A 56,205-nucleotide genomic window follows, 5' to 3' on the forward strand; every position below is an offset into this window, starting at 1 on the left:
CGACGGCAATCACGCTGATAGGCTGCGCCGCGCAGACATATTCGAGCGGAGAGCACAGCGGCATGACAGTCCCCAAAGAAGCCGAAGGACTCATCGGCAGCCATTACCGCGCACCGGACTACTTCGAGGTCGGGCGCGAAAAGATCCGTGAGTTCGCCCTGGCGATCAAAGACGACCACCCGGCGCATTTCGACGAGAATGAATCCCGGAGGGCCGGGTATACCGACATGGTGGCGCCGTTGACGTTCCTCGCGATCGCCGGGCGCCGCGTTCAGTTGGAGATCTTCACGAAGTTCAGCATCCCCATCAACATCGCCAGGGTCATTCACCGTGACCAGAAGTTCAAGTTCCACCGCCCGATCCTGGCTCACGATAGGCTTTTCTTCGACACCTACCTAGACTCGGTGATCGAGTCCCACGGCACCGTGCTGGCGGAAATCCGCAGCGAAGTGACCGATGCCGATGGAAAGCCGATCGTCACCAGCGTTGTCACAATGCTGGGGGAAGCCGCAAGCCAAGCCGAGACCGAGGCAACCGCTGCGGCGGTCGCATCAATATCCGCAGGAAAGTTAGGGGCGTTGTAAATGTCACTACAGGGGGAAACCGGAACGCAGCTGCACCCGCCGGTCGAGGCGGTGCGATCGCACTACGACAAGTCGAACGAGTTCTTCAAGCTGTGGCTTGACCCGTCGATGACCTACAGCTGCGGTTACTTCGACGAAAACCCGGACCCACAGAATCTGACCAAGACGCTGGAAGAGGCGCAGTACGCCAAGCGCAAGCTCGCGCTGGACAAACTGAACCTCGAGCCCGGCATGACGCTGCTCGACATCGGCAGCGGCTGGGGCTCGACGATGCGGCACGCGGTGGCGGAGTACGACGTCAACGTGATCGGGTTGACGCTGAGCGAGAACCAGTACGCCCACTGCGTGGCCGAGTTCGACAAGATGGACAGCCCCCGCCGTAAAGAGGTGCGGATCCAGGGCTGGGAGGAATTCCCCGGCGACGTGCCGATCGACCGGATCGTGTCGCTGGGCGCGTTCGAGCACTTCGCCGACGGCGCCGGTGACGCCGGGTACGAGCGCTACGCCACCTTCTTCAAGAAGTACTACGACCTGCTGCCCGACGACGGCCGCATGCTGCTGCACTCGATCGTGGTCCCCACCCGCGAAGAGGGCAACGCGATGGGCCTGAAGGTCAACATGACCCTGCTGCGGTTCATCAGCTTCATCCTGAAGGAGATCTACCCCGGCGGAAAGCTGCCCCAGGTCGACCTGGTTGACAAGTACGCGACGGACGCGGGTTTCAAGATCGAGCGACACCACTTCATCGGCAAGAACTACGTGCCGACCCTGACCGCCTGGGGCGATGCGCTCGAAGCGCACAAGGAAGAGGCGATCGCCCTCAAGGGGCAGGAGACCTACGACATCTACCTGAAGTACCTGAGGGGCTGCTCGGATCTGTTCCGCGACGGCTACACCAACGTCTGCCAGTTCACCATGGTGAAGTAGTCGACTACTTCAAAGGTCAACGCCGCCACGGGTTTCCGTGGTGGCGTTTCCTTTTGGGCGCGCCGCTCAGCCGAAGAAGATGTTGCGACGGCCGGCCAGCAACCGGTAGAGCGTCTGCTGGATCGTCTCGCGCACCTGATCGGTCAGCTCAAAAGTGACCATCGGGTCGTCGGCGTCGGAGGCCGCGTAGTCGTCGGTGTAGATCGGCTCACCGAAGGCGATGTGCCATTTCGACGGCAGCGGCACCAGGCCCATGGGCCCGGCCAACGGGAACAGCGGAGTGATCGGGAAGTACGGCAGCCCGAACAGCCGTGCCAGCAACTTGACGTCGGTCAGCATCGGGTAGATCTCTTCGGAACCGATGATCGAGCAGGGGATGATCGGCGCCTTGGTCCGCAGCGCGGCGGTGACGAATCCGCCGCGGCCGAACCGCTGCAGCCGGTAGCGGTCCTCGAAGCGCTTCCCCAGCCCCTTGTAGCCCTCGGGGAACACGGCGGTGAGCTCGCCGGCGGCGAGCAGCCGGTGCGCGTCCGTCGTGCAGGCCATGGTGTGGCCGGCCTTGCGGGCCGCTTCGCCCACCACGGGCAGGTCGAACACCATGTCGGCGGCGAGCAGTCGCAGCTCGCGGTGCGCGGGGTGCTCGTCGTGCACGGCCACCGACAGCATCAGCCCGTCGAACGGCAGCACCCCGGCGTGATTGGCGACCACCAGCGCGGCGCCGTCAGCGGGCAGGTTCTCGATCCCGCTCACCTCGACCCGGAACCACGACCGGAAGAACACCCGCAACAACGGCCGGACGATCGCGCTGTTGAAGTGCGGATCGAAACCGAACTCGTCGACGCTGTAGTCACCCGTCAGCCGCTGGCGGAGGAATGCGGCCACCGACGCGACGCGCTGCGCCAGCTCATTCAGCGGCGCCTCGCCGGGCGATGCCCCCGTGGCACGGCGGTGCTCGTCGATTTCGCGAACCACCGCGGCGATCTGCTCCGCCGAGGCGCGGCCGCGCGGATCGGTCAGTAACGAGGGGTGCTGGCGGGCCGACTCTGCCCTCTGGTCGGCTCTCCGACGCGCTGCGACACGGCCCCGATTCGTATGCAGTGGAATGACATTCGCTCTGGTTTCACCCGCCACGATACCTACCTGACCCCACCCCACGGAATTGGATTTCGGCTACCCCAGCGCTGGGCTAGAGATATGGCGCGACTCTCCAAGGAGCGTACCCGATATGGGTCGATTATGGGAGTCAGGCCTCGGCCGCGAACATAGTCGTCAAAGGCCTCCGCCGTCGTCCATTTCGGCTGGTAGTTGAGTTCCGAGCGCATCCGGCTCGTGTCCATGACGCGGCCGTAACTCAAATAATCGAACTGATCGCGACTGATCTCGTTGTAGCGATTGGCGCGGCGCAACGAGTCCAGGGCCCAGACGCCGAAACCCGGTACGGGCAAAGGGATTCGGCCCGCCCGACGGATCGCCTGCGACAGCATGATGATCCCGTCGGCGCCGATGTTGAAGGTTCCCGCCTTGCCGGCCATGGCCGCGCGCTCCAGCGCGCCGAGGGCGTCCTGCTCGTGCAACAACTGCAGCCGGGCGTCGCGGCCGAACATCGTCGGCACCAAAGGCCCGGCGAGATAACGCGACAGCGTGGTGTCCATCGCCGGGCCGATCATGTTGGCCAGCCGCAAGATCGTCACGGCGATGTCGGGCCGGCGCCGCCCCAATCCGCGCGCATAGGCCTCGATGTCGAGGCTGTCCTTGGCGAAACCGTCGCGGAACAGACGACGGCTGGTGCTGTCCTCGGTGAACATCACCGGATCGTGGGCGCTCGAGCCGTACACCTCCGACGTCGACTTGAGCACCACGCGGCGCACCGAGGGCGCCTTTTGACAGGCCGCGAACAGCTGCATCGCGCCCATCACGTTGATTTCTTTCAACGCCGCGGTGCCGCCGGACCGCGGAGCGTACGACGCGGCCGCCGCGTGCACCACCGTGTCGACGTCGCCGTTGCGAATCACCTTGGCAATGAAGGGGTTACGGATGTCGGCGCGGACGAACTCGGCGCGCCCCATCCGGCGCAGCATGTCCTTGCTGGGGGCGATCGCGTCCACCGCGATGACCCCTTTGATCATCGGGTTCTGCGCGAGCCGAGCCGTCAGGTAGCCGCCCAGAAACCGGCAGGCACCGGTGACCAGCACGATTTTGGGGTAATGCGCCGCGTTGCCGGCGGTGTCGTCCGGCCCGGTGTTCTCCCCATTCGACCCATCCACCCGGTCAGCCTAGCGGTCGGCGGGACGGCGGCACTATGGCGCGAAGCGACCAGTTAGGGCCTTTTTACGGTGACCTTATGGCGGCCTTAGGAAGGCCGCCGCGGGAGTTACTTGCCGAGTTTTCTGCGCTGCACCCGGGTGCGACGCAGCAGCTTGCGGTGCTTCTTCTTCGACATACGCTTGCGCCGCTTCTTGATTACTGAACCCATGAACTCCGCTATCTAGACCGAGACCTGCTTCAAAGATTGGACCCGGACACTTTACCCAGCCGGACGCACCCAACGCCAAACCGCGTCGCGTGATCGCCGCCGAGCCGCGAAGCCAGGTGCCGCCCGCGAGCGGCCACCGGTTCGGGTCAGCCCGCGTCGAAGTAGGACGTCTCCAGCATGTCGTGGACGGCCTTGGCGTGCACCCGGAAGGACCGACCCACCCGGACCGCGGGTAGTTCGCCGTTGTGCACCAACCGGTAGACCGTCATCTTGGAGACCCGCATCAACGCGGCCACCTCGGCGACGGTGAGAAATTGCGTCCTGCCCTGCTGGCCATCGACGGAACCGGTGTCCCGCGGCTTACCTGCAGAATCTCGCGTTGATGGCCCATTCGTAGACGTCATCGCTACCCAATCGTGTCAGGCACGCGCATGCCAGCGGCTTCCCCTCCGCTGGCACCGACACGTGCTTACAAAGAGGAGAATAGCGGGACTGATGGGGTTACTGGTACTGGTGGGGGACAATCAGTTCAAAAATCTTGGATTACTCTGATGTAATTCTTAGCTGCTCAGAGCGCATTTTGGCGGCCTGAACCGCCGCATCCACGGCCGCTCGCAGGCCTCCCCGTTCCAGCTCACGCAGGGCCGCCGCGGTGGTGCCGCCGGGGGACGTCACGGTCGCCCGCAGCTGCGTCGCGGTGGCGTCCACCCGCATCCCGGGCGCCTCGGCCTCGGAAAGCCGGCGATCGGCGTCCATCCGTTCCAGCAGCATCGCCGCCGCGCCTGCCATGGTCTGCGCGGTCAGATCGCCCGCCACCTCGCGGCTCAGCCCCGCCGCAACGCCGGCGTCGATGAGCGCCTCGACCATCAGGAAGAAATACGCGGGACCCGAGCCCGACAGCGCGGTGACGGCGTCCATTTGGCCCTCGGGGACGCTCAGCACCCCGCCGACGGAATCGAACAGGGCCGAGACGCCCTCCAGCTGCGGCGGGGTGACGAACCTGCCCTTGGCCAGGGCCGTGACGCCCGCGCCGACCAGCGCCGCGGTGTTGGGCATTGCCCGCACCACCGGCGTCCCGGCCGGAAGTTTGGCTTCGAAGTAGGCGATGGTGACGCCGGCCGCGACCGTGACGAAGACCTGCTCGGCGGTATCGCTCTCCGCCGCGGCGGCCGCCCGGGCGACCTCCGACATCACCGACTCCACGTCGGCGGGCTTCACCGCGACCACGACGAACGACGCGTTTTCCACCGCCTCGGCCACCGAGGTGATCAGCACCGAATAGGTGTCGGCCAGATACTTGGCGCGCTCGGGCACCCGCTCGACCACCACCAGGTCCTTGACCTGCCGGCCCGCGCGCAGCAGACCCGACAGCAGTGCCTCCCCGATGCTGCCGCCACCGATGATCGCGATTCTTGCCATGCCGGACAGCATCGCAGACACCGCCGGCTAGCGAGCGGCAGGGACCAACGCCAGCTGGCGGGCCTGCACCACCAGGCGCCCGAGGCTGTCGACGACCGTGTGGTCCTCGTCGAACCAGTTGTGCCCGATCTCGGTGCAGGTCGCGATGATGCGCAGCCAGCCGTCGGCGGGCAACCCCCGCAGGAAGGCGGTGAGCTGGATGGTGGGTGCCCAACCGGTGCGGTCCACGGCGAAGGTCACCGGCGCCGACAGGTCGCCGCACATGAGCGCGAACAGCGCGTCCGGGGCCACGCCGCGGGGGCGTGCCCACATCTGGATCACCGGCGGGCGCCCGTCGTCGCGGACCTGCATCGTCGACAACACCGGCCGCACGTCGCAACCCTCGCCCAGGTGCACCAGGCCGGCCAGCGGATGCCCGGGGCCGATCGGCTCGATGTCGTCGGGTGGTTCGGGCGTCATCAGGTCGGCCACCGGGTTGGCCGACAGCAACGGCTTCACCGCGCCGTCGACCGGCCTGCTCGATGACCCGGCTCCTCCTCGGGCCGCTTCACGGCCCGCATCGTCGACCGGGTAATGCTCGGGCTCGCCGAGGTTGACCACGGCGTGCACCGCGGTGCGGTCACCCTGGGTGAGCTCGACGTCCACGACACTGATCCGGCGGCCGCGCTTACGGATCGACGTGACCAACTGCACCGGCCCCGGATCGGGCGCCCACAGGAAGCTCGCGGACACGGCGACCGGTTGCAGGTCCGGTCCGGCCGGCTGTCCGCCGCAGGCGGTGCGCGCGGCGTTGGCGCACAGGGCCAGCATCGCGCCGCCGTGCACCTTGGGACCGATGGTCCAGCGCTTGTCGAGCTCTCCTTCGTAAACGCCGGAACCGGCCTCCCGCAACGACATTGCGGTGGTGAATAACGCGTTCATGGACTTTTGCGGGTCTCCTGAATCATCAGCGCAGCAGATGCGTGCGGGCGAACTGCAGCGACTCGGCGAGCATGGCTTCGCGCTCATTGGCTGAGCGCGCGCTGGACGTCGACACCTCCAGGATGACGTGCCCGGCGAACTGGCCGCCGGCCAGCATCTGGCACACCTCGGCGGTGGGTTGGGTGCCGCGTCCGGGCACCAGGTGCTCGTCGGCGGGCAGACCATTGCCGTCGCACAGGTGCAGGTGGACCAGGCCGGCACCCATCCGCTGCGCCATGTCCAGCGAGTCGGTTCCCGCCGTCGCGGTGTGGGACAGGTCCAGCGTGTAGTGCGCGTGGTTGCCGTCGAGCGGGTCGTAGGAGGGCGCGAACGCCGAAATCGCCGGGCCGGGGCCGCCGCCCCGCCGGCGCATCCGTTCCAGCGACTGGCCGGCCCCGAAGAGCCGGTCCGCCCGGAACGGGAACATGTTCTCCACCGCGACCATCACGTCGCTCGACGATTCCAGCTTCGCCACCTGCTCGCTGAACCCCTCGGCGTAACGCCGCTGCCAGCGAAACGGCGGATGCACGACGACGGTCTGCGCGCCCAGCTGTTCGGCGACGCGCACGCTGCGGTCCAGCTTGGGGATCGGGTTGGGGCCCCACACCCGTTGCGAGATCAGCAGGCACGGCGCGTGCACCGACAGCACCGGCACGCGATAGCGCCTGGACAGCTTCTTGACCGCCGCGACGTCCTGACTCGCCGATTCGGCCCAGACCATCAGCTCGACGCCGTCGTAGCCGAGCCGGGCCGCGTACTCGAAGGCGGCCTCGGCCCGCAACGGGTACACCGAAGCCGTGGAGAGGCCGACTTTGATGGCTGGGCGCACTGGATGTGGGCGCCGCTAGCCCGACTGCAACGACAGCGCCAGGGGCCCCAGGGTGATCAACGCACCCACCGCGACCGCGATCAACGTGCTGGCGATGTCCTCGGTTTTGCGGACCACCCGAACCCCGACCACCAGGCCGAGGATGACCAGCACCGAGAGCACCAGCGCCACGATGCTGTTCCAGCGCCACAGTTGGTCGAAGGCCACGAACAGCCCGCCGCCGAACGCGACCGCCAGGATCGACTGCAGCACAACCACGGCGCCGCGCCACAGCGCGTCGAGCCTGCCCTCCGCCGGGTGAGCGTCGGCGCCCTCCGCATGAGCGTCCTCGTCCTCGAGGCCGAGCAGTCCGGTGTCGAGCGACCCCGCGCGCGCGGCGTCCCCGTCCTCGTCCAGATCCTCGTCCAGCGAGCCCGAGGACCGCAGGTAGGAGCGCACGTAGGCGGAGTCCTCCAGCGCGGGTTCGGCTTCACGCACGTCGGAATCCATCACGTCGACGGGGATGTCGGCGTAATGGTCCATCGGATCAGGGCTCATGTCCTCGGCGCCGGAGGGCTCCTCGGGCCGGGCGGTCCCGTTGGCCAAGGGCCGCGGGTAGGCGCTGCGCTCGGGGCCCGGCACCCGCTTGGGCTGCGGCGGCGACTTGGGCCAGCGCGGCTCGGGCTCGGACCAGTAGGCGGTCTTGGGCTTGTCTTCGGTCACCGGCTCGGCGGCGACGTCCTCGGCGGGCGAATCGGCGGGTTTGACGGCCTCGATGGTGTCGGTAGCGCCGTGTTCGGCGTCGTCGTCGTCGCGGACCACCGGGATTTCGCCGGTGAGCTCGGCGACGGTCACCGCGTCGCTGTCACCGCGGCGACGGCGGCGCCGCCGGGTGACCGCCGGGGCACCGATGGTTCCGTTTCTGGCCAGCAATTCGGCCACCGAGATCGGCCGAGTGCCCGGGCTCTCGGTCTCGGAGTGCGGTCCGGTCATGGTTTGTCGCCTCTCGATCGGTGCTGATTCCGATCAACTACCTGACCTCCAGCATTACGCACCGACGGGCCCATGAGGGCGGTTCCGTCGGCTTCACTGTCGAGTTTGCGCAGAATGAGACCTTCCCGTAATGCCCACGGGCAAATATCCACCACTTCGATCGACAGCGCTCGCATGCTCGCCTCCGCCACCAGCGCACCCGCCACGATCTGCGGGGCGCGCTCGGCGCTCACTCCTTCCAGTTCCGCCCGGTCAGCGGTCGTCATCCTAGAGATGAAAGATATGAGTTGCCTGAGGCCGTTTGCTGTCAGCGTCCTCTTGACCCGCGGTCCGGCGCCCGACGGGGCCGCGCCGGTGAGCCGCGCCAGCGAGCGGAACGTCTTCGACGACGCCACCGCCAGGTCGGGACTGCCGGCGTCGAGGATCTTCGCGCTGGCCTCGGCGAGTTCGGCGTCCAGCCAATCCCGCAGCATCGCCACCCGGCGCCGCCCGGGCGGATCGTCGGGCAACCACTCGCGGGTCAGCCGGCCGGCGCCCAGCGGCAGCGACATCGCGACTTCGGGCTCCTCGTCCAGGCCGCTGGACATCTCCAGCGAGCCGCCACCGATGTCGAGGTTGATGATCCGCCCCGCGCTCCACCCGTACCAGCGGCGCACCGCCAGAAAGGTCAGCCGCGACTCGTCGACTCCGGTCAGCACCCGCAACTCGACGCCGGTCTCCTTGCGCACCCGGCTTAGCACGTCGTCGGAGTTGCCGGCATCACGGACCGCCGAGGTGGCGAAGGCCATCAGCTCCTCGCAGCCCGAACTGTCGGCGATCTTAGCGAATTCGTCGATTGTGGAGATCAGCTTCTCGGCACCACGTTTGGTGATCTTGCCGGCGCTGTCGGTGGCCTCGGCCAGCCGCAGGGTGGCCTTCGTCGAACTCATCGGCGTCGGATGACCGCCCCGGTGGGCATCGACCACCAGGAGATGCACCGTGTTGCTGCCCACGTCGAGAACGCCCAATCGCACGTAGACAACCTAACGGGGCGTCGCCGGCAGGCTTTTGCGCGACCCGGTTAACCCACCGTGATCACGGCCATACGGGCCACGAGTGTCAGCGGCGCGGCCGCGCCGAAATGTGGTCTAACGTGGACTCCGTGGCGAATTCGCACCCAGAACCCGGACAGCCGGGCCACGAGGTCGAACTGGATTTCGCCCGCGAATGGGTGGAGTTCTACGACCCCGACAACCCCGAGCACCTGATCGCCGCCGACCTGACCTGGCTGCTCTCGCGGTGGACGTGTGTGTTCGGCACGCCCGCCTGCCAGGGCACGGTGGAGGGCCGCCCCGACGACGGATGTTGCTCACACGGCGCGTTCTTGTCCGACGACGACGACCGCGCCCGCCTCGACGACGCGGTGAAAAAGCTGACCGCCGCCGACTGGCAGTATCGCGAAAAAGGCTTGGGCCGCAAGGGATATCTGGAGCTCGACGAGCATGAGGGCCAGCCCCAGTACCGCACCCGCAAGCACAAGGACGCGTGCATTTTCCTCAACCGGCCCGGCTTCGCGGGCGGCGTCGGCTGCGCGCTGCACAGCAAGGCCCTCAAGCTCGGTGTGCCGCCGCTGACCATGAAGCCGGATGTCTGCTGGCAGTTGCCGATCCGTCGCAGCCAGGAGTGGGTGACCCGGCCCGACGGCACCGAGATCCTCAAGACCTGGGTCACCGAATACGACCGCCGCGGCTGGGGTTCCGGGGGCGCCGACCTGCACTGGTACTGCACCGGCGACCCGGCCGCCCACGTCGGCGCCAAGCAGGTGTGGGAAAGCCTGGCCGACGAACTCACCGAACTGCTGGGCGGCAAGGCCTACGCGGAGCTGGCCGCAATGTGCAAGCGCCGCAGCAAGTTAGGACTCATCGCGGTGCACCCGGCGACTCGCATCGCCGAGTAGCCGCTAGCCCTCCAGCTTGTAGCCCAGGCCCCGCACCGTCACCAGGTGCACCGGGTTGGCCGGGTCGGCTTCGATCTTGGACCGCAGGCGCTTGACGTGGACGTCGAGCGTCTTGGTGTCGCCGACGTAGTCCGCGCCCCATACCCGGTCGATCAGCTGCCCGCGGGTCAGCACCCGGCCACTGTTGCGCATCAGGTACTCGAGCAGGTCGAATTCCTTGAGCGGCAAGGTGATCGTGTCGCCGTTGACCGACACGACGTGGCGTTCGACGTCCATCCGCACCGGGCCCGACTCGAGCACGCCATCGCTGATCTCGGAGTCGTCCTCGCCGCCGCGGCGCAACACCGCCCGGATCCGCGCGATCAGCTCGCGCGCCGAATAGGGCTTGGTCACATAGTCATCCGCGCCCAGCTCGAGACCCACGACCTTGTCGATCTCGCTATCGCGGGCGGTCACCATGATCACCGGCACGCTGGAACGCGCCCGCAGTTGCTTGCAGACGTCGGTGCCAGACATTCCGGGCAGCATCAGGTCAAGTAGGACGATGTCGGCGCCGGCGCGGTCAAACTCGGCGAGCGCCGCCGACCCGTCGGTCACCACGGTGGCCTCAAAGCCTTCCTTGCGGAGCAGGAACGCCAGCGGATCGGCCAGCGACTCCTCGTCCTCCACGATCAGCACACTGGTCATCAGCGCGATTCCTCCTCATCGCTACGCTCTGCATCGTCATACGCGCGGGTCATGAGCGCGATTCCTCCTCGGCATCGTCGTACGCGCGGGTCATCGACTTAGTTCTTCCTCTCGTTGGGACCGGTCGGGCCGCACGTCGCGACCCTGCGCTTGCTCGGATTCGCCCTCGTCTCGAGGAGACGGCTTGGCCGCGGGAATGGACAGCGTGAATGTCGATCCGGTTCCCGGCTTGCTCCACACGCCGATGGTGCCGTTGTGGTTAGCCGCGACGTGTTTGACGATGGCCAGGCCCAGCCCGCTGCCGCCGGTGGCCCGCGAACGCGCCTTGTCGCCCCGGAAGAAACGCTCGAAGACCCGCTCCTGGTCTTCCAGGGCGATCCCGATCCCGCGATCCGTGACGGCGATCTCGACGTTCTCGCCGCGGCGGCGACGGCTGATCGACACCGGCGAACCCGGCGGCGAATAGGCGATCGCGTTGGAGACCAGGTTGGCCAGCGCGGTGGTCAACAGCGTTTCGTCGCCGAGCACCCGCAACCCGCTGGGGGCGTCGGTGCGGACCGCAATCTTGGTGTTCTCGGCGGCCACCTTGTGACGCGAAATCGCTTCGCTCACAACCTTATCGACGTCGACGTCGACGACGTTGGGCAGCGGTTCGGCGCCCTGCAGCCGGGACAGCTCGATCAGCTCGGCGACCATGTCCCCCAAACGGTTGGCTTCGACGAGCACCTTCTCGGCGAACCGCCGCACGGTTTCGGAGTCGTCGGCCGACGCCAGCAGGGCCTCGGCGAGCAGGGCCATCGCACCCACCGGGGTCTTGAGCTCGTGGCTGACGTTGGCGACGAAGTCGCGCCGGGTCGCTTCCATCCGCGCGTAGTCGGACTGGTCGTGGGCGAAGACCACGGCGAACCGGCGGTCCTCTTCGCTGAGCAACCGGGCCTGCCCGTGCACCGATAGCCCGGACCGGGCGCCCGTCCGTTTCGAGGGCTGCAGGTCGAACTCGACATCGACACCGGTCAGCGCCTGCTGCGCCGCCTCCCAGGCCTGGTCATCGAGCTGACGATCGCGCACCAGGCCGAGCTCCTTGGCCCGGTCGTTGAGGTAGACGACGTCGCGGTGGACGTCCACCACCGCCGCGCCCACCGGCATCAGCGCCACGATGCATTCCAGCATCTGCCCGACGGTGATCCCGGTCCATTCGGTGCTCACCCGCTGCCGGCGCTGCATCGCGCGCGGCGACAGTCGGACCCCGACCGCCACTCCTGCGGCCAGCGCCAGCACGGACAACACCCCGGCCAGCAACAGCGCCGAGAACACAGTCACATAGCAAATCCTACAAATCTTCCTGAACGCTGCCCTAGCAGAACGAGGCCAAAATCGGACAAGTCACACCTTGCGTCACAGGTGTTCCGCTCCCGTTCACGTGATGTTTGGCTAACGGGGCGTTCGCGCGACGGATTGCGCCGGGCGCAAACGTCAGCGGCGGCCCTGGCCGGCGACCGCGGCGGCACCGGCGGCGGCCGCCTCGGGGTCCAGATAGGTGCCGCCGGGCACCACCGGGCGCAGGTCGGCGTCCAGGTCGTAGCGCAGCGGGATGCCGGTCGGGATGTTCAGGCCCACGATGTCGTCGTCGGACATCCGATCGAGGTGCTTGACCAGGGCCCGCAGCGAGTTGCCGTGCGCGACGATCAGCACCGTCTTGCCGCTGCGCAGGTCCGGGATGATGACGTCGGTGAAATACGGCAGGAAGCGGACGACCACGTCGGCAAGGCACTCGGTCAGCGGCCCGCCGCCGATGTCGGCGTAGCGGGGATCGGTGTCCTGGCTGTAGGTGCTGCCCATCTCGATCGGCGGGGGCGGCGTGTCGTAGCTGCGTCGCCAGGCCATGAACTGGTCGTCGCCGTAGCGCGCCTTGGTCTCGGCCTTGTCCAGGCCCTGCAGCGCCCCGTAATGGCGTTCGTTGAGCCGCCAGGTGCGCCGCACCGGGATCCACAGCCGGTCGGCGGCGTCCAGTGCCAGGTGCGCGGTGGAGATGGCCCGGCGCAGCAGCGACGTGTAGAGGACGTCGGGCAACAGATTGTGTTCGGCCAGCAGCTCGCCGCTGCGCACCGCCTCGGTGCGGCCCTTGTCGGTCAGCCCGACGTCCACCCAACCGGTGAACAGGTTCAGCGAATTCCATTCGCTTTCACCGTGACGGAGCAGGACCAGCGTGGCGGAGTCACCCATGCCGGTTAGTCTCTCACGCGCTCATTCAGCGGTCGTCGTCGTCTGCATCGTCGTCTTCGTGCCCGAGGCTCGACTCCTCCTCATCGCGCTTCGCGCTCTGCATCGTCGTCTTCGTACCCGATGCTCGACTCCTCCTCATCGCGCTTCGCGCTCTGCATCGTCGTCTTCGCGGCTCAAAGCTCGACTCCTCCTCATCGCGCTTCGCGCTCTGCATCGTCGTCTTCGTCGATCAGGTGGGCGAACGCCTGCAGGTTCTTCAGCGACTCGCCGCGCGATACGCGCCACTCCCACTCTTTCTGGATCGACGAGCGAAAACCCAACTCCAGCAACGTATTAAAGTCCGAGTCCACCGCTTCGAGCACCTGGCCGAGCACCCGGTCGATCTCGTCGGCGTCCACCGACGGCAGCGACATGCGGCCCACCAGGTAGATGTCGCCGACGTTGTCCAGCGTGTAGGCCACGCCGTAGAGCCGGCGATTGCGCTTGAGCAGGAACCGGTACACGCCCTCGTGGTTCTCGTCCGGCTTGCGGCACACGAACGCCTCGACCCGCACCGAATGCTCGCCCACGCTCAGGATGGTGTTGGTCTTGAGCTTGCGCTCACCGGGCAGTTCCACCACCAACCCCGACGGACCGCCATGCGCGCCAGCGTGTTTCGAGTAGTTCAGCCCGCTTGCCCGCAGGGCATCCTCGATCACCCGTGACACATCGGTAGAGGAACTCATGCGCCCACCTCGCGGCGCTCGGCGGTGTACTCGCGGATCGCGCGGCTATAGCTGGCCAGCAGCGCATCGGTGGTGTGATCCCAGGAGAAGGTCGCCGCGTGGGCGGCGGCCGCGCGGCCCATCTCCCCGGCCGCCGGCGCCGGCGTGCGCAGCAGCCCGTCCAGGGCGGCCGCCCATCGATCGACGTCGTGCCCGGCGACCAGCGTGCCGGTGACCCCGTCGCGCACGGCCACCGGCAGCCCGCCGACCGCGGCCGCCGCCACCGGGGTGCCGCAGGCCTGCGCCTCGAGGGCGACCAGGCCGAAGGACTCCGAATAACTCGGCACCGCAACGACATTGGCGGCCTGGAACAAGGTGGCCAGGTTCGACCGCGACTGCGGGGGCAAAAAAGTCACCCGCGCGGTGATGCCCAGCTCGTCGGCCAGCCGCGCCAATCCGTCCGGGGAAGCCAAGCCGCTGCCCGACGGCCCGCCCGCCACGACGATCCGCACCCCCGGCAGTTTCGCCGCGGCACGCAACACGATGTCGGGGGCCTTCAGCGGCTGGATCCGGCCTACGAACGCCACGATGGGTTCGTCGGGTGGCAGGCCCAGCGTGGCCCGGGCGGCCCGACGATCGCCGGGCCGGAACACGTCGAGGTCCACGCCGGGATGGACGACGTCGATCCGCGCCGGGTCGGCGTGGTGAATCGTGATCAGCTGCCTGGCCTCGTCGTCGGTGTTGACGATCAGCCGGTCGGCTTCGTCGACCACCTGCTGCTCCCCCACCGTGCGCAGCGGCGGCTCGGGCGAGTCCCCCTCGGCCAGCGCCGCGTTCTTGACCGCGGCCAGGGTGTGTGCGGTGTGCACCAGCGGCACCGCCCAGCGGTCACGCGCCAGCCACCCCACCTGCCCGGACAGCCAATAGTGCGAGTGCACGATGTCGTAGTAACCCGGCTCGTGGGATGCCTCGGCGCGCAATACGCCGGCCGCGAACGCGCACAGCTGGGTGGGCAGATCGTATTTGTCCAGCCCTTCGAACGGCCCCGCCACCACGTTGCGGACCAGCACCCCCGGCGCCACCCGCGCGACCGGCGGGTCGGCGGACGCTGTCGCCCGGGTGAAGATCTCCACCTCGATGCCCCGGCGCGCCAGATGCAACGCGGTCTGCAGCACGTAGACGTTCATGCCGCCCGCGTCGCCGGTGCCGGGCTGGGCCAGCGGGGAGGTGTGGACCGCCAACACTGCGACCCGGCGCGGTTCGTTCAGCCGGAAAACGTCATCGTGGCGCACCCTGTCATCTTTACAGGACGGCTCAGGCGGACGACTCGTCCCGGGTGACCTCGTGCAGCCGGGCGTCGAGCGCGCCCGCCCGCCGCATCGCGCCCAGCGGGTCGGCGTACAACCCGGACAGCGACACGGTCCCCGCGCCGGCCTCCTGCACCCGGTTGCCGAACGCGGTGAGGCGGATGTCGCGCGGCCCCAGCACCGAGCGTGCGGCGAACGCCGCCTCCACTTGCTCCATCGCCTCGGGGTATTCGGTGAACGCCTGGCCACCGACGACCAGTTCGTCGGGGTTGAGCATGTCGCGCAGCAACGCCACCGCCTCGCCGAGCACCCGGCCCCGCTCGGCGAGCAGATCCTTGGCCTGCTGGTTGCCGGCGCGCGCCACCCGCAACAGGTCGGCGATGCCGGTGGCGGGCCCGTTGGCGCGGTTCGCCGGGGCGAACGGCAGGATGCGCTGCTGGCGGGCGACGGCCACCACGGCCTCGTCACTGACGGTCGATTCCAGCTGACCGGTGCCGCCGAGCAGCTCGGACTGGGCCGGCAGGCTCGCGATGGTGCCCGGCCCGCTGGACGGGCAGTGCACCCGCCCGCCGATCACCAGCGCGTAGCCCACGGTCTCGCGGGCGTAGACGTACAGGCTGGTCGGCGAGCTGGGCAGGAACCGGCGCATGCCCAGCAGCAGCTCGGCTCCGGCCATGGCGTCGACGTGCGAGGCCACCGAAACCGGCAGGCCCAGCGCGTCGGCCAGCACCTGGCCGACCGGCGCCTGCCGCCAGCCCAGTCGCGGGTGGTCCACCTGGCCGGTGGCGCCGTCGACGGTGCCACCGATGGCGACCCCGACCCACAGCGGCCGCCGCCGATGCCAGCGCCGCAGGTATCGCCGGGCGCTGTCGGCCAGCGACGCCAGCGCGGGCCCGGCCGGGTTGCGCGGCGTCGGGGTCTCGACGGTGTCGAGGGTGCGGCCGAACAGGTCGGTGGCCACGATGCTGGTGATGCGCGCACCGATGTGGATGCCCAGCGTCACGAACGGCTCGTGGTTGACCTCGACCGGCACGCGCGGGCGGCCGATCGCGCCCGAGACGGCCAGGTCGGCGCGCTCGCGCAGCAGGCCCGCCTCCAGCAGGGCGATGACCTGACGGTTGACCGTCGCGATGCTCAGCGAGGTGACGCCGGCGATGACGTCACGGCCGACGGGACCGCGCAGCCGGACGGCCCGGAAGACGGAGGCCGCCGCGGAGTCGGGGATGTGCAAGGCCGGCGGCACGATCTGCCGGCGCACCGAGCGGTGGCCCTTCTGGCCGGAGTAGCCGACGACGCGGCCGGCCGAAAGATGGGTATGGGTGAGGGTATTGGTGGGCACGAGCGTCCTTTTGTCCGAATTTTGCTGGCCATCTTGGCCACACCTGGCATGGGGTCAGGAGCGGCAAAGTGCGCAGCAACAACACGCACCCGCCGCGCACAGACACGCGGCGGTGGTGATGTCGGACAGGGCGCTGTGAAGCACACGGAAAATTTAGCACGTTCACTAAGGTTGTTTCGATGGTTGAAACTGGCAGGAATGAACGCGTCGCGGTGATCACGGGAGCCAGCTCCGGAATCGGCGCGGCGACCGCTCGAACCCTGGCTGCGCAGGGCTTTCACATCGTCGCGGTGGCGCGCCGCGCCGACCGGATCCACAACCTGGCCGAGGAGATCGGCGGCACCGCGATTGTGGCCGATGTCACAGACGACGCCTCCGTCGACGCGCTGGCGAGCAAACTGAGCCGCGTTGACGTGCTGGTCAACAACGCCGGCGGCGCCCGCGGACTGGAACCCGTCGCCGATGCCGACCTCGACCACTGGCGGTGGATGTGGGAGACCAACGTGATCGGCACGCTGCGGGTCACCCGCGCGTTGCTGCCCAAGCTGATCGAGTCCGGTGACGGGCTGATCGTCACCGTCACTTCCGTTGCGGCACTTGAGGTTTACGACGGCGGCGCCGGCTATACGGCGGCCAAACACGGCCAGGGCGCGCTGCACCGCACGCTGCGGGGCGAGCTACTGGGCAAACCGGTGCGGCTGACCGAGATCGCCCCGGGGGCCGTCGAAACGGAATTCTCGCTGGTGCGCTTCGACGGCGACCAACAGCGCGCGGATGCCGTCTACACCGGCATCACCCCGTTGGTGGCGGCCGATGTGGCCGAGGTGATCGGATTCGTCGCCTCGCGCCCGGCCCACGTCGATCTGGACCTGATCGTGATGAAGCCGCGCGACCAGGCGTCGGCCAGTCGCTTTAACCGCCGGGGGTAGCCGGACCGGTGGTGGCGGGCGTCGTCGTGGTCGGGGTGCCCGACAGGGTCGGCGCGTTGGACGGCGTGACGGGCGCGGTGACCGGGATCTGCGTTGACGGCGGGTGCGCGGTGGGCGGCGGCAGCGCCGACATCGCCACCCAGGTGTCCCAGTCCACGGCCCAGTCCCAGATGTCGCCATCGGAGTAGGACAGCTGGATCGAGCTCCCGGTCACTTCGACCGGGTCGCCGTACATCGCCGACTGGTAGTACTGCTCGGCGTCGCTCGTGGACAGGTTGATGCAGCCGTTGGTGACGTTGGTGTTGCCCTGCGCGCCGGCGCTCGCCGGGTTGGCGTGGATGAACTCGCCGTTGTTGGAGATCCGCACCGCCCAGCGTTCGTGGATGTGGTTGTAGCCGGCCGCCGGGTTGGACATGTAGAAGTCGGCGTACTTCTCGCTGACCACGTGGATGCCGTTGCGGGTGACGTTGCGCGCCTTGTCGGCCTCGCCGTAGCTGCACGGGAAGTCCATGACGACGCCCTCGTCGCGGACCACCTGGATGCGGTGCGACGAGACTTCGGCCTTGACCACCTGCCGGCGGCCGATCTGGATGTTCAGCGAGATGTCCTCGGCGCCGTACGCGCTGTCGCCGAAGGGCAGGCCGTACAGCTTGGCCTCGACGCTGACCGTGGTGCCCGCCGGGTAGTACTCGCGGGTGCGCCAGTGCGCGCGGGCGCCCTGCGCCTCGTCGGGCAGCCAGGCCCAGCTGCCCTCGACGGGCGGGTTCGTCGTGACGGTCAGCGCCTTTTCGACGGCGGCCTTGTCGGTGATCGGGGCGTCGAACTGCAGGATGATCGGCGCCGCGACGCCGACGGTCTGGCCGTCGGCCAGCTGGAACGCCCCGCCGATCTTCTTGCTGGGCGAGACCGTGGTGAACTTCCCCGCAACCGGGACCGGCTTGCCGTCGTGCCCGACGGCCGAGCCGCTCCACGTGTAGGTCATGTCGTAGCCCAGGGGTTCGGAAGTCGTGTAGACGGTCCGGTCCTGGTTGAACGTTCCGGCGACGGCCTTGCCCGACGAATTCGACAGCGTGACGTGCTGGAACCACCCGTCGCTCACCTGGACGCTGACCGGGGCGATCGGCACCACGTTCTGGGTGGCGTCGGCGGGCTGGTACTTCAGCTGCAGCGCCGGCTGCTCCTTCTTCTCGGCTTGTTTCGCGGACGTGCCACCGCATGCGGCCAGCGCATTGGGGGCGAGCACGCCGAGCCCGAGGGTCGCCAAAGCAACGCGCCGGTTGAACGGCCGCGGGGCGCGGGACGGGGTCACGAAAATCAAAGATACCGGGGAAAATCCGCCGACCCGCCCGCGACAAATCGGGGTCTGGCCCGCGTCGGCAAATTTTGCGGCTACAGCCTGCACCCCAGCAGGACGGGCTCGGGGATCAGTGTGACACCAAACACGTCCGCGACGCCGTCGCGGACGGCGCGGGCCAGTGCGATCACGTCGTCGGCGCGGGCGCCCCCGCGGTTGGTCAGCGCCAACGCGTGCTTGGTGGACAGCCGGCAGGGCGCTTCGCGTCCGCCCGGTCCCGGCTCCGGATAGCCCTTGGCGAAGCCGGCCCGTTCCACCAGCCAGCCGGCGGCCAGCTTCACGCCGTCGGGCGCCGGGTAGTTCGGGACGGGCCCGTCGACGGTCGCCGCCAGCCGCTCGTAGACGTCGGGGGCGACGACCGGGTTGGTGAAGAACGAGCCCACGCTCCAGGTGTCGTGGTCGGCCGGGTCGAGCACCATGCCCTTGCGGGCCCGCAGGGCCAGCACGGCTTCGCGGACCGCCCGCGGCTCGGCACGCTCCCCGACGCCGACGTTCAGCGCCGCCGCCAACTCCGCGTAGCGCAGCGGCGCGCTGCGCCCCGATGCGTCCAGCGCGAACTCCACTTCCAGTACGACGGAAGGGATTTCGAAGCCGCCGGCGCCACCGCGTTTGAACACGCTGGTGCGGTAGCCGAAGCCCAGCTCGCCGCCCGGCACCCAGCGCACTTCGCCGGTGCCGCGGTCGAGCACCTTTACCCGCGTGATGGTGTCGGACACCTCCGCGCCGTAGGCACCCACGTTCTGCACCGGGGTGGCCCCGGCCGAGCCGGGGATGCCGGACAGGCATTCCAGCCCGCCGAGGCCGTGCTCGATGGCGGCGAGCACGACGTCGTCCCACACCGCGCCCGCCTGGGCGCGGATCAGGTTGCCGTCGACCGTGATGCCGTCGTTGGCCAGCTTCACGGCGGTCAGGTCGGCGCACGTGTCGGAGATCACCAGGTTGGAGCCGCCGGCGAACACCAGCACCGGGCCGCCTTGTCCCGCACGCGATTCCGCGTCCAGGCGCCCCAGCGCGGCGACGACCTGGTCGCTGTTGGTGCACGTGACGAGGCGCCGTGCGATCGGCCCGATCCGCAGGGTCGTCAGCGGCGCCAGTGGCGCCGACTCGGCCACCGACGCACCGGCGAACACCGAACCGGCACCGCTGGATTTCATGGCCCGTAACGGTAGCCTGACCTGCTATGCCGCGTTCATTCGACTTGTCGGCCGACTACGACGGCAGTGTTGACGAGGTGCACCGGGCCTTCACCGATGCGAACTACTGGCGAGCCAGGCTGGCCGAATCCGGGGCCGACGTCGCCACGCTGGAGTCGATGCGGGTCGGCGGGCAGTCCGGCGACGACGACACCGTCGAGGTCGTCACCCTGCAGGTGATCAGCAGCGACAAGCTGCCCGGGATGGTCACGCAGTTGCACAGCGGCGACCTGCGCATCCGGCGCGAGGAGACGTGGGGGCCGGTGACCGATGGGGCCGCGGCGGGGTCGGTCATGGGCTCGATCGTGGGTGCGCCCGTGAGCCTGGAGGGCACCGCGGTGCTGGAACCCATCGGACGGACCGGGGGCTCTCGGCTGACGTTCCGGGCCACCGTCCACGTGCGCGTCCCGATCATCGGCGGCAAGTTGGAGAACATCATCGGCGCGCGCCTGGCCGAGCTGATCGCCGCCGAACAGCGCTTCACCACGGAGTGGATCGCCAAAACGGCCTGAGCCCTCACCGCGACTTCGCTCTAAGCTGGCCTTCATGCGAATCGCCCTGGCGCAGATCCTCAGCGGCACCGATCCCGCAGCAAATTTGCAGCTGGTGCGCGAATACAGCCGCCGGGCCGCCGATGCGGGCGCGAAGCTGGTGGTGTTCCCGGAGGCCACCATGTGCCGGTTCGGCGTCCCGCTCGGCCCGGTCGCGCAGCCGCTCGACGGCCCCTGGGCCGACGGGGTGCGCAGCGTCGCGGCCGAATCGAAGATCACCGTCGTCGCGGGCATGTTCACCCCGGCCGGCGACGGGCGGGTGAAAAACACGCTGCTCGCGGCGGCACCCGATCAGTCGGGCGCCCACTACGACAAGATCCACCTCTACGACGCGTTCGGCTTCACCGAATCGCGGACGGTCGCGCCGGGACACGAACCCGTGGTGATCACGGTCGACGGCGTCGGCGTCGGGTTGACCGTTTGCTACGACATCCGTTTCCCGGAGCTCTACACCGAGCTGGCCCGCCGCGGCGCCCAGGTGATCGCCGTGTGCGCGTCCTGGGGAGCGGGCCCGGGCAAACTCGACCAGTGGACGCTGCTGGCCCGCGCCCGCGCGCTCGACTCGATGAGCTACGTCGCCGCCGCCGGTCAGGCGGACCCCGGTGCCGCGCAGGCGGAATCCGGATCGGGCGCACCCACCGGGGTCGGCGGCAGTCTGGTCGTTTCGCCGCTGGGCGAGGTCGTCGCGTCGGCCGGTGCGGAGCCGCAGCTCGTGGTCGCCGACGTCGACGTCGACAGGGTCGCCGAGGCGCGCAAAGCCATCGCAGTCCTCAGCAACCGCTCGGCCTTTGCTCAGGTGGATAGGGCAGAATCGGTACGGTGACGAACCCACAAGGACCCCCGAACCAGGACCCGTCGAAGTGGGCCCGTCCCTCCAACCAGGGACCGTTCGGGCAGCCTCCCACGGAACGGCCAACCGAGCGGATCAGCACAGGCGGCCCAGGTCACGTGCCCCCGCCGGCACCGCCACCGCCGCCCGCTCAGGGTCCCCCGCCGGGCCAGACGGAGCGGTTCGGGACGCCCCAGCCCAACATGCAGCAGCGCGGCTACCCGCCGCCGACCACCCCGCCCGCCGGCCCGACCGAGCGGCTGGCCACTGCGCCCGGCGATGACGCAACGCCGGGGAAGAAGAAGCGCCGCTTCGGTCGTGATCCGGTCTCGGTCCTGCTGATCTTCATCATCGTTTTCGCGCTGATCATCGCCGGGCTCATCGGGGCCGAGCTGTACGTGCGCCACGTCGCGGACACCAAGGTCGCCGAGGCAGTGGCCTGCGAGGTCAAGGACCAGGCCACCGCGTCCTTCGGGGTGACGCCCCTGATGCTGTGGCAGCAGGCGACCAAGCACTACACCAACATCTCGGTGCAGACTGCCGGCAACAACATCCGCGACGCCAAGGGCATGAAGCTCTCGCTCAACATCAACGACGTCCGGATCAAGGACACGGCCAACTCGAAGGGCACCATCGGCTCGCTGGACGCGACCATCAGCTGGACGAGTGACGGCATCAAGGAATCGGTGCAGAACGCGATCCCGGTGCTGGGGCCCTTCGTCACCAACACCGTGACCACGCATCCCGCCGACGGCACGATCGAGCTCAAGGGCATGTTGGACAACATCACCGCCAAGCCGGTGGTGGAGGGCACCGGGCTGAAGCTGCAGATCGTCAGCTTCAACGCGCTCGGCTTCACGATGCCCAAGGAATCCGTGCAGTCGACCCTGGACGACTTCACCTCGAACCTGACCAAGAACTACCCGCTGGGCATTCACGCCGACAGCGTGCAGGTCACCGACAAGGGTGTGACCAGCCACTTCTCGACACGCAACGCCAGCATTCCCGCCGGCGACAACAACAACCCCTGCTTCGCCAACCTCTGATGGCCGGGCTCGGGCGGTTTCAGCCGAGCCCGTCGAGCACTCCCCGGGTTCCCGAGAGGCCCAGCCGGGTCGCGCCGGCATCCAGCATCGCGAGCGCGTCCGCGGCGGTGCGGATGCCGCCGCTGGCCTTCACGCCCAGCCGGCCACCGACCGTCTCGGCCATCAGCGCGACGGCCCGCGCGGACGCGCCGCCGGTCGGATGAAACCCGGTCGAGGTCTTGACGAAGTCGGCGCCGGCGTCTTCGGCCGCGCGGCACACCCGCGCCAGCGTGCGCTCGTCGGCCAGCGCCAGCAGCGCTGAGGATTCCACGATCACCTTGAGCACCGCGCCGCCGACGGCGTCGCGCACGGCCTGAATGTCGGAGCGCACCGCATCGACGTCGCCCGCCAGCGCCGCGCCGACGTCGATGACCATGTCGACCTCGCAGGCGCCGGACGCCACGGCCAGCGCGGCCTCGTGCGCCTTGACCGCCGAAACATGCTTGCCCGACGGGAATCCCGCGACGCTGGCCACCCGCACCCCGGCGCCGGCGTGCACGGCGACGGGAACCATCGAGGGCGAGACGCAGACCGCGTACACGCCCAGTTCGGCCGCTTCGGCGACCAGGGCGGTCACGTCGGCGGCGCTGGCTTCGGGTTTGAGCAGGGTGTGGTCGACGAACGCCGCCAACTCCGCCCGGGTGGGGTGGCCGGTCATCCGAACGATTCTTCCCCACCGCCCGGATTGCAGTCGGAGGCAACCATTTCGGCGTCGTCGACGACCGGCCGCCAAGGCTCGAGGTTCCAGCTGGTCTTGCCGGGCCGCGCCAGTTCGGCGAACTGCCAGTGGCACAGGAACTGCGCACGCATCCCGGGGGTGTCGGCGTCGGGCGCCAGGGCGAGCACCTCGGACCAGGCCTCGTCGCCCCAGGCCATGCTCGTGGGCGTGCGGGAGGCGGTCCGGCCGGCCGGCGTCGGGAAGACCCGCAGGCTGCTACGGCCCTGCCACTGCGCCCATTCGGTGTGGTCGACCAAGGGTTCGGGGGCGGCGATCGCATGCGGGGGCGGGCAGCACAGCGCGACGAGCGCGGCGGCCGGCGCCGTCAGCAGCAGCCTCATCCCGCTAGCGCGACTTGCCCTGAATTTCCAGGAGTTTGGGCCGCACGTCGACCAGGTACACGCCGGCCGCGCAGGCCGCGATCGCCATGCCCAGCACCCCGAAGACGAAGCCCAGGATGGATGTCAGGGCCACGGCCCCGGCCAGAATCAGCAACCACACGGGCTTGGTCAGCTTGTCGGCGGCGGTGTAGGCGTCGGGTCGCTGCAGCGCGGCGTGCACGAATGCGTAGATCGCCGTGACCAAGACGGCGATCTGCAAAACCAGCATGACGGTACCCACGAGGTGGTTCACGCCTCAAGCGTAGGCGGGCACCCTCCAAAACGTCGACTCCGAGTCACCCGGGGGCGACTCGGAGCCGAACGTCGTGTGAGCGTCGTACTACTTCTGGGTGACCTTCTTGGCCGCCGCCTTCTTGGCGGGAGCCTTCTTGGCCGGAGCCTTCTTGGCAGGCGCCTTCTTCGCGGGCGCCTTGCCGACGGCCTTCTGGGCCTTCTTGGCGGTCGCTTCGGTCTTGCCGGGCAGCTCGATGCCGACCAGCTTCGCGGCGCGCTCGCCGACCGCGCGGGTCTGCGACGCGACGGTGCCCAGCGCCTCCTGGGTCAGCTCGACGGCCTGGTCGACGTAGCCCTCCGCACGCGCGGAGGCGTCCTCGAACGCCGTCTGGCTGCGCAGCCGCTGCAGGGCCGCCTCGCCGCGCTCGACGAGCTCGTTGTACCGGCTGGTCGCCGCCTCCAGGTAGCCCTCGGCGGCCTTGCGCAGCTCGTCGGCGGTGAACCGGTCGCGCAGCTCGGTGAACTGCTCGGGCAGGTCCTCCTGCAGCTTGGTCAGGCGCGCGCGGCGCTCTTCCACCCGGGTGCGGGTTTCGACGCGGGTCTCTTCGGCGCGCTCGCGCAGGCTGGCGATCAGGTCGTTAACCGTGGCCAGGGCCAGGTCGGCCGCGCCCAGGGCCGCGAGCAAAGGAGCCCGCAAGTCTTCGATGTTCGAGTTTTCCGCCATGGTTTTTCCTTTCATGGTGTGGTTTGGCATTTGGTGTTTTCCGTTGTCAGGTGTCTGGTCGGGAAGTTAGGTGCAAACGTCTCCTTCGCAACTGGGGCCGCCAGAACCCGGGGTAGTTCGCCCAGCACGTGAGCTGGAATCGGTAAATCCCTCTTTGTGGGGTAACCCCGGCGGCCGGTCGTCTATACATCACCGACCCGAGAGCGACTGTTCACTCGGTGTCGGATTGGGTCGAACACTCCTCATCGGTGGATTCGTTTTGTTGGGTGAACGATGCGTAGATGTCGAGCAGGATCTGCTTTTGGCGCTCGGTGATCGCAGTGTCGGTGACGATCGCGTCTCGCACCTGACTCTTGTCGGTGGGCTCGAGAATCCCGGCGCGCACATAGAGAACCTCGGCGGAAACCCGGAGGGCCTTCGCGATCTGGTTCAAGACGTCGGCGGAGGGTTTGCGCAATCCACGCTCCACCTGGCTCAAATATGGATTGCTGACCCCGGACTTCTCGGCGAGTTGCCGCACCGAAACCTGCGCGAGTTCACGCTGGCTGCGGATGAAGCTGCCGATGTCGGAGGCCATGTCGGAGGCAGCGTTGGACACCTTGGCGGAGAGCTTCTCCTCGGGTGCCATGCGTGCTCCTGGGTCGGGCGGTTGATCTTGACGCCACCAGGGTACAACAAGTGCTTGCTATTGCAAGCACTTGTTAGCACTACTAGAAAAGCAGCTGCGCGACGGCGTAGATCACCAGGCCGGCCAACGAGCCGACCACCGTTCCGTTGATCCTGATGAATTGCAGGTCACGGCCCACGTGGAGTTCGATGCGCCGGCTGGCCTCCTCGGCATCCCAGCGTTCGATGGTGTCGGTGATGATCGCTGTGATCTCCACCCCATATTGCGAGACCAGGTGCTGGGCCGCCCGCACGAGCCAGTTGTCGACCTTGTCCCGCAGGTCGACGTCGTCGCGCAGCGACTCCCCGATGCGCACGACCGTGTCGGCGATCCGCGTGCGCAGCGTGCTGGACGGGTCGTCCACGCCCTCGAGCACCAGGCGTTTGAGCGTCGTCCACGCCGTCGCGGCGGCGTTGGCGATCTCGTCGCGCGCCATGAGCTGCTCTTTGATGGCGTCGGCCCGCGCGATGGTGTCCGGGTCGTGCTGCAGGTCGTCGGCGAATTCGAACAGGAAGCGGGTCGCCGACCGGCGCAGCTCGTGGTCGGGGTTGCGGCGCACCTTGTCGGTGAAGTCCATCAGCTCGCGGTGGATGCGATCGCCGACCAGATGGTCGACGAACCGCGGCGACCAGGTCGGCGAGTCGCGCTCGACCACCCGCTGGATGACCTCGCCGGCGTTCAGCGACCACTGGAAGGCCCGGTCGGCCAGCAACTGGATCAGCGCCTCCTGTCGGTTCTCGGCCAGCAGCGTCGCCAGCACCCGGCCGACGGGCGGTCCCCATTGCGGCTCGGCGATGCGGCGCACGATCATCCGGTCGATCACCTGCTGGACGTCCTCGTCGCGCAGCAGCTCGACGAGCACCCGCAGCACCGTGGCCGTCTCGCTCGCCACCCGCTCGGCGTGCGCGGCCTCCGACAGCCATTTCCCGAGCCGGCCGGACACCTCGGCGTCGCGCAGCTTGGTTTCCACGACCTCCGGCGACAGGAAGTTCTCCCGCACGAACGCGCCCAGGCCCTCGCCCAGCTGGTCTTTCTTGCGTTTGATGATCGCGGTGTGCGGGATCGGTATGCCCAGCGGGTGCCTGAACAGCGCGGTCACGGCGAACCAGTCCGCCAGGGCGCCCACCATCCCGGCCTCCGCGGCGGCACCGACATAACCCACCCAGACGCCCGCGCCGGCATGCGCCTGGGCCCACCGGCAGGCGAGGAACACGCCGGTGGCACCGATCAAAAAGCTCAGCGCGACCATCTTCATCCGGCGCAGCGCCACCCGTCGCTGCGCGTCAGCCTCACGATCGGCGCCCGCGAAGGACTCGGCCAACGAGGTGCGTCCCCGGCCCGCGGCCGTCAACGGCGTCGCCGAACTCGGCCTCGCCGTCGGCGGGCCGGATGCGTCGCCTCGCACCGAGGCTCTGTGTGCCACCACTTCATCATCTATGTTCCCGGCGATTGGTGTGACGACACTGGTTGCCGAGCCCCTCAAACGCCGCTACATGCCCGGCCAGCGCCACAAACCGACCTGTCCACGCCGTAGTATCGAGGGCGTCTAGGGAATGGGAACTCGGCGACAGTGACAGAACAAATCACGGTTGTGCGCGTCAAAATGGATGGGCGCAAGCGGCGCTGGCATCAGCACAAGGTGGAGCGTCGTAACGAACTCGTTGACGGCACGATCGACGCGATTCGCCGCCTCGGCGGCGCCCTGAGCATGGATGAGATCGCCGCCGAGATCGGCGTCTCGAAGACGGTGCTCTACCGCTATTTCGTCGACAAGAACGACCTCACCACCGCCGTGATGATGCGGTTCACCCAGACCACGCTGATCCCGAATATGGCTGCGGCGCTGACGTCTAACCTCGACGGCTTCGACCTGACCCGCGAGGTCATCCGGGTATACGTCGAAACGGTCGCGAACGAACCCGAGCCCTATCGCTTCGTGATGGCCAACAGTTCCGCCAGCAAGAGCAAGGTCATCGCCGACTCCGAGCGGATCATCGCCCGCATGCTCGCGGTGCTGATGCGCCGGCGCATGCAACAGGCGGGCATGGACACCGGGGGCGCGGAGCCGTGGGCGTACCTGATCGTCGGCGGCGTGCAGCTGGCCACCCACTCCTGGATGTCCTATCCGCGGATGACTCGCGACGAGTTGATCGACTACCTGACGATGCTGAGCTGGAACGCGCTGAAGGGGATCGTCGAGGTCGGCGGGTCGCTGGAGAAATTCCGCGAGGAGCCGCACCCGTCGCCGATCGTCCCGCCCCGGGACGACGACGACGCGGCCGCCGGCTGAGACGGCCCGGCCGGCGCTTTTGGAATCCTGTCGGTCTCATGTGAGGCTGGGACGCAACCCCTGGGTAGGACGACTTCACCTGCCTCAGGGATTAGCATGCAGGAAGCGTCGGGGGACATAGCGGGGTTCTTGTTCGGCTGTGCGCCCCTGCCCCTCCGCGAAAAGAAAGGCTCGTGTCGACATGTCTGTGCAGCTCACGCCGCATTTCGGAAACGTGCAAGCCCATTACGACTTGTCTGACGACTTCTTCCGGCTGTTCCTGGACCCCACCCAGACCTACAGCTGCGCCTACTTCGAGCGCGACGACATGACCCTGGAACAGGCGCAGCTCGCCAAGATCGATTTGGCGCTGGGGAAACTCAAGCTCGAGCCGGGAATGACGCTGCTGGACATCGGTTGCGGCTGGGGTGCCACCATGCGGCGAGCCATCGAGCGCTACGACGTCAACGTCGTGGGCCTGACGCTGTCGGAGAATCAGGCCGAGCACGTGCAGAAATCCTTCGACCAGATGGACACCACCCGCACCCGCCGGGTGCTGCTGGAGGGCTGGGAGAAGTTCCACGAACCGGTGGACCGCATCGTCTCGATCGGCGCGTTCGAGCACTTCGGCCGCCAGCGCTACGGGCGCTTCTTCAAGATGGCCTACAACGCGCTTCCGCCCGGCGGAATCATGTTGCTGCACACCATCGTTCGGCCGTCGTTCAAGGACGCCCGGGCCAAGGGCCTGAGCCTGACCCACGAGATCGTCGAGTTCTCGAAATTCATCCTGGCCGAGATCTTCCCGGGTGGCTGGCTTCCGACGCCCCAGACCGTCGGCGAGTACGGGGTCACGGTGGGCTTCGAGCTCACCCGCGTCCAGTCGCTGCGGCTGCACTACGCGAGGACGCTGGACCTGTGGGCGGAGGCGCTCGAAGCCAACCGCGAGGAGGCCCTCGCCATCCAGTCCCAAGAGGTCTACGACCGGTACATGAAGTACCTGACCGGCTGCGCCGAGCTGTTCCGGGATGGGTACACCGACGTCAACCAGTTCACGATGGAGAAGAAGTAACCCCCTCCACGGAAACAATCAGCCCCGAACGGATCACCGTTCGGGGCTGACTCGACTGGGCTATTTGACCAACGTGAATTGCCCCACGTTGCTGATGCCCTTGCGGAAGAAATTCTCGCACCCGGTCAGATAGTGCATGTACTTGTCGTAGACCTCTTGGGATTGGACGGCGATCGCCTTTTCCTTATTGGCTTCCAGATTCGCCGCCCAGATGTTGAGGGTCCGCGCGTAATGCTCCTGCAGCAACTGCACCCGCTCGACCGAGAATCCGGCGGCCTCGCCGAACTTGAAAATGTCCTCCTGCGCCGGCAGTTGGCCACCCGGGAAAATCTCCTGGCCGATGAATCGCGCGAACCGGATATCGCTCATCGTCAATGTGACGCCGAGAGCGGGATATTCCTGCCACTGATACATCAAAATGGTGTGCAAAAGCATCCGGCCGTCGTCGGGAAGGATGTCATAGGCGAGATCGAAAAATGCGGGATAGCGCTCCATCTTGAAGGCCTCGAAGGCGCCGATCGTCACGATCCGGTCGACCTTGTCCTCGAACTCTTCCCAGCCCTGCAGGCGCACTTCGATGTTGCGGTCCGTCGGCAATCCGGCCAGCATCTTCTTGCTGTACTCGAATTGGTTGCGGCTCAGCGTGATTCCGATGACGTTGACGTCGTAGCGCTCGACGGCCCGTTTGAGCGCGCCGCCCCAGCCGCAGCCGATGTCCAGCAGGGTCATCCCCGGCTCGAGGTTCAGCTTTCCCAGCGCCAGGTCGAATTTCGCATACTGGGCCTCTTCGAGGGTCATGTCGTCGCGCTCGAAATAGGCGCACGTGTAGGCCATCGTCGGGTCGAGAAACAATGCGAAGAATTCGTCCGAGACGTCGTAGATGGACTGCGACTCCTCGTAATACGGCTCAAGCCTCGTCATCCGCGGTACATACCTTTCGTCGTATTAAACGCACGCATACTAGCCGACGGCATAGCGGCCAGCGTGTCATGCGCCCCGCGGTATGTCACCCGCGAGTGGTCAGTACTTGTAGAAGCCCTGGCCGGTCTTCTTGCCGAGCCGGCCGGCCTCCACCATGCGCAGCAGCAACGGCGGCGGCCCGTACTGCGGCTCCTTGAACTCCTCGAACATCTTGTCCGCGATCAACTTCAAGGTGTCCAGGCCGACCAGGTCGGACAGGCGCAGCGGGCCCATCGGGTGCGACAGCCCGGCCACCACAGCCTTGTCCACATCCTCGACCGTGGCAAATCCGGCCTCCACCATGCGGATCGCCGAGAGCAGGTAGGGCACCAGCAACGCGTTCACCACGAAGCCGGACCGGTCCGAGCAGCGCACTACCTGCTTGCCCAGGACCGCGCTCGCGAACTCCTCGGTGCGCGCGGCGGCGGCCTCGTCGGTGACCAGCGTGCTGACCAACTCGACCAGCGGCAACACCGGCACCGGGTTGAAGAAGTGCAGACCCAGCACGCGTTGCGGGTTCTTGGTGGCCGCGGCGATCTTCATGATCGGGATGCTGGAGGTGTTGGACGCCAGCACCGCGTCGGGATCGGTGATCACCCGGTCGAGTTCGGCGAAGACCTGCGCCTTGACGGCGTCGTCCTCGATGATCGCCTCGATGACCAGTTGGCGGTCGGCGAGGTCGTTCAGGTCCGTGGTGAAGGTGAGCTTGCTCAGCGCGCGGTCGCGTTCGCGCTCGGTGACCTTGCCCGCGCTGACGCCGCGCTCCAGCGACTTGACGATGCGGTTGCGTCCCGCCGCGATGAGGGCCTCGGTGGTCTCGAACACCGTCACGTCGACGTCGGCGCGGACCGAGACCTCGGCGATGCCGGATCCCATCTGGCCGGCCCCGACCACGCCTACTCGCTGAATCGCTGCGTCACTCACTTCAATTCTCTCCGGTTCTCTGCGGTGACCGTATCGTCTTGCACCGCAATAGGCCCCGCCCAGGGTTGGCCTGGGCGGGGCCTACGCTACTTCATCTCATTTTCGGTGCGACGAGCGTGTACTCAGGGCGAAAGTTCGGCCGAATTCTCGCCACCGATGCACGCTCGGCGCGGCTTACGGGCCTAAGCCGGCTCGGGCTCAGCTCGGGCTCAGTGAAACTGCCCCTCTTCGGTGGAGCCGGTCAGCGCGGTGGTCGACGAGCTCGGGTCGACCGTGGTGGCGATGCGGTCGAAGTAACCGGCACCCACCTCACGCTGGTGCTTGGTGGCGGTGTAGCCACGCTCCTCGGCGGCGAACTCGCGCTCCTGCAGCTCGACGTAGGCGCTCATCTGGTTGCGGGCGTAGCCGTAGGCCAGGTCGAACATCGAGTAGTTCAGGGCGTGGAAGCCGGCCAGCGTGATGAACTGGAACTTGAATCCCATTGCGCCAAGCTCCTTTTGGAACTTCGCGATGGTGGAGTCGTCAAGGTGCTTCTTCCAGTTGAACGACGGCGAGCAGTTGTAGGCCAGCATCTGGTCGGGGAACTCGGACTTGACGCCCTCGGCGAACTTCGCGGCGAGCTCGAGGTCCGGAGTGCCGGTCTCCATCCAGATCAGGTCGGAGTACGGCGCGTACGCCTTGGCCCGGGCGATGCAGGGCTCCAGGCCGTTGCGGACCCGGTAGAAGCCCTCCTTGGTGCGCTCACCGGTGATGAACGGCTGGTCACGCTCGTCGACGTCCGAGGTGATCAGGGTGGCCGCCTCGGCGTCGGTCCGGGCGATGACGACGGTCGGCACGTCGCAAACGTCGGCCGCCAGCCGGGCCGAGGTCAGGGTGCGGATGTGCTGCTGGGTCGGGATCAGCACCTTGCCGCCCAGGTGACCACACTTCTTCTCCGAAGCCAGCTGGTCCTCCCAGTGCGAGCCCGCCACACCGGCCGCGATCATGGCCTTCTGCAGCTCGTAGACGTTGAGCGCGCCACCGAAACCGGCCTCACCGTCGGCGACGATGGGGGCCAGCCAGTTCTTCACCGAGGTGTCGCCCTCGACCTTGGCGATCTCGTCGGCGCGCAGCAGCGCGTTGTTGATCCGGCGGACCACCTGGGGCACCGAGTTGGCCGGGTAGAGGCTCTGGTCGGGGTAGGTGTGCCCGGACAGGTTCGCGTCCCCGGCGACCTGCCACCCGGACAGGTAGATGGCCTTGAGGCCGGCGCGCACCTGCTGGACGGCCATGTTCCCGGTCAGCGCGCCGAGCGCGTTGATGTACTCGAGGTCGTGGAGCTGCTCCCACAGCACCTCGGCGCCGCGGCGGGCCAGGGTGGCCTCCTCGACGACGGTGCCCTGCAGGGCGACGACGTCCTTGGCGCTGTAGGTGCGGGTGACGTCCTTCCACCGCGGGTTGGTGTCCCAGTCCTTCTGAATCTGTTCGGCGCTCTTGGGGGTGCCAACAACAGACATGGGCATGCTCCTTCACGATCTTCACTACTGGGTTGCTGAACGCCTCACCGGCGGTAGCTAGCGGCTCAACTTCACTGGTGTGCTAACTCGAAGATGGCACAGCTCAGGGGGGCCGGTCCACCCGTTTCAATTGCCAATTTCAGCAACGGGAACGGGCAAATTTGCGAATCTTGTTAAGTTGCTAACTTGCTTGACCGTTTCAGAAGCTACCCGTCAGTAACCCCAAAGCAGCAGGTCAGAGGGCAATTTAACCGGGACGCTTGTCCTGTTACCTAGCAAAGATCGACGCGACGGCTTTCGTCTCGTCGCCGACGGCGTATGTGAGCGTTGTAACAGTGCGATCGGCCAGGTCGGGACCGAATTGCTCGGTCGATCCGGCGGGGTGGATGTGCGAGATGATCTCCAGCTTGTCCCCCAGCGCCACCGGCGCCTCGTGCTCGATCGTGATGCGCAACGGCGCCTGCATCAGCTCGGTGTGCGAGGCCAGGTAGTCCTCGACCACGCTCCAGTACACGGAGTTGTTCATGTGGTCGAACAGGTCGATGTCGGTGACCCGGACGGGAAACTCGTGGATCTCGACCGCGTCGTCCCGGCTGCCCGGCTTCAGATAAGACTTCCATCGCAGCCGGTCGACCGACGTGGTCTTGTGCAGGCCCGCCAGGAAGTCGTCGGCGATGCGCGAGGGCATCTGGGTCTCCCGGTTGATGTTGATCCAGAAGGCCTCGGACTCGATGAGCCCGCCCTTGCGCTTGCCGTCGATGCGGACCCGCATCTCGCACCAGCGATTGGAGGTGCCCGAGCACCATCTGCGCATCCGCAGCATGTCGCTGAATTCGACCGGTCGGATCAGGTCGATCATCGTGCGCCGGACGATCCACAGCGGATGGGTCTCCTCGAAACCCATCTCGCGTAGCTGGTCCTGGCCGATGTCCTGGATGTGCCGGCACGCGGCGTCCAGTCGCAGCCGGCCCGTGCGGTCGATATCCCCGACCCGCAACGGCCACTGGCGGTCGAAAACGTCCGGGTGACCGTCGGGCACCGGCATCAGTTGTTTATCCAGGCTCACGGTGCGCTCCCCGTTTCCTCCTCGCGGTTACCCCAGGTTAAGGCCCGAGGCCCCGGTCGAATAATGCCAACGAGGGCCATCGAACACCAATCGCGACGCGCGAGACCCGCTGCCAACTCTGCGAACCAAAGCTTCGCAAGGCCGGTAACCTCGGTGAGGTGTCCAAGACGTTCGTCGGCTCGCGGGTCCGCCAGCTGCGCAACGAGCGCGGGTTTTCCCAGGCCGCGCTGGCTCAGATGCTGGAAATCTCCCCGAGCTACCTCAACCAGATCGAGCACGACGTTCGCCCCCTGACGGTGGCCGTGCTGCTGCGCATCACCGAGGTGTTCGGGGTGGACGCCACGTTCTTCTCCTCACAGGACGACACCCGGCTGGTCGCCGAGCTGCGCGAGGTCACCCTGGACCGCGACCTCGACATCGACGTCGACCCGACCGAGGTCGCCGAAATGGTCAGCGCTCATCCCGGGTTGGCGCGGGCGGTGGTCAACCTGCACCGCCGTTACCGGATCACCACCGCGCAGCTGGCGGCCGCCACCGAGGAGCGGTTCTCCGACGGCAGCGGCAGCGGATCGATCACCATGCCGCACGAGGAGGTGCGCGACTACTTCTACCAACGGCAGAACTACCTGCACGAGCTGGACACCGCCGCCGAGGAGCTCACCATCAAGATGCGGTTGCACCACGGCGATCTGGCCCGGGAGTTGACGCGCCGGCTCACCGAGGTGCACGGGGTGCACATCAACCGCCGCATCGATCTCGGCGACACCGTGCTGCACCGCTACGACCCCGCCACCAAGACGCTGGAGATCAGCAATCACCTCTCGCTGGGGCAGCAGGTGTTCAAGATGGCCGCCGAACTGGCCTACCTCGAGTTCGGGGATCTGATCGATGACCTGGTCGCGCAGGGCAAGTTCACCAGCGACGAGTCGCATACGCTGGCCCGGCTCGGTCTGGCCAACTACTTCGCCGCGGCCGCCGTGCTCCCCTACCGCCAATTCCACGACGTCGCAGAGAATTTCCGCTACGACGTCGAACGGTTGTCTTCCTTCTACTCGATCAGCTACGAGACCATCGCGCACCGGCTCTCGACGATGCAGCGCCCGTCGATGCGCGGGGTGCCGTTCTCCTTCGTCCGGGTCGACCGCGCCGGCAACATGTCAAAACGCCAGTCCGCCACCGGTTTTCATTTCTCCTCCAGCGGAGGCACCTGCCCGCTGTGGAACGTCTACGAAACCTTCGCCAACCCGGGCAAGATCCTGGTCCAGATCGCGCAGATGCCCGACGGCCGCAACTACATGTGGGTGGCCCGCACCGTGGAACGACGCGCGGCCCGGTATGGTCAGCCCGGTAAGACCTTCGCGATCGGCCTGGGGTGCGAGCTTCGCCACGCGCACCGGCTCGTCTACTCGGAAGGACTCGACTTGTCGGGGGAAATCTCCACACCGATCGGCGCGGGATGCCGGGTCTGTGAGCGCGACAACTGTCCGCAGCGCGCCTTCCCGGCGCTCGGGCGCGCGCTCGATCTCGACGAGCATCGCAGCACGGTGTCCCCGTACCTGGTGACGCAACCGTGAGTCCCGACGGCCGCATCCCGCCGGGGCGATTCCGCCAACTGGGACCGATCAATTGGGTGATCGCGAAGCTGGGCGCGCGCACCGTGCGCGCACCGGAGATGCACCTGTTCACCATCCTGGGCCAGCGCCAGTTGCTGTTTTGGACGTGGCTGGCCTACGGGGGCCGGCTGCTGCGCGGGAAGCTGCCGACCATCGACACCGAGCTGGTGATCCTGCGGGTCGGACACCTACGGGCATGCGAATACGAACTGCAGCACCATCGCCGGATGGCGCGCAAGGCCGGGCTCGACGCCGACGCGCAGGCCGCGATCTTCGCGTGGCCGGAACGGCTGGACCCGGTCGAGGGGCGCCTGACTGTGCGTCAGCAGGCGCTGCTGGCGGCGACCGACGAGTTCGTCAACGACCGCACCGTCACCGACGCCACCTGGCGCGAGCTGGCGACTCACCTGGACCGGCGGCAGCTGATCGAATTCTGCTTGCTGGCAAGCCAATACGATGGGCTGGCCGCGACGATGGCGACGCTCGAGATTCCGCTGGACAACCCGCAGCAGCTATAGGTAGACGTCGGCCAAAATGGCCAGCGTCAGGACCACGGGAAGTACCGGCAGGCCGAAGGCGAACGCCGCCCAGCCCAGCTTCCCGCGTCGTCGCTGCCAGGCACCCCAGATCGCGGCGCCGATTCCCAGCACCACCGAGGCCAGCAAGACCAGCGGACCCCACTGGCCCGCCGTCGCGTTGTCCCCGGTCGAAATGCCGAGCAGCCACACGACATAACCGGTCGCCAGGCCGGCGACGGCGCCCGCGATCGTCTGGGGCGTGACGGTGCGAATCATGCGCGGCTCAGAAATTGATCATGTGTCCGGTCAGCCCGTGGAAGCATTCCTGCAGCGCCTCGGACATGGTCGGGTGGGTGTGCACGTTGCGGGCCAGCTCGGTGGCGGTCAGATCCCACTCCTGCGCCAGCGTCAGCTCCGGAAGCAGCTCCGAGACATCGTGCCCCACCAGGTGACCGCCCAGCAGCTCACCGTATTTCGAGTCGGCGATCAGCTTGACGAACCCGCTCGGGTCGCCGACACCGTGGGCCTTGCCGTTCGCGGTGAACGGGAACTTCGCCACCACCACGTCGTGGCCTTCCTCGCGGGCCTGCTCCTCGGTGAGGCCGAAGCTGGCCACCTGAGGCTGGCAGAAGGTCGCGCGCGGCATCATCCGGTAGTCACCGAGCGCCAAAGTCTCTGCGCCGGCGATGGTTTCGGCCGCCACGACGCCCTGGGCCTCGGCGACGTGGGCGAGCTGCAGCTTCCCGGTGACATCGCCGATGGCGTAGATGTGCTCGATGTTGGTGCGCATGTAGTCGGTGATGCCGATGGCCTTGCGGTCGGTCAGCGCGACCCCGGCGGCCTCGAGGCCGTAGCCCTCGACGTTGGGCGCAAAACCGATGGCCTGCAACACTTTCGCGGCCTTGAGCTCCTGGGTGTTGCCGTCCTTGCTGACGGCCACAGTCACCTCGGCACCGTTGTCGGAGATCGACTCGACCTTGGTACCGGTGAGGATTTTGACGCCCAGCTTCTTGAACTGCCTCTCAACCTCCTTGGACACCTCGGCGTCCTCGTTGGGCAGCGCGCGCGCCAAGAACTCCACGACGGTCACGTCGACCCCGTAGTTGCGCAGCACGTAGCCGAACTCCATGCCGATCGCTCCGCAACCGGCGATGATGATCGACTCAGGCAGCTCGCGGGACAGGATCAGTTCCTCGTAGGTGACCACGTTGGCCGACAGCGAGGTGCCCGGAACCAGCCGGGTGCTGCTGCCGGTGGCGATGATGGCGTTGTCGAACGTGACCGTCTCGGTCCCGCCGTCGTTGAGTTCGACCGAGATGGTGTTCGCGTCGGTGAACCGGCCGTAGCCGTGGATCTCGGTGATCTTGTTCTTCTTCATCAGGAAGTGCACGCCCGCGACGCGGCCCTCTGCCACCTTGCGGCTGCGGTCGAAGGCGACGCCGTAGTCGAAGGTCGCCTCTCCGCTGATGCCAAAGGTCTTAGCCTCTTTGGTGAAGATGTGCGCGAGTTCGGCGTTGCGCAGCAGCGCCTTGGACGGAATGCAGCCGACGTTGAGGCAAACCCCGCCCCAGTACTTCGGCTCGACGACCGCGGTGGAAAGGCCGAGTTGTGCGGCGCGAATGGCCGCGACATATCCGCCGGGGCCGGCCCCGAGGACGACGACGTCATAGTGAGAAGTCACGTGCCCACCCTAGTGGGCGCCGGCTCGCAGCGGACAACGCCGTGAGTCGCGCCGCTTCCAACGCGCCGAGGGTGGGCGCTACGTACCGGAAACGCCGGAAATTCGTCCCTCACCCCCACACTCGCGGGGCGCCTCGGAATCAGGTCAATACGGAATGACGCCGACCAGGCAGTGGCCCACTCGCTCGCAGTAGTAATAGCCGTACAGGGGTGCCGCGCCGGCCACGGCGGCGAACGGCCCCGACATCAGCGCCACCGACAGCGCGGAAACCAGCGGCCTGCCGTGCACCATCGCGAGCATCACGCCGCCGACCACGCACACCGCCACGTAGACCAGCACCGCGAACAGCGCCGGAGTCTTGTCGATCGAGCCGTACCACCACGAGAACAAACCCAGCCCGACCACGGCCGCGGCGGCCCACACGCCCAGCAGCATCAGGGCCAACTTCCACCACTTGACGTAGAAGTAGCGACCGGGGACGGTGACCGACTGCACCGGGACGGCGGATCCGGTGGCGGCCTCCGGTTCTGGCTCGCCGGGTTCGGGCTCGGTGGCCGCCGGCCGCTCGCCGGTGTCCGCGATCTCGGAGTCGGAGTCGTCGTCGAAATCGGGGACCCAGGACTGGGTCCCGGTGTCCTCGGTCTCGCGTTCATCGTCGGAGAAGTCCGGCACGAAGGCCTCGGTCCCTGGGCTCGCGGCGTCCTTGTCGTCAGGCACCGGCGGTCACCCGCAACGCGACGAGCACACCGAACCAGCCCGGCGCCGCCGCCAGGATGAACGCGCCCAGCGCGGTGACCCAGCGGCGCCCGGAGAACAGGATCATCGTCAGCCCGACGACGCTGGGGATGCCAACCACCGACGCGATCGCGATGTCCGGGCGGACGCTGGCGTGGACCACGACGGTGTACGCCACGCACGCCAGGGCCCCGACCGCGCTTCCGATCAGCATGGCGCCGGCCAGTAACCAGGGACGGGGCAGGGGAATCACTTTCTCGACTGTACTGCGGTCACCGAGGCGCAGGGCATGTCTGCGCGCCCGCGCCGGCCACCACCGGACCGCGTGTCGCGGGCCGTTCACCCCGCTCGTAACCGGCGCCCGTGATGACCGGCGCGCCGGCCAAAGACGCCTGTTCTTCGGCGGTGAAGACGCGGCCGCGGGACAGGAACCGGACGCCGTCGGGTGCCTCCAGGCTGAACCCGCCGCCGCGGCCGGGCACCACGTCGATCACCAACTGGGTGTGCTTGTCGCGATAGTGGGCCGCGTACTGCGGGCCCGAAATCCACACCGGCACGCCGTCGGGTCCGACGTCGAGCACGCCGAGCAGGACGTCGCGATCGCCGACCAGGAAGTCGCCGAGCGGGTAGCACATCGGCGACGAGCCGTCGCAGCAGCCGCCGGACTGGTGGAACATCACCGGGCCGTGCGCCGCCTGCAGCCGCGTCAGTACCTCGGCGGCCGGGGCGGTGATGGCCACTCCGGCGGGCGCGAGACCCCTCGCGCCGCTTCCACTCATCGCTTCGCTCTGCATCGTCGCCGGCGCGTCAGAAGAACCCTTGCGCCTTCTCGGAGTAGGACACCAGCATGTTCTTGGTCTGCTGATAGTGGTCCAGCATCATCTTGTGGTTCTCCCGGCCGATGCCGGACTGCTTGTAGCCGCCGAACGCCGCGTGGGCGGGATAGACGTGGTAGCAGTTCACCCACACCCGGCCGGCCTGGATGTCGCGCCCGGCCCGGTAGGCGGTGTTGCCGTCGCGGCTCCACACCCCCGCCCCCAGGCCGTAGAGGGTGTCGTTGGCGATCGACATGGCGTCGTCGTAATCGGAGAACGACGTCACCGCCACCACCGGCCCGAAGATCTCCTCCTGGAAGACCCGCATCGAGTTGTCGCCGCCCAGGATGGTGGGCTGCATGTAGAAGCCGCCGGACAGGTCGCCGCCGAGCTCGGCGCGTTCGCCTCCGGTGATCACCTTGGCGCCCTCGTCCTTGCCGATTTCGATGTAGGACAACACCTTTTCCAGCTGGTCGTTGGACGCCTGCGACCCCAGCATGGTCTCGGAGTCCAGCGGGTCGCCCTGCCGGACCGCCTTGGTGCGGATCGCGGCCAGCTCCAGGAACTCGTCGTAGATGTCGGCCTGGACCAGGCTGCGCGACGGGCAGGTGCACACCTCGCCCTGGTTGAGGGCGAACATCGTGAAGCCCTCCAGAGCCTTGTCCTGATAGTCGTCGGCCTTGGCCATCACATCGGAGAAGAAGATGTTGGGGCTCTTGCCCCCGAGTTCGAGGGTGACCGGGATCAGGTTCTGCGACGCGTACTGCATGATCAGTCGCCCCGTGGTGGTCTCGCCGGTGAACGCGATCTTGGCGATCCGGTTGCTCGATGCCAGCGGCTTACCGGCCTCGGCGCCGAACCCACTGACGACGTTGATCACCCCGGGCGGCAGCAGATCGCCGATCAGCGACATCAGGTAGAGCACCGAAACCGGCGTCTGCTCAGCGGGTTTGAGCACCACCGCGTTGCCGGCGGCCAACGCGGGCGCCAGCTTCCAGGCGCCCATCAGGATGGGGAAGTTCCACGGGATGATCTGCCCGACCACGCCGAGCGGCTCGTGGAAGTGGTAGGCGACGGTGTCGTCGTCGATCTGGCTCAGCGAGCCCTCCTGGGCGCGCAGCGCCGCGGCGAAGTACCGGAAGTGGTCGGCCGCCAAGGGGATGTCGGCGGCCAGCGCCTCGCGGATCGGCTTGCCGTTGTCCCAGACCTCGGCCACCGCCAGCGCGGCGGTGTGTTCGTCGATGCGGTCGGCGATCTTGTTCAGGATCGCGGCGCGCTCGGCCGGCGCCGTCTTACCCCACGCCGGCGCGGCCGCGTGGGCGGCGTCGAGCGCCTTGTCGACGTCGGCTTCATCCGAACGGGCCACCTCGCAGAACGTCTGGCCGGTGACCGGTGTCGGGTTCTCGAAGTAGCGCCCCCGCGCCGGCGGAACCCACTGCCCCCCGATGAAGTTCTCGTAGCGAGACTCATACGACATCAACGCCCCGGCGGCACCTGGACGTGCGAAAACGGTCACTGCTCTCACTCCTCGTTCGGCTGTGTAATACACCTCACAGTACCGCCGTGGCCACAATGGCTTCCATGGCTTCCAACGCTTCCACGACGCCGCACGCGCGCACCGACCCTCAGGACAGCGAAGACCCCTACCTCTGGCTCGAGGACGTCACCGGCGACGAGGCGCTGGATTGGGTGCGGGCGCGCAACGAGCCGACGCTGGCGCGCTTCCGCGACACCGATTTCGAGCGGATGCGCACCGAGGCGCTCGAGGTGCTCGACACCGACGCCCGCATCCCCTACGTGGTACGCCGCGGCGAATACCTCTACAACTTCTGGCGTGACGCGGCCAACCCCCGCGGGCTGTGGCGGCGCACCACGCTGGACAGCTACCGCACCGATACCCCCGAGTGGGACGTGCTGATCGACGTCGACGAACTGGGCCGGGCCGACGGCGAGAAATGGGTGTGGGCCGGCGCCGCCGTCATCTACCCCGAGTACACCCGCGCGCTGGTCAGCCTCTCCCGCGGCGGCTCGGACGCCTCGATCGTGCGCGAATTCGACATGCTGACAAGGGAATTCGTCACCGACGGATTCGAACTTCCGGAAGCCAAGTCGCAGGTCAGCTGGGAAGACCCCGACACCGTCCTGGTCGGCACCGACTTCGGGCCCGACACGCTCACCGATTCGGGCTACCCGCGGGTGGTCAAGCGGTGGCGCCGGGGCACACCCCTGGCCGAGGCCGAGACCGTCTTCGAGGGCGCCCGTTCCGACGTGAACGTGGCGGCCAGCGCCAGCCGGATCCCCGGGTACGAGCGCACCCTGATCGGGCGGGCGCTGGACTTCTGGAACGAAGAACTCTACGAGCTGCGCGGGCCGGAACTCATCCGCATCGACACCCCCACCGACGCCAGCGTGAGCCTGCACCGCGAATGGCTGCTGGTCGAGCTGCGCAGCGATTGGTTCTTCGGCGGCACTACCTATGGCGCCGGGTCGCTGCTGGCCGCCGACTACGAGGAATTCCTCGGCGGCACAGCGCAATTGCAGGTGGTCTTCGAACCCGACGAACACACGGCGCTCAACCACTACGCGTGGACCCGCGACCGGCTGGTGATCGTCTCGCTGGTGGACGTGGCCAGTCGCGTCGAGATCGTCACGCCGTCACGGCCATCGGGTGACGACCCGCTGCGCCCGGCTCCGCCGCGCTTGCGATCGTCACGGGCATCGGGTGACGACCCGCTGCGCCCGGCTCCGCCGCGCTTGCGATCGTCACGGGCATCCTGGCGCCGCGAACCCGTGGCCGGGATCCCGGCCGCCACCAACACCGTCGTCGTCTCCGCCGACGACACCGGCGACGAGTTCTTCCTGGATTCCAGTGGATTCGACACACCGTCCCGGCTGATGCGGGGCACCGACGACGGGGCCCTCGAACAGCTCAAGTCCGCCCCGGCGTTCTTCGATGCCGAAAACATCTCCGTGACACAGAACTTCGTGAAGTCGAAGGACGGCACGCCGATCCCCTACTTCGTGGTGCGGCCCGCCGGCCCGGCGTCCGACGGACCGGCGCCCACCCTGCTCTACGGCTACGGCGGATTCGAATCGTCGAACACGCCCGGTTACAGCGGCGTGCTGGGGCGGCTGTGGCTGGCCCGCGGCGGCACGTACGTGTTGGCCAACATCCGCGGCGGCGGCGAATACGGCCCCGAGTGGCACACCCAGGCGATACGCGAGGGCCGGCACAAGGTCGCCGAGGACTTCGCCGCCGTGGCAACCGATTTGGTGGACCGCGGCATCACACGCGTCGAGCAGCTCGGCGCGCAGGGCGGCAGCAACGGCGGCCTGCTGATGGGCATCATGCTGACCCAGTACCCGGAGAAATTCGGCGCGCTGGTGTGCAGCGTCCCGCTGCTGGACATGAAGCGCTACCACCTGCTGCTGGCCGGCGCGTCGTGGGTGGCCGAGTACGGTGACCCGGACAACCCCGACGATTGGAAATTCATCGCCGAATACTCGCCCTACCAAAACATTTCGGCGACGCGCCGGTACCCGCCGGTGCTGATGACCACGTCCACCCGCGACGACCGGGTGCATCCGGGGCACGCCCGCAAGATGACCGCGGCCCTCGAGGCCGCCGGCCACCCGGTGTTCTACTACGAGAACATCGAGGGCGGCCACGCCGGCGCGGCCGACAACGAGCAGGTCGCCTTCAAGTCGGCGCTGACCTACTCGTTCCTATGGCAGATGCTGGGCGGGCGCACGCAGTCATAGGATCAACGACGTGTCAGCGGCGCAGCGCATCGAACTCACCCTGTTGGCGACCGGGCTGATCTTCATCCTGGCGTCGGCGGCCCAGGCACGGTACCGCTTCATCAACGACCGTCGCGCGGGCCGGCGGTTCTACTGGGCGACTGCGATCATCGGCATCGCCTGCTTCGCGGTGGGGACCGGCCAGCTGTGGCCCAACGGGGTCGTCGTGGCGGCGATCTTTTCGGCCATCGTCGCCTTCTCGGCCTACCTCACCACGCCGTATCTGAAGATCGCCGGGCGGATCTACGCCTCGTCACCGGAAAACCGGCAGCCCGACCCTTAAGGACGCCATGCCAAGCAGCGACTTCCAGACCCTGCTCTACCGCACGGCCGGCCCGGTGGCCACCATCACGCTGAACCGGCCCGAGCAGCTGAACACGATCGTGCCGCCCATGCCCGACGAGATCGAGGCCGCGGTCGGCCTGGCCGAGCGCGACCCGGCCGTCAAGGTCATCGTGCTGCGCGGGGCGGGCCGGGCGTTCTCCGGCGGCTACGACTTCGGCGGCGGTTTCCAGCACTGGGGCGAATCCATGATGAGCGACGGAAAGTGGGATCCCGGCAAGGACTTCGCGATGGTCAGCGCCCGCGAGACCGGGCCGACGCAAAAGTTCATGGCCATCTGGCGGGCGTCCAAACCGGTGATCGCCCAGGTGCACGGCTGGTGCGTGGGCGGTGCCAGCGACTACGCGCTGTGCGCCGATCTCGTCATCGCCAGCGAGGACGCCGTGATCGGCACCCCCTACAGCAGGATGTGGGGCGCGTACCTGACCGGGATGTGGCTCTACCGGCTGAGCCTGGCCAAGGTGAAGTGGCACTCGCTGACCGGGCGTCCCCTGACCGGCGTGCAGGCCGCGGAGATCGAGCTGATCAACGAGGCGGTGCCCTTCGAGCGCCTCGAAGCGCGGGTGGCCGAGATCGCGGCCGAACTGGCGCAGATCCCCTTGTCGCAGTTGCAGGCGCAAAAGCTGATCGTTAACCAGGCCTACGAGAACATGGGCCTGGCCTCCACCCAGACGCTGGGCGGCATCCTCGACGGCCTGATGCGCAATACGCCCGACGCCCTGGGCTTCATCAAGATCGCGGAGGACGAGGGCGTGCGCGCCGCCGTCGAGCGCCGCGACGGCCCGTTCGGGGACTACAGCCAGGCCCCGCCGGAGCTGCGGCCGGACCCGTCACACGTCATCGTCCCTGATCGGGACTGATACTGAGACAGGCTAGAGATCCCCTGGCAGTCAGCTGGGAAATATCCGCGTCCGGCCAAAAAGTGCTACCGTAACTGCTATGTCTCGGCTGAGTACCGGCCTGCGTGCAGGCGCTGTGTTCCTTGCTCTGGGTGTTACCGCTGCGATCTTCCCGTCGACCGCGGTAGCCGACTCCACGGAGGACTTCCCGATCCCCCGCCGGATGATCAACACCACATGTGATGCTGAGCAGATCCTGGCGGCAACCCGGGACACCAGCCCGGTGTACTACCAGCGCTACATGATCGACTTCAACAACCACCCCAACGTGAACCAGGCCGCCATCGACAAGGCCCACTGGTTCTATGCGTTGTCGCCGGCCGACCGCCGGAACTACTCCGAGAACTTCTATGCGCCACAGGCCGATCCGCTGTGGTTGGCCTGGCCCAACCACATGAAGATCTTCTGGAACAACAAGGGCGTGGTCGCCAAGGCCACCGACATCTGCAACACCTACCCGCCCGGCGACATGTCGGTGTGGAACTGGTCGTAATCCTCACGGCATAAGCGGTATTCACCCACCCAGCGCCCAGGAATCTCCTCCTGGGCGCTGAGTCTTTTGGTGTGCCCTGCTGCCGTTTCACCACTGAAAGGTACGGCCCGCACCGGAGAACCGGTGCGGGCCGCGTGGCTGTCGGTACACCCACCGACACGAATTACGGTACCTCGGAACAAATTATTTGGCTACCCGAAATCTCGCGGTATGTTCGGACGACAGCCCACACCGACGAGGGAGAGCCATGCCCCACTACGTCCTGCCCGACCTGACCTATGACTACGGTGCGCTCGAGCCCGCGATCAGCGGCGAGATCATGCAGCTGCACCACGACGCGCATCACGCCGCCTACGTCAAGGGCGCCAACTCGACCGTCGACCAGCTCGCCGAGGCGCGTGCCGAGCGCAACCTCGCCCACTTGCCGGGCCTGGAGCGGACGCTGGCGTTTCACCTCGCCGGCCATGCCTTGCACTCGATCTTTTGGACGAATCTCTCGCCGGAGGCCGCCGAAAGGCCCGAGGGGGAACTGGCCGCCGCCATCGACGAGTTCTTCGGCGGATTCGAGGCGTTCCGCGCCGAGATGACCGGGGCCACCTCCAGCGTGCAGGGTTCGGGGTGGGGTGCGCTGGCGTGGGACCCGATCGGGCGTCGTCTGGTCGTGCACCAGATTCACGATCACCACGTCAGCGTGGCGATCACCAGCACTCCGCTGCTGGTGTTCGACGCCTGGGAGCACGCGTTCTACCTGCAGTACCGCAACGTCAAGGCCGACTACGTCGACAGGCTGTGGTCCATCGTGAATTGGGCCGACGTCGCCGTCCGCTTCGAGGCCGCTCGCCGCGGCGACCTGTCCGGGCTACACAGCAGCGACGAGATCGGCGGCGCGCGATGAGCATCCGATCGGTGGATCGAATGCGGGCGGTCAACTGGAATCGCCTGCCCGACCCCAAGGACGCGCAGGTATGGGATCGGCTGACGGGCAACTTCTGGCTGCCGGAGAAGGTGCCGCTGTCCAACGACTCGGCGTCATGGCAGACGCTGACCGCGCAGGAGCAGCAGACGACCGTGCGAGTGTTCACCGGGCTCACGTTGCTCGATACGACGCAGGCCACCGTCGGCGCGGTGTCGATGATCGCCGATGCGGTCACGCCCCACGAGGAGGCGGTGCTGACCAACATCGCGTTCATGGAATCGGTCCACGCCAAGAGCTACAGTTCGATCTTTTCGACGCTGTGCTCCACCCGCCAGATCGACGACGCCTTCGACTGGTCCGAGCGCAATCCGCACCTGCAGCGCAAGGCTCAGATCGTCGTCGACTATTACCGCGGGGACGACGCCCTCAAACGCAAGGCGGCGTCGGTCATGCTGGAATCGTTTCTGTTCTACTCCGGTTTCTACCTGCCGATGTACTGGTCCTCGCGCGGCAAGCTCACCAACACCGCCGACATCATCCGGCTAATCATCCGCGACGAAGCCGTGCACGGCTTCTACATCGGCTACAAGTGTCAGTGCGGACTCGCCGAGCTTTCGGAATCAGAGCGGTCCGGCCACCGCGAGTACACCTACGAGCTGCTGAATGCGTTGTACACCAACGAGATTGATTATGCCCACGATCTGTACGACGGCCTGGGCTGGACCGACGACGTACTGCCCTACATGCGGTTCAACGCGAACCGGGCCCTGGCCAACCTCGGGTACGAGCCGATGTTCGGGCCCTCGGACTGCCGGGTGAACCCAGCGGTGCTCTCGGCGCTCGATCCCGGCGCCGGCGAGAACCATGACTTCTTCTCCGGGTCGGGCAGCTCCTATGTCATCGGCTCCCACCAGGCCACCGAGGACGCGGACTGGGACTTCTGACCACCCGCAGCGGGCTGCTCACGCTTCGTAGGATCAGCGCGGCTGTACCAATCCGCCCGGCGGGTGCTCCTCGACGTCGTTGAGGATCAGCTCGCGCACCGCGGGACGCGGTCCGTACGGTCGCAGCATGGTGCTGGCCGGCCGTGGCCGCACGTGCTGCGGCCACCAGAACCAGCGCCCGAGCAAGGTGGCCAGCGACGGTGTCATGAACGACCGCACGATCAAGGTGTCGAAGAGCAGACCCAGCGCGATCGTCGTACCCACCTGGGCCATCACCAGCAGCGGGCTGAACATGAACGTGGCCATCGTCGCGGCGAACACCAGACCGGCGGAGGTGACCACGGAGCCCGAACCGGCCATCGCGCGGATCGTCCCAGTCTTGAGCCCGGCGTGGATTTCCTCTTTGAACCGCGATATCAGCAGCAGGTTGTAGTCCGAGCCGACCGCCAGCAGCAGGATGACCGCCATCGCCAGCACCATCCAGTGCAACTTCAAACCCAGGATGTACTGCCATAACAGCACGGAGAGTCCGAACGAGGCGCCCAGCGACAGCAACACCGTGCCGACGATCACGAAGGCCGCCACGACGCTGCGGGTGATCACCAGCATGATGATGAAAATCAGTGTGGCCGCGGCGATTCCGGCGATCAACAGGTCGATGTTGGAGCCGTCGTGCATGTCCTTGTACGTCGCGGCGGTGCCGCCAAGGTAGACCTTGGCGCCCTCCCAGGGTGTGCCCTTGATCGCCTCGTGGACGGCCTGTTTGATCGGTTCGATGTGCCTGATGCCTTCGGGACTCGCCGGGTCGCCTTCGTGGGAGATGATCAATCGGACCGCGCGCCCGTCGGGCGAGATGAAATTTTTGAGACCTCGCGCGAAGTCCGGGCTTTTGAACGCTTCCGGCGGGAGGTAGAACGTGTCGTCGTTCTTCGCCTTGTCGAAGGCATCGCCCTGCGCGGTGGCGTTGTCGGCCTGCGCCTTCGCCTGTTCGTTAAGTCCTTGTGTGATCGCGTAATTCGACATGATGGTGTCGAGGTTGCGCTGCTGGCTCTCGATCTGCGGCGGGATCAGCGCCACCAGCTTGGGCTGGATCCGATCCAGCTTGTCGAGGTTCGCGCTCAGGTTCACGATGTTCTCGGCCACCTGGTCGATGCCGTCGAGCGCGTTGAAGACCGACCGGAGTGCCCAGCAGGCCGGGATGTCGTAACAGTGCTTCTCCCAGTAGAAGTAGCTGCGGATCGGCCGGAGGAAGTCGTCGAAGTTGGCGATGTCGTCGCGCAACCTCTCGGTGATCTGCACGGTTTCCTTGGTGAGCCTGGTGGTTTCGTGCGTGGTGTTGCTCAGATCCTGGGTCACCTGCATCTGCTCGTGCAGCGTCGCCATCGTCTTGTGCAGCTCGTCGGCCTGCTTGAGCAGATTGTTCGCCTGCTCCTCTTGGTAGTGCTGGGTCTGGATCCGCCCCGCGGCTTGCGCGCCCATCTGAAAGCCGAGGGTGCTGTGGTCGAGCGGCGTGCCCAGCGGCCGGGTGATGGTCTGCACCCGGCCGATACCGGGGATGTGGAAGACCGCCTTGGCGACCTTGTCCAGGACCAGGAAATCGGCCGGGTTACGCAGGTCGTGATCGGTCTCGATCATCAACAGCTCAGGATTGAGCCGAGCCTGGTCGAAGTGCCGGTCCGCGGCGGCATAACCGACATTGGCCGGGGTGTCCGCCGGCAGGAAGTGGCGGTTGTCGTAGTCGGTCTTGTAACCGGGCAGGGCGAGCAGACCGACCAACGCGACCGCGATGGTCACCGCGAGAACCGGTGCGGGCCAGCGGACGACCGCGGTGCCCATGCGACGCCAGCCCTGGGTCTGCAGCTTGCGCTTCGGGTCCATGAGCTTGAAGAACGAAGCAACCGTCAGTATTGCCGGAGCCAGCGTCAGAGCCGCCAACACCGCGACCAGCATGCCGACCGCACAAGGCACCCCCAGCGACTGGAAGTACGGCAGCCGGCAAAAGCTCAGGCAGTACATCGCGCCGGCGATGGTCAGGCCCGATCCCAGCACGACATGCGCGGTGCTGTGGAACATGGTGTAGAACGCCTGTTCGCGGGTCTCGCCCAGCCCACGGGCCTCGTGATAGCGACCCACCACGAAGATCGCGTAATCCGTCCCGGCGGCGATCGCCATCAGCACCAGCATGTTGTTGGCAAACGTCGAGAGCCCCATGACCCCGTAGTTACCGAGCGTCGCGACGACACCGCGGGCCGCCGCCAGCTCGATGAACACCATGGCCAGCATGATCACGACGGTGACCACCGACCGGTACACGAAGAGCAGCATCACGATGATCACCAAGAACGTGACGAGCGTGACCTTCGCTACGCCCTTCTCGCCCGCGTGGGACTGATCGGCGAACAGCGGCCCCGCGCCGGTGACGTATGCCTTGATTCCCGGCGGCGCGGGTACCGAGTCCACGATCTTGCGGACGGCCGCGGCGGACTCGTTCGCCTGCCCGCTGCCCATGTTGCCGGCGAGGTAAACCTGGACGTACGCCGCCTTTTGATCGTGGCTCTGGGAACCCGCCGCCGTCAGCGGATCACTCCAGAAATCCTGGACGTGCTGAACGTGTTTCTTGTCTTGCTCGACGCGCCTGACGATCTCGTCGTAGTAGCGGTGCGCTTCGGCCCCGAGTGGCTTGTCGCCCTCCAGCAGGATCATGGCCGAGTTGTCGGAGTTGAACTCTTTGAACGTCGACCCGACCTTCATCATCGACTGGAAGGACGCCGCGTCGGTCGGACTCATCGACACCGAGTGGGTCTTGGCGACGACCTCCAGCTGCGGGGCCACGGTGTTGGTGACGAACACGATGCCCAGCCACACCAGGACGATCGGCAGGGCCAGCTTATGGATCATCCGCGGCAGGAACGGCGGGATCAGCGGCTGATCGACGCGCGGCGGAACCTCGCCCGGCTCGCTCATGCGGACTTGTCCAGGCAATAGACGAAGGCGTTCACGGTTTGGTTGGGATCCGAGCGATTCGGCGTCTTGATGACGTCACCGCTCCCGTCGTGCTTGTTCACCACGAACTGGCAGGCGATCCAACTGCCGTCGCCTTGCGCCACCAGGTTTGCCGGGATGCCGGGCTTCGTTGAACTCAATACTTTGCTCCAGGGCAAGGGCACGTTGAGGGCCTGCTGCGGATGGGAATTTTCGTCGAGGTAGTTGATGGTGGCCGTGCTGCCCGGTGGGCCCCAGACCTGGAGGGTGATGGTCTTGGCGTTGAACTCGTCGAGGACCTCACCCGAGGTGCCACCACCGAACGAACCCTTGTGGACGCCGAAGACGCCGTGCAACCGGTATACGACGAATCCCGACAGCGCGACGACAGCCGCGATTGTGAGCACCAGCCAGAAACGCCCCAAAAACCCCTTTTTCTTGGCGCGCTGCGGAGCGGCCTTTTCGCCCTCCCCGCCGGCGGAGCCCTGCTGCCGCAGCGGCTCGGTCCTTGGCTCAGTCGTCGTCATGGGCGCTCCAAGTCCCTTCCCGTGTTCACCGGTTGAAGATCGCCAAGCCACAGCGTTACCGGCCTCCCTCCCTGGGTTCATGCGGCTTCCGCGATGAGCCCGATGCACGTGGCAGTCAGCAGGCGCGTCAGCGCGGTCGCGAAGTCCAGATTCCACTCCGGCGGAGCCACTTCCGGCTCCTCGGCGTAGACGTCGGTGAGATCCGCCGGCGGGTTCGCGACCTGCCACAGGGTGGCCGCCAGCGAGTACGCGGCCAGCAGGATATCGAGCGACCCCGACCGCCCGAGCTCGGGCAGCGCCCTCTCGATGGCATCGGCGAGCGAGCGCGTGGCGGCGGTGCTGATGCGCCTGACCTCGATGACCCGCTCCGCGTCCACCTCGTGCTCCAGGTGCAGGTGCAGGTTGGCCAGCAGGTCGCAGAACAGCGGATCCTCGGCCAGCGCCTCGGCCAGCGTCCCGGCGATGCGCGACGGCGATTTGGCGCCGGGCTCGGCCAGCTTGTCCGACACGGTGTTCGACCACCGCACCCACCCCTCGGCGGACAGGCGCAGCAGCACTTCCTTGTGCGAGGTGAAGTAGCGGCGCACCGCCGAATAGTGAATTCCGGCGCGGCTCGCGACCGCGGTCAGGGTGACCGACGCGACGCCCGTCTCCATCGCCAGCGAGCGTGCGGCTTCCACGAGGGCCTCCGCACGTTGGCGCTTCTTTTCCTCGGTGCGGGCACGCTGGAATGTCAGTTGCGCCACCGGAAGAGCGTAACGCACGTCGTGTGATTTGTATAACGCACGTTGCGTGATTTGTGCGAGGTCACTCTCGTCGGCGGCGCAAACGGGTAAAGCTGGAACCATGCTCCCGTCGCGTCCTTGGAAATAGCGCGTGCAGACCATCGCCCTCACCGGGTTTCTCGGCGGGCTGATCACCGGCATCTCGCCGTGCATCCTGCCGGTGCTCCCGGTGATCCTGCTGTCCGGTGCGGGCGGTACCCGTGCCGACTCCCGCCGCGTGAGTTCAGTGTCCCGCCCGTATTTGGTGATCGCGGGGCTGGTGTGCAGCTTCAGCCTGGCCACCCTGCTCGGCTCCGCGCTGCTGACGGCGCTGCGCCTGCCGCAGGACGCGATCCGGTGGGCCGCGCTGGTGGTGTTGACCCTCATCGGCCTGGGACTGATCTTCCCGCCGGTGCAGCACCTGATCGAACGGCCGTTCGCCTACCTCCCGCAGCGCCAAATCGGCGCCAACGCAGACGGTTTCGGCCTCGGTCTGACGTTGGGCGCGCTCTACGTGCCGTGCGCCGGTCCGGTGCTCGCGGCGATCGTGGTCGCCGGCGGAACCTCGTCGATCGGTCCCGGCGCGCTGGTGTTGACCGCGACCTTCGCCCTCGGAAACGCCGTGCCGCTGTTGGCCTTCGCGCTGGCCGGGCGTCGCGTCGCCGAGCGCGTCGCCGCGTTCCGCCGACGGCAGCGCGCGATTCAGATCGCCGGCGGGATCGCGATGATCGTGCTGGCCGTGGCGCTGGTGTTCAACCTGCCGGCGATGCTGCAGCGGGCCGTTCCCGACTACACGACCGCGATGCAGAACAAGCTGGGCGCCAACAACATCGGGCACAGCCTGAACCCCACCCCCGCGCAGCAGCCCAACCGCGGCACCGGGCTGGCGCTGAGCCCGCCCAGCGTCACCGTCGAGGGGGCGCTCAGCGACTGCTCCAGCGGTTCGGACGAGCTGCAACAGTGCGGGCCCGCGCCCGCCCTGACCGGCGTCACCGGGTGGCTCAACACCCCGGACGGCAAGCCGCTGGACCCCGCCGAGGTGCGCGGCAAGGTCGTGTTGATCGACTTCTGGGCCTACTCGTGCATCAACTGCCAACGCGCGATCCCACACGTAATCGATTGGTACAACAGGTATCACGACACCGGATTCGTCGTCATCGGGGTGCACACGCCGGAGTACGCGTTCGAGCGGGTCCCCGAGAATGTGGCCAGCGGCGCCGCCGACCTGCACATCCCCTACCCCATCGCCCTGGACAACGACTACGCGACGTGGAACAACTTCCACAACCTCTACTGGCCGGCCGAATACCTGATCGACGCGAACGGACAAGTGCGGCACACGAAGTTCGGGGAGGGCGACTACGACGGCACCGAAAAACTGATCCGCCAACTGCTCGCGGGCGCCCACCCCGGCGCGCCGCTGCCCGCGCCGACGAGTTCGGCCGACACCACCCCGCAGACCCGGCTCACGCCCGAAACCTACCTCGGTGTCGAAAGGTCCGGAAACTACGGCGGCACCGGCGATTACACGTCGGGCACCGTCACGCTGAGCTTTCCGCCGACCCTGGCCGACGACAAGTACGCCCTGCGCGGGCGCTGGACCCTGGACGATCAGGGCGCCACCGCCGAGGGCGACGACGCCACCGTCCGGCTGAACTACACCGCGAAGGACGTCTACGCCGTGGTCGGCGGCACCGGCACGCTCACCGTGACCCGGGACGGCACGACCACCACCACACCGATCGGCGGGGCGCCCACGTTGCACCGGATCGTCGCCGACGACTCCGCGCACCGCGACCAGCTGGACATGCGGGTCAGCAAGGGCCTGCAGGTCTTCTCGTTCACGTTCGGGTAGCGGGGCGGCTCACGACTTCTTCCACAGACTGCCGACCATCGCGACGACCACGCCGAATCCCACCAGGGCGGCGCCGGCCAGCAGCGTGACGTTAAGCCATTGGTGCACACCGGCTTCGGCGTGTCCGACCATCGCCTCGGCGACGCGCCGGATGTCGCCGGTGGTGCGGTTGAGCGCCTTGTCGACGTAGCGGCCGGCGACCTCGAGGCCGGCCCACCCGGCCGCGCCGACGAGCAGGGCGGACACCCCCAAGCTGCTGAGCGCCTTGCCGCGCCGGCGCGCGGCGGCCAGCGTGAGCAGCGCGCAGACCCCGCACAACGCCGCCGCCCCCACGCTCACCCACGGTCCCCAGGTGGACAGCCGGCTCAGCCGCCCCTGACGCATCGCTTGTGGCATCGAAACCGTCAGCGGGACAGCCAGTTTCGCGGGAACAGTCACGTTGTAACGGTTGAGCAGCGGCCGGATCGAGTCGTCGCCCAGCATCGGGGCGACGTCGACCGCCCACTGATCGCCGTTCTCGCCGCTCCCCGGGTCACCGAACAGCCAGCCGTGCGCCGCGCGGTTGGCCTGGGCGAACAGCGGCGGGAAGGCCGGCCCGGCGGTGAAAGCGCTGGCGGCATCGTGCACCTCGGAGCTGTCGACGGGATAACGGCCCCCGCCGTGTTCGGCGATGAGAGCCATTGCCCGCGTGGTCAGTTCGGCCGCCATGGCGGACTGCAGCTCCGGGTCGGCCACCGCCCCGCGCGCCAGCGCGGCGTAGCCGTCGGCGTCGACGACGTGCACCTGCGTCCACGCCGCGGGGATGGCCACCGCCAGCGCCAGCGTGGTGATGAGCCACAACAGCACGCTCGCCGCGAATCGCACGCCTGCGAATCTACGCAATCCCCCGCACGTACGCGGCCTGCCCGAGGTGCTGGGCGCAGTCGTCGATGATGCTGACCAACCGGGCGCTGGCCGTCACCGGCGGATCCCAGTTGGTGTCCACCACGCGGGCCAGCTCCTCGCCGGTGATGCCGCCGAGGTATTCGAGGGTGAGCTCGTGCACCGCGTGGTAGTAGCCGGACAGCAGGTCCGCGGGCGCCTTCACCTTGGCCACGTCGTCGGGCGAATGCCCGTAGCCCATGTCGCCCTGTGGCAGGTCCAGTCCGAACCGGTCCACCCACCCGTCGCGCAGCCAGACCTGCTCGACCCCGGCCACGTCGGCCAGCTGGAGGTCCTGCACCCGCGCGCTGTGCCAGAGCAGCCACGCGATGCTGTTGGCGTCCGGGGTCGGCCGATAGGACGACACCTCCTCGGTCAATCCCTCGGTGATCTCGTCGACGTGTTCGATCAACCGGGTGAAGGCGTCGCGCAGGAGATCTTGGATTACGGCGGCATCGTCGGTGCGGGCCATACTCGCGACACTACGGGAGCGCGCCGTGGAAGACAGCCTCGACGTTGTTGCCGTCGGGATCGCGCACGAACGCGCCGAAGTAGCCGGGGTGGTATTCTGGCCACAGCCGCGGCGCGTGCAGCGGCTCGGCGCCCAACTCCACGGCCACCCGGTAAAACTCGCGCACCGCGTCCTCGTCGGGGGCCTCGAACGCCAGGTGAACCTCGCGATTGGGTCCGGCCAGCGCGCCGGAGATCCAGAAGGTCGGCTTGCCCCCGCGGCCATACCCGATGGCGGGGCCCACATCCAGCTGCCGGGAGAAGCCCAGCGTCTCCAGCACCGCGTCGTAGAACCGCTGGGACTTTGCGTAGTCGGCGCAGTTGATGCCCACGTGGTCGATCACGGAGAAGATCCTGGCACGAGCCGCCGCCACGGTCGTAGATTGTTTGGATGACTTACGACCTCATCATCCGCAACGGCACCATCGTCGACGGGCTGGGGGGCGAGCCGTACGTCGGTGACGTGGCGGTGGCCGACAACGTCATCAAGGCGGTCGGCGACGTGAACGGCGCCGCGGCGAACCGCGAGATCGACGCCACCGGGCTGTTGGTCACGCCCGGCTTCGTCGACCTGCACACCCACTACGACGGCCAGTCCATCTGGTCGGAGCGGCTGACGCCGTCGTCGGCGCACGGGGTGACGACGGTGGTGATGGGCAACTGCGGGGTCGGCTTCGCGCCGTGCCGCCAGTCCGACCACGACGTCCTCGTCGACGTGATGGCCGGCGTCGAAGACATCCCGGGTGTCGTGATGACCGACGGCCTGCCGTGGACGTGGGAAACCTTCCCCGAATACATGGACGCCCTCGATGCGGGCAAGCGTGACATCGATGTGGCCGCGTACCTGCCGCACTCGCCGCTGCGCGTGTACGTGATGGGGCAGCGCGGCGCCGACCGCGAGCCGGCCACCGAGGACGACCTGGCGAAGATGCGGGCGCTGGCCAAGGAGGCGATCGAGGCCGGCGCGCTGGGCTTCGCCTCGTCGCGGTTGACCATCCACAAGACCGAAAGTGGTTCGCCCATACCGAGTTACGACGCAGCCCGCGAGGAGATCGAGCAGATCGCCCGCGGCGTCGTGGACGGCGGCGGCGGCCTGCTGCAGTTCGTCCCCGACATCCCGGCCGGCGGCTACCAGCCCGTGCTGCAGACGGTGTTCGACGTCGCCGAGGACGTCGGGCTGCCGCTGACCTTCACCCTCGTCGTCGCCAATTCGGGCGACCCCTCGTGGCCCGACGCCATCACCATGATCGAGAAGGCCAACGCCGCCGGCGGGGACATCACCGCGCAGTTGCTGCCGCGGCCCATCGGGTTGATCATCGGGCTACAACTGTCGGCGAACCCGTTCGTGCTCTACCCCAGCTACCGCGAGATCGCGCACCTGCCGCTGGCCGAGCGGGTCGCCGAGATGCGCAAGCCCGAGGTCCGCGCCCGCATCCTGGCCGACAAGCCGGGGCAGGGCCACCCGATCCTGTACGTCGCCCAAATGTGGGACTGGATCTACCCGCTGGGCGAGGACCCCGACTACGAGCCCGACCCGTCGACCAGCATCGGCGCCCGCGCCCGCGCCAAGGGTGTGGAGCCGATGGAGGAGGCCTACGACAGGCTGCTCGACGACGACGGCAAAGCCATGCTGCTGGTCGCGACCAGCAACCTGCAGGGCAACTCGCTGGACACCGTCGGGGAGCTGCTGCACCGCGACGACGTGGTGCTGGGCCTCGGCGACGGCGGCGCGCACTACGGCATGATCTGCGACGCGAGCTACTCGACGTACTTCCTGACGCACTGGGCGCGGGACCGCAAGGCCGGACGGTTCACGGTGCCCGAGGCGGTTCGCGAGCTCACCTCGGTGCCGGCGCGCATCGCCGGGCTGAGCGATCGCGGCCGTATCGCCGTGGGCTACAAGGCCGATCTCAACGTCATCGACCACGCCGCCCTGCGCCTGCACAAGCCGGTCATCACCTACGACCTGCCCGCCGGCGGGCGGCGCCTGGACCAGACGGCGGACGGGTATGTCGCCACGATCGTGTCCGGGGAAATCATCGCTGAACACGGCGTCCCCACCGCCGCCCGTCCGGGCAAGTTGGTGCGGGGCCGTCAGCCCGCTCCGGCGCCCTTGCAATAACGCCACCAAAAGTGGCATATACCAGCTAAGTTGGGTCCCGTGACGAACCCGCATTTTGCGTGGTTGCCGCCGGAAGTCAACTCGGCACTAATTTTCTCCGGTCCTGGTCCCGGGCCGCTGCTTGCTGCCGCGGCGGCGTGGGACGGGCTCGCCGGGGAGTTGGCGTCGTCGGCGTCGTCCTTTTCTTCGGTGACGTCGGATCTGGCCAGCGGGTCGTGGCAGGGCGCGTCGTCGGCGGCCATGATGACGGTCGCCAGCCAATACGTGAGTTGGCTGTCCGCGGCGGCCGCGCAGGCGGAAGAGGTGTCCCACCAGGCCTCGGCCATCGCGACCGCGTTCGAGGTGGCGCTGGCGGCCACGGTGCAGCCCGCGGTGGTGGCGGCCAACCGGGCCCTGGTGCGGGCGTTGGCGGCCAACAATCATCTGGGCCAGAACACCCCGGCGATCGCCGACATCGAGGCGGCCTACGACCAGATGTGGGCCTCGGACGTGGCGGCGATGTTCGGGTATCACGCCGACGCGTCGGCGGCCGTGGCGAAGTTGCCGCCCTGGAACGAGGTCCTGCAAAACCTCGGGTTCTCCAACACCACCACCGCGGTCACGCGGCCCGCCAGTTCTGGCGCCGTCGCCCGCGGCTACACCTCGCGCATCGCCGGGTTCCTCACGCCCCCGGCGCCGCAGTAGCGCGGGGCCGCATCGGTTCGCGCCTATCCTGGAAAATCATGCGCAGCAAGAAGAAGGTCGATTTCGCGGCGCTCGCCGACGCGCTCGTCGATTACCCGTACGCGTACCTGATCACCGTCGACGACGAATACCGCTCACACACCGTGACGGTCGAACCCGAGTTGCGCGGACAGACCCTCGAGGTCGGTCTCATCGGCGGCCGCACGCAGCAGAACCTGGCCCGGCGCCGCGACGTCACCCTGCTGTGGCCCCCGGCCGAACCGGGCGGCTACTCG

General features: G+C 67.6%; 58 protein-coding genes and 3 pseudogenes (2 of these 61 cut by a window edge). 22 read left to right on the top strand and 39 right to left on the bottom strand.

From position 1 onward, the window contains the following. The 3 genes in view from W7S_RS22735 to W7S_RS22745 are tightly spaced (at most 44 nt apart) and all read left to right on the top strand, a layout consistent with a single transcriptional unit that may run on beyond the window. Positions 1–18, top strand: the 3' end of a protein-coding gene (locus W7S_RS22735) for an HAD family phosphatase (RefSeq protein WP_014712437.1). The gene continues 894 nt to the left of window position 1, outside the view; only the last 18 of its 912 coding nucleotides appear in the window; its start codon lies off the left edge, out of view; the stop codon is at positions 16–18. Between the two features lie 44 nt (positions 19–62). Further along, on the top strand, positions 63–584 hold the full coding sequence (locus W7S_RS22740) for a MaoC family dehydratase N-terminal domain-containing protein (protein WP_009955042.1): 522 nt from the start codon (positions 63–65) through the stop codon (positions 582–584). Then, a complete protein-coding gene (locus W7S_RS22745; RefSeq protein WP_008261174.1) occupies positions 585–1,511 on the top strand; it encodes a cyclopropane mycolic acid synthase family methyltransferase in 927 nt (308 codons plus the stop codon). Between the two features lie 66 nt (positions 1,512–1,577). Here W7S_RS22745 and W7S_RS22750 read toward each other — a convergent pair whose 3' ends face one another. The 9 genes from W7S_RS22750 to W7S_RS22785 all read right to left on the bottom strand — a co-directional run bounded on the left by W7S_RS22750 (position 1,578) and on the right by W7S_RS22785 (position 9,177). Next, positions 1,578–2,666, bottom strand: coding sequence for a lysophospholipid acyltransferase family protein (locus tag W7S_RS22750; RefSeq protein ID WP_172417540.1), 1,089 nt, complete (start codon positions 2,664–2,666; stop codon positions 1,578–1,580). Then, the gene (locus tag W7S_RS22755) at positions 2,648–3,775 is read right to left on the bottom strand and encodes an SDR family oxidoreductase (protein WP_014385867.1); all 1,128 of its coding nucleotides are present in this window, start codon (positions 3,773–3,775) and stop codon (positions 2,648–2,650) included. The genes W7S_RS22750 and W7S_RS22755 overlap by 19 nt, the downstream gene beginning before the upstream one ends. Before the next feature lie 107 nt (positions 3,776–3,882). Beyond that, positions 3,883–3,984, bottom strand: a complete 102-nt coding sequence (locus W7S_RS26560) for a 30S ribosomal protein bS22 (protein WP_003402602.1) — start codon at positions 3,982–3,984, stop codon at positions 3,883–3,885. Positions 3,985–4,130: 146 nt separating this feature from the next. After that, positions 4,131–4,388, bottom strand: a complete 258-nt coding sequence (locus W7S_RS22760; protein ID WP_026071177.1) for a cell division/environmental response transcriptional regulator — start codon at positions 4,386–4,388, stop codon at positions 4,131–4,133. 139 nt (positions 4,389–4,527) lie between these two features. Continuing rightward, entirely contained in the window at positions 4,528–5,403 is an 876-nt protein-coding gene (gene proC, locus W7S_RS22765; protein ID WP_176476855.1) for a pyrroline-5-carboxylate reductase, read from the bottom strand. 27 nt (positions 5,404–5,430) lie between these two features. Continuing rightward, positions 5,431–6,324 carry a thioesterase family protein gene (locus tag W7S_RS22770; RefSeq protein WP_014385868.1) on the bottom strand — a complete coding sequence of 298 codons (894 nt, stop codon included), beginning with the start codon at positions 6,322–6,324 and terminating at the stop codon, positions 5,431–5,433. Positions 6,325–6,349: 25 nt separating this feature from the next. Then, positions 6,350–7,192, bottom strand: a complete 843-nt coding sequence (locus W7S_RS22775; RefSeq protein ID WP_008261198.1) for a sugar phosphate isomerase/epimerase — start codon at positions 7,190–7,192, stop codon at positions 6,350–6,352. A gap of 15 nt (positions 7,193–7,207) precedes the next feature. After that, a complete protein-coding gene (locus W7S_RS22780) occupies positions 7,208–8,164 on the bottom strand; it encodes a hypothetical protein (RefSeq protein ID WP_008261200.1) in 957 nt (318 codons plus the stop codon). Beyond that, entirely contained in the window at positions 8,161–9,177 is a 1,017-nt protein-coding gene (locus W7S_RS22785) for a Ppx/GppA phosphatase family protein (RefSeq protein ID WP_008261202.1), read from the bottom strand. Before W7S_RS22785 ends, W7S_RS22780 begins: the two co-directional genes overlap by 4 nt. A gap of 119 nt (positions 9,178–9,296) precedes the next feature. Between W7S_RS22785 and W7S_RS22790 the strand changes: the two genes are divergently transcribed. Further along, positions 9,297–10,100 (top strand): hypothetical protein, encoded by an 804-nt coding sequence (locus tag W7S_RS22790; protein WP_008261204.1) that lies wholly within the window; start codon positions 9,297–9,299, stop codon positions 10,098–10,100. A 3-nt stretch (positions 10,101–10,103) separates the two neighbouring features. On the opposite strand, the gene regX is transcribed toward W7S_RS22790, so the two are convergent. From regX to W7S_RS22820, 6 genes and pseudogenes are all read right to left on the bottom strand, one after another. Further along, on the bottom strand, positions 10,104–10,787 hold the full coding sequence (gene regX / locus W7S_RS22795; RefSeq protein WP_008261205.1) for a two-component sensory transduction protein RegX: 684 nt from the start codon (positions 10,785–10,787) through the stop codon (positions 10,104–10,106). A gap of 90 nt (positions 10,788–10,877) precedes the next feature. After that, entirely contained in the window at positions 10,878–12,107 is a 1,230-nt protein-coding gene (locus W7S_RS22800; protein WP_008261206.1) for a cell wall metabolism sensor histidine kinase WalK, read from the bottom strand. A gap of 153 nt (positions 12,108–12,260) precedes the next feature. Continuing rightward, complete coding sequence (locus tag W7S_RS22805) at positions 12,261–13,010, bottom strand: phosphoglyceromutase (RefSeq protein ID WP_014712438.1); 750 nt, start codon at positions 13,008–13,010, stop codon at positions 12,261–12,263. Positions 13,011–13,194: 184 nt separating this feature from the next. Then, a pseudogene (locus tag W7S_RS22810) lies at positions 13,195–13,735 on the bottom strand (YbjN domain-containing protein); the annotation flags it as partial. After that, positions 13,732–15,006: a D-inositol-3-phosphate glycosyltransferase gene (gene mshA, locus W7S_RS22815; protein ID WP_014712439.1), complete on the bottom strand. Its 1,275-nt coding sequence runs from the start codon at positions 15,004–15,006 to the stop codon at positions 13,732–13,734. The pseudogene W7S_RS22810 and the gene mshA, both read right to left, overlap by 4 nt. Positions 15,007–15,028: 22 nt before the next feature. Next, complete coding sequence (locus tag W7S_RS22820) at positions 15,029–16,279, bottom strand: ROK family transcriptional regulator (protein WP_202947908.1); 1,251 nt, start codon at positions 16,277–16,279, stop codon at positions 15,029–15,031. Between the two features lie 260 nt (positions 16,280–16,539). Here W7S_RS22820 and W7S_RS22825 point away from each other — a divergent pair, with 260 nt between their 5' ends. After that, positions 16,540–17,289 (top strand): SDR family NAD(P)-dependent oxidoreductase, encoded by a 750-nt coding sequence (locus tag W7S_RS22825; RefSeq protein ID WP_014712441.1) that lies wholly within the window; start codon positions 16,540–16,542, stop codon positions 17,287–17,289. Here W7S_RS22825 and W7S_RS22830 read toward each other — a convergent pair. Both W7S_RS22830 and W7S_RS22835 read right to left on the bottom strand, forming a co-directional pair. Further along, positions 17,273–18,646 (bottom strand): Ig-like domain-containing protein, encoded by a 1,374-nt coding sequence (locus W7S_RS22830; protein ID WP_179945084.1) that lies wholly within the window; start codon positions 18,644–18,646, stop codon positions 17,273–17,275. The genes W7S_RS22825 and W7S_RS22830 overlap by 17 nt on opposite strands. A 32-nt stretch (positions 18,647–18,678) precedes the next feature. Then, positions 18,679–19,797, bottom strand: coding sequence for a UDP-N-acetylmuramate dehydrogenase (locus tag W7S_RS22835; protein ID WP_008261216.1), 1,119 nt, complete (start codon positions 19,795–19,797; stop codon positions 18,679–18,681). Positions 19,798–19,823: 26 nt separating this feature from the next. Between W7S_RS22835 and W7S_RS22840 the strand changes: the two genes are divergently transcribed. Genes W7S_RS22840 through W7S_RS22850 form a run of 3 tightly spaced genes read left to right on the top strand, consistent with a single transcriptional unit; the run spans position 19,824 to position 22,262 of the window. Beyond that, positions 19,824–20,348 (top strand): DUF2505 domain-containing protein, encoded by a 525-nt coding sequence (locus tag W7S_RS22840; RefSeq protein ID WP_008261218.1) that lies wholly within the window; start codon positions 19,824–19,826, stop codon positions 20,346–20,348. A gap of 34 nt (positions 20,349–20,382) precedes the next feature. Further along, positions 20,383–21,210: a carbon-nitrogen hydrolase family protein gene (locus W7S_RS22845; protein WP_008261221.1), complete on the top strand. Its 828-nt coding sequence runs from the start codon at positions 20,383–20,385 to the stop codon at positions 21,208–21,210. Then, a complete protein-coding gene (locus W7S_RS22850; protein ID WP_036429532.1) occupies positions 21,207–22,262 on the top strand; it encodes a DUF2993 domain-containing protein in 1,056 nt (351 codons plus the stop codon). The genes W7S_RS22845 and W7S_RS22850 overlap by 4 nt, the downstream gene beginning before the upstream one ends. Positions 22,263–22,281: 19 nt before the next feature. Here W7S_RS22850 and deoC read toward each other — a convergent pair whose 3' ends face one another. The 6 genes and pseudogenes from deoC to W7S_RS22880 all read right to left on the bottom strand — a co-directional run bounded on the left by deoC (position 22,282) and on the right by W7S_RS22880 (position 26,450). Continuing rightward, positions 22,282–22,959 carry a deoxyribose-phosphate aldolase gene (gene deoC, locus W7S_RS22855; protein ID WP_008261230.1) on the bottom strand — a complete coding sequence of 226 codons (678 nt, stop codon included), beginning with the start codon at positions 22,957–22,959 and terminating at the stop codon, positions 22,282–22,284. Continuing rightward, on the bottom strand, positions 22,956–23,360 hold the full coding sequence (locus W7S_RS22860) for a DUF2599 domain-containing protein (RefSeq protein WP_008261232.1): 405 nt from the start codon (positions 23,358–23,360) through the stop codon (positions 22,956–22,958). Before W7S_RS22860 ends, deoC begins: the two co-directional genes overlap by 4 nt. A gap of 4 nt (positions 23,361–23,364) precedes the next feature. Continuing rightward, positions 23,365–23,652 carry a DUF2516 family protein gene (locus tag W7S_RS22865; RefSeq protein WP_008261234.1) on the bottom strand — a complete coding sequence of 96 codons (288 nt, stop codon included), beginning with the start codon at positions 23,650–23,652 and terminating at the stop codon, positions 23,365–23,367. Between the two features lie 87 nt (positions 23,653–23,739). Further along, a complete protein-coding gene (gene hbhA, locus W7S_RS22870; RefSeq protein WP_008261246.1) occupies positions 23,740–24,357 on the bottom strand; it encodes a heparin-binding hemagglutinin HbhA in 618 nt (205 codons plus the stop codon). A gap of 189 nt (positions 24,358–24,546) precedes the next feature. After that, positions 24,547–24,985: pseudogene (locus W7S_RS22875) on the bottom strand (helix-turn-helix domain-containing protein). 82 nt (positions 24,986–25,067) lie between these two features. Next, complete coding sequence (locus W7S_RS22880; RefSeq protein ID WP_085976460.1) at positions 25,068–26,450, bottom strand: DUF445 domain-containing protein; 1,383 nt, start codon at positions 26,448–26,450, stop codon at positions 25,068–25,070. A 177-nt stretch (positions 26,451–26,627) separates the two neighbouring features. Between W7S_RS22880 and W7S_RS22885 the strand changes: the two genes are divergently transcribed. Continuing rightward, positions 26,628–27,314, top strand: a complete 687-nt coding sequence (locus W7S_RS22885) for a TetR/AcrR family transcriptional regulator (RefSeq protein WP_026071174.1) — start codon at positions 26,628–26,630, stop codon at positions 27,312–27,314. 181 nt (positions 27,315–27,495) lie between these two features. Beyond that, positions 27,496–28,362 (top strand): cyclopropane mycolic acid synthase PcaA, encoded by an 867-nt coding sequence (gene pcaA, locus W7S_RS22890; RefSeq protein WP_008261257.1) that lies wholly within the window; start codon positions 27,496–27,498, stop codon positions 28,360–28,362. Positions 28,363–28,422: 60 nt separating this feature from the next. On the opposite strand, the gene W7S_RS22895 is transcribed toward pcaA, so the two are convergent. The 4 genes from W7S_RS22895 to W7S_RS22910 all read right to left on the bottom strand — a co-directional run bounded on the left by W7S_RS22895 (position 28,423) and on the right by W7S_RS22910 (position 32,808). Next, positions 28,423–29,283, bottom strand: coding sequence for a cyclopropane mycolic acid synthase family methyltransferase (locus W7S_RS22895; protein ID WP_008261260.1), 861 nt, complete (start codon positions 29,281–29,283; stop codon positions 28,423–28,425). A 99-nt stretch (positions 29,284–29,382) separates the two neighbouring features. Next, positions 29,383–30,246: a 3-hydroxybutyryl-CoA dehydrogenase gene (locus W7S_RS22900; RefSeq protein ID WP_014381237.1), complete on the bottom strand. Its 864-nt coding sequence runs from the start codon at positions 30,244–30,246 to the stop codon at positions 29,383–29,385. Positions 30,247–30,455: 209 nt separating this feature from the next. After that, positions 30,456–31,742, bottom strand: coding sequence for an isocitrate lyase (gene aceA / locus W7S_RS22905; protein ID WP_008261263.1), 1,287 nt, complete (start codon positions 31,740–31,742; stop codon positions 30,456–30,458). A gap of 268 nt (positions 31,743–32,010) precedes the next feature. Beyond that, positions 32,011–32,808, bottom strand: coding sequence for an acyl-[acyl-carrier-protein] thioesterase (locus W7S_RS22910; protein WP_008261265.1), 798 nt, complete (start codon positions 32,806–32,808; stop codon positions 32,011–32,013). A gap of 158 nt (positions 32,809–32,966) precedes the next feature. Here W7S_RS22910 and ramB point away from each other — a divergent pair, with 158 nt between their 5' ends. Both ramB and W7S_RS22920 read left to right on the top strand, forming a co-directional pair. Beyond that, positions 32,967–34,382 carry an acetate metabolism transcriptional regulator RamB gene (gene ramB, locus W7S_RS22915; protein WP_008261266.1) on the top strand — a complete coding sequence of 472 codons (1,416 nt, stop codon included), beginning with the start codon at positions 32,967–32,969 and terminating at the stop codon, positions 34,380–34,382. Continuing rightward, positions 34,379–34,939 (top strand): carboxymuconolactone decarboxylase family protein, encoded by a 561-nt coding sequence (locus W7S_RS22920; RefSeq protein ID WP_008261267.1) that lies wholly within the window; start codon positions 34,379–34,381, stop codon positions 34,937–34,939. Before ramB ends, W7S_RS22920 begins: the two co-directional genes overlap by 4 nt. Here W7S_RS22920 and W7S_RS22925 read toward each other — a convergent pair. The 6 genes from W7S_RS22925 to W7S_RS22950 all read right to left on the bottom strand — a co-directional run bounded on the left by W7S_RS22925 (position 34,934) and on the right by W7S_RS22950 (position 39,686). Beyond that, positions 34,934–35,215: a hypothetical protein gene (locus tag W7S_RS22925; protein WP_008261268.1), complete on the bottom strand. Its 282-nt coding sequence runs from the start codon at positions 35,213–35,215 to the stop codon at positions 34,934–34,936. The two genes, W7S_RS22920 and W7S_RS22925, sit on opposite strands and share 6 nt — an antisense overlap. Positions 35,216–35,222: 7 nt before the next feature. Then, positions 35,223–36,620: a dihydrolipoyl dehydrogenase gene (gene lpdA, locus W7S_RS22930; RefSeq protein ID WP_008261269.1), complete on the bottom strand. Its 1,398-nt coding sequence runs from the start codon at positions 36,618–36,620 to the stop codon at positions 35,223–35,225. A 144-nt stretch (positions 36,621–36,764) separates the two neighbouring features. Continuing rightward, a complete protein-coding gene (locus tag W7S_RS22935) occupies positions 36,765–37,337 on the bottom strand; it encodes a hypothetical protein (RefSeq protein WP_008261270.1) in 573 nt (190 codons plus the stop codon). After that, positions 37,330–37,608: a putative holin gene (locus W7S_RS22940; protein ID WP_026071173.1), complete on the bottom strand. Its 279-nt coding sequence runs from the start codon at positions 37,606–37,608 to the stop codon at positions 37,330–37,332. The genes W7S_RS22935 and W7S_RS22940 overlap by 8 nt, the downstream gene beginning before the upstream one ends. Before the next feature lie 19 nt (positions 37,609–37,627). Further along, entirely contained in the window at positions 37,628–38,134 is a 507-nt protein-coding gene (locus W7S_RS22945; protein WP_050782791.1) for a DUF779 domain-containing protein, read from the bottom strand. 28 nt (positions 38,135–38,162) lie between these two features. Continuing rightward, the gene (locus W7S_RS22950; protein ID WP_008261276.1) at positions 38,163–39,686 is read right to left on the bottom strand and encodes an aldehyde dehydrogenase family protein; all 1,524 of its coding nucleotides are present in this window, start codon (positions 39,684–39,686) and stop codon (positions 38,163–38,165) included. A gap of 65 nt (positions 39,687–39,751) precedes the next feature. Here W7S_RS22950 and W7S_RS22955 point away from each other — a divergent pair, with 65 nt between their 5' ends. The 6 genes from W7S_RS22955 (at position 39,752) to nrdF (ending at position 45,565) form a co-directional block, all read left to right on the top strand. Further along, positions 39,752–41,932: a prolyl oligopeptidase family protein gene (locus W7S_RS22955; RefSeq protein ID WP_008261277.1), complete on the top strand. Its 2,181-nt coding sequence runs from the start codon at positions 39,752–39,754 to the stop codon at positions 41,930–41,932. Positions 41,933–41,942: 10 nt separating this feature from the next. Continuing rightward, the gene (locus W7S_RS22960) at positions 41,943–42,254 is read left to right on the top strand and encodes a hypothetical protein (protein WP_008261279.1); all 312 of its coding nucleotides are present in this window, start codon (positions 41,943–41,945) and stop codon (positions 42,252–42,254) included. A 7-nt stretch (positions 42,255–42,261) separates the two neighbouring features. Further along, positions 42,262–43,173 carry a crotonase/enoyl-CoA hydratase family protein gene (locus W7S_RS22965; RefSeq protein WP_008261283.1) on the top strand — a complete coding sequence of 304 codons (912 nt, stop codon included), beginning with the start codon at positions 42,262–42,264 and terminating at the stop codon, positions 43,171–43,173. 79 nt (positions 43,174–43,252) lie between these two features. Continuing rightward, the gene (locus W7S_RS22970; RefSeq protein WP_008261284.1) at positions 43,253–43,705 is read left to right on the top strand and encodes a DUF5078 domain-containing protein; all 453 of its coding nucleotides are present in this window, start codon (positions 43,253–43,255) and stop codon (positions 43,703–43,705) included. Positions 43,706–43,952: 247 nt separating this feature from the next. After that, a complete protein-coding gene (locus tag W7S_RS22975) occupies positions 43,953–44,600 on the top strand; it encodes a superoxide dismutase (protein WP_008261287.1) in 648 nt (215 codons plus the stop codon). Beyond that, positions 44,597–45,565 carry a class 1b ribonucleoside-diphosphate reductase subunit beta gene (gene nrdF / locus W7S_RS22980; protein WP_008261290.1) on the top strand — a complete coding sequence of 323 codons (969 nt, stop codon included), beginning with the start codon at positions 44,597–44,599 and terminating at the stop codon, positions 45,563–45,565. Before W7S_RS22975 ends, nrdF begins: the two co-directional genes overlap by 4 nt. 33 nt (positions 45,566–45,598) lie before the next feature. Here the strand turns inward: nrdF and W7S_RS22985 are convergent, their stop codons facing one another. From W7S_RS22985 to W7S_RS22995, 3 genes are all read right to left on the bottom strand, one after another. Then, entirely contained in the window at positions 45,599–48,529 is a 2,931-nt protein-coding gene (locus W7S_RS22985; protein WP_014712443.1) for an RND family transporter, read from the bottom strand. After that, positions 48,526–49,074 (bottom strand): MmpS family transport accessory protein, encoded by a 549-nt coding sequence (locus tag W7S_RS22990; protein ID WP_014712444.1) that lies wholly within the window; start codon positions 49,072–49,074, stop codon positions 48,526–48,528. The genes W7S_RS22985 and W7S_RS22990 overlap by 4 nt, the downstream gene beginning before the upstream one ends. 77 nt (positions 49,075–49,151) lie before the next feature. Next, positions 49,152–49,838 (bottom strand): TetR family transcriptional regulator, encoded by a 687-nt coding sequence (locus W7S_RS22995; protein ID WP_085976461.1) that lies wholly within the window; start codon positions 49,836–49,838, stop codon positions 49,152–49,154. A 112-nt stretch (positions 49,839–49,950) separates the two neighbouring features. Between W7S_RS22995 and W7S_RS23000 the strand changes: the two genes are divergently transcribed. After that, a complete protein-coding gene (locus W7S_RS23000; protein ID WP_014712446.1) occupies positions 49,951–51,693 on the top strand; it encodes a cytochrome c biogenesis protein DipZ in 1,743 nt (580 codons plus the stop codon). A 9-nt stretch (positions 51,694–51,702) separates the two neighbouring features. Here W7S_RS23000 and W7S_RS23005 read toward each other — a convergent pair whose 3' ends face one another. The 3 genes from W7S_RS23005 to W7S_RS23015 are packed head-to-tail and all read right to left on the bottom strand — an operon-like array spanning position 51,703 to position 53,468. Continuing rightward, positions 51,703–52,557, bottom strand: a complete 855-nt coding sequence (locus W7S_RS23005) for a hypothetical protein (protein ID WP_014712447.1) — start codon at positions 52,555–52,557, stop codon at positions 51,703–51,705. 10 nt (positions 52,558–52,567) lie between these two features. Further along, on the bottom strand, positions 52,568–53,086 hold the full coding sequence (locus tag W7S_RS23010; protein ID WP_014712448.1) for a mycothiol transferase: 519 nt from the start codon (positions 53,084–53,086) through the stop codon (positions 52,568–52,570). A 10-nt stretch (positions 53,087–53,096) separates the two neighbouring features. After that, positions 53,097–53,468, bottom strand: a complete 372-nt coding sequence (locus W7S_RS23015) for a VOC family protein (protein ID WP_014712449.1) — start codon at positions 53,466–53,468, stop codon at positions 53,097–53,099. Positions 53,469–53,515: 47 nt separating this feature from the next. Here W7S_RS23015 and W7S_RS23020 point away from each other — a divergent pair, with 47 nt between their 5' ends. From W7S_RS23020 to W7S_RS23030, 3 genes and pseudogenes are all read left to right on the top strand, one after another. Next, positions 53,516–55,246 carry an amidohydrolase family protein gene (locus tag W7S_RS23020; RefSeq protein ID WP_014712450.1) on the top strand — a complete coding sequence of 577 codons (1,731 nt, stop codon included), beginning with the start codon at positions 53,516–53,518 and terminating at the stop codon, positions 55,244–55,246. A 39-nt stretch (positions 55,247–55,285) separates the two neighbouring features. Continuing rightward, positions 55,286–55,906: pseudogene (locus W7S_RS23025) on the top strand (PPE family protein); the annotation flags it as partial. Positions 55,907–55,968: 62 nt separating this feature from the next. Further along, on the top strand, positions 55,969–56,205 hold the 5' portion of the coding sequence (locus W7S_RS23030; RefSeq protein ID WP_008261307.1) for a hypothetical protein. Its footprint extends 165 nt past the window's final position; the window shows 237 of its 402 coding nt (coding positions 1–237); its start codon is at positions 55,969–55,971; the stop codon falls past the right edge of the window.

It is taken from the genome of Mycobacterium sp. MOTT36Y (assembly GCF_000262165.1).
Taxonomy (GTDB): domain Bacteria; phylum Actinomycetota; class Actinomycetes; order Mycobacteriales; family Mycobacteriaceae; genus Mycobacterium; species Mycobacterium intracellulare.

Coding starts and splice junctions, on each gene's coding strand:
- W7S_RS22740 (WP_009955042.1), top strand. CDS start 63: ATGACAGTCCCCAAAGAAGCCGAAGGACTCATCGGCAGCCATTACCGC.
- W7S_RS22745 (WP_008261174.1), top strand. CDS start 585: ATGTCACTACAGGGGGAAACCGGAACGCAGCTGCACCCGCCGGTCGAG.
- W7S_RS26560 (WP_003402602.1), bottom strand. CDS start 3,984: ATGGGTTCAGTAATCAAGAAGCGGCGCAAGCGTATGTCGAAGAAGAAG.
- W7S_RS22760 (WP_026071177.1), bottom strand. CDS start 4,388: ATGACGTCTACGAATGGGCCATCAACGCGAGATTCTGCAGGTAAGCCG.
- proC (WP_176476855.1), bottom strand. CDS start 5,403: ATGGCAAGAATCGCGATCATCGGTGGCGGCAGCATCGGGGAGGCACTG.
- W7S_RS22770 (WP_014385868.1), bottom strand. CDS start 6,324: ATGAACGCGTTATTCACCACCGCAATGTCGTTGCGGGAGGCCGGTTCC.
- W7S_RS22780 (WP_008261200.1), bottom strand. CDS start 8,164: ATGACCGGACCGCACTCCGAGACCGAGAGCCCGGGCACTCGGCCGATC.
- regX (WP_008261205.1), bottom strand. CDS start 10,787: ATGACCAGTGTGCTGATCGTGGAGGACGAGGAGTCGCTGGCCGATCCG.
- W7S_RS22805 (WP_014712438.1), bottom strand. CDS start 13,010: ATGGGTGACTCCGCCACGCTGGTCCTGCTCCGTCACGGTGAAAGCGAA.
- W7S_RS22825 (WP_014712441.1), top strand. CDS start 16,540: ATGGTTGAAACTGGCAGGAATGAACGCGTCGCGGTGATCACGGGAGCC.
- W7S_RS22835 (WP_008261216.1), bottom strand. CDS start 19,797: ATGAAATCCAGCGGTGCCGGTTCGGTGTTCGCCGGTGCGTCGGTGGCC.
- W7S_RS22840 (WP_008261218.1), top strand. CDS start 19,824: ATGCCGCGTTCATTCGACTTGTCGGCCGACTACGACGGCAGTGTTGAC.
- W7S_RS22845 (WP_008261221.1), top strand. CDS start 20,383: ATGCGAATCGCCCTGGCGCAGATCCTCAGCGGCACCGATCCCGCAGCA.
- deoC (WP_008261230.1), bottom strand. CDS start 22,959: ATGACCGGCCACCCCACCCGGGCGGAGTTGGCGGCGTTCGTCGACCAC.
- W7S_RS22860 (WP_008261232.1), bottom strand. CDS start 23,360: ATGAGGCTGCTGCTGACGGCGCCGGCCGCCGCGCTCGTCGCGCTGTGC.
- hbhA (WP_008261246.1), bottom strand. CDS start 24,357: ATGGCGGAAAACTCGAACATCGAAGACTTGCGGGCTCCTTTGCTCGCG.
- W7S_RS22885 (WP_026071174.1), top strand. CDS start 26,628: ATGGATGGGCGCAAGCGGCGCTGGCATCAGCACAAGGTGGAGCGTCGT.
- pcaA (WP_008261257.1), top strand. CDS start 27,496: ATGTCTGTGCAGCTCACGCCGCATTTCGGAAACGTGCAAGCCCATTAC.
- W7S_RS22895 (WP_008261260.1), bottom strand. CDS start 29,283: ATGACGAGGCTTGAGCCGTATTACGAGGAGTCGCAGTCCATCTACGAC.
- aceA (WP_008261263.1), bottom strand. CDS start 31,742: ATGTCTGTTGTTGGCACCCCCAAGAGCGCCGAACAGATTCAGAAGGAC.
- W7S_RS22925 (WP_008261268.1), bottom strand. CDS start 35,215: ATGATTCGCACCGTCACGCCCCAGACGATCGCGGGCGCCGTCGCCGGC.
- W7S_RS22945 (WP_050782791.1), bottom strand. CDS start 38,134: ATGAGTGGAAGCGGCGCGAGGGGTCTCGCGCCCGCCGGAGTGGCCATC.
- W7S_RS22955 (WP_008261277.1), top strand. CDS start 39,752: ATGGCTTCCAACGCTTCCACGACGCCGCACGCGCGCACCGACCCTCAG.
- W7S_RS22965 (WP_008261283.1), top strand. CDS start 42,262: ATGCCAAGCAGCGACTTCCAGACCCTGCTCTACCGCACGGCCGGCCCG.
- W7S_RS22970 (WP_008261284.1), top strand. CDS start 43,253: ATGTCTCGGCTGAGTACCGGCCTGCGTGCAGGCGCTGTGTTCCTTGCT.
- W7S_RS22975 (WP_008261287.1), top strand. CDS start 43,953: ATGCCCCACTACGTCCTGCCCGACCTGACCTATGACTACGGTGCGCTC.
- nrdF (WP_008261290.1), top strand. CDS start 44,597: ATGAGCATCCGATCGGTGGATCGAATGCGGGCGGTCAACTGGAATCGC.
- W7S_RS22985 (WP_014712443.1), bottom strand. CDS start 48,529: ATGAGCGAGCCGGGCGAGGTTCCGCCGCGCGTCGATCAGCCGCTGATC.
- W7S_RS22990 (WP_014712444.1), bottom strand. CDS start 49,074: ATGACGACGACTGAGCCAAGGACCGAGCCGCTGCGGCAGCAGGGCTCC.
- W7S_RS23010 (WP_014712448.1), bottom strand. CDS start 53,086: ATGGCCCGCACCGACGATGCCGCCGTAATCCAAGATCTCCTGCGCGAC.
- W7S_RS23020 (WP_014712450.1), top strand. CDS start 53,516: ATGACTTACGACCTCATCATCCGCAACGGCACCATCGTCGACGGGCTG.